53 protein-coding genes and 5 tRNA genes (1 of these 58 only partly in view) are annotated in these 56,542 nt (G+C 68.7%); 21 read left to right on the top strand and 37 right to left on the bottom strand.

The window, feature by feature from the left end; translation table 11 throughout:
- The 6 genes from ACNJ7K_RS20155 to ACNJ7K_RS20130 form a co-directional block, all read right to left on the bottom strand.
- Positions 1-199 carry the start of a glycosyltransferase family 4 protein gene (locus ACNJ7K_RS20155; RefSeq protein WP_159416670.1) on the bottom strand. 1,040 nt of this gene lie to the left of the window's left edge, so the window shows 199 of its 1,239 coding nt (coding positions 1-199); it begins with the start codon at positions 197-199; the stop codon falls past the left edge of the window.
- 222 nt (positions 200-421) lie between these two features.
- Positions 422-495, bottom strand: a tRNA-Asp gene (locus ACNJ7K_RS20150).
- An 85-nt stretch (positions 496-580) separates the two neighbouring features.
- Positions 581-657 (bottom strand) — tRNA-Phe (locus tag ACNJ7K_RS20145).
- 39 nt (positions 658-696) lie between these two features.
- Positions 697-770 (bottom strand) — tRNA-Asp (locus ACNJ7K_RS20140).
- A gap of 54 nt (positions 771-824) precedes the next feature.
- Positions 825-897: transfer RNA gene (locus tag ACNJ7K_RS20135), tRNA-Glu, on the bottom strand.
- 100 nt (positions 898-997) lie between these two features.
- Entirely contained in the window at positions 998-1,657 is a 660-nt protein-coding gene (locus ACNJ7K_RS20130; RefSeq protein ID WP_487042091.1) for a TetR family transcriptional regulator, read from the bottom strand.
- A 332-nt stretch (positions 1,658-1,989) separates the two neighbouring features.
- Here ACNJ7K_RS20130 and ACNJ7K_RS20125 point away from each other — a divergent pair.
- Positions 1,990-2,062, top strand: a tRNA-Lys gene (locus ACNJ7K_RS20125).
- 85 nt (positions 2,063-2,147) lie between these two features.
- Here the strand turns inward: ACNJ7K_RS20125 and ACNJ7K_RS20120 are convergent.
- The gene (locus tag ACNJ7K_RS20120; protein ID WP_088897466.1) at positions 2,148-2,786 is read right to left on the bottom strand and encodes a hypothetical protein; all 639 of its coding nucleotides are present in this window, start codon (positions 2,784-2,786) and stop codon (positions 2,148-2,150) included.
- Positions 2,787-2,971: 185 nt separating this feature from the next.
- Here ACNJ7K_RS20120 and ACNJ7K_RS20115 point away from each other — a divergent pair, with 185 nt between their 5' ends.
- The 6 genes from ACNJ7K_RS20115 (at position 2,972) to phoU (ending at position 10,140) form a co-directional block, all read left to right on the top strand.
- The gene (locus ACNJ7K_RS20115) at positions 2,972-3,433 is read left to right on the top strand and encodes a hypothetical protein (RefSeq protein ID WP_016695567.1); all 462 of its coding nucleotides are present in this window, start codon (positions 2,972-2,974) and stop codon (positions 3,431-3,433) included.
- 86 nt (positions 3,434-3,519) lie between these two features.
- Positions 3,520-4,119 carry a DUF937 domain-containing protein gene (locus ACNJ7K_RS20110; RefSeq protein WP_230788178.1) on the top strand — a complete coding sequence of 200 codons (600 nt, stop codon included), beginning with the start codon at positions 3,520-3,522 and terminating at the stop codon, positions 4,117-4,119.
- A gap of 204 nt (positions 4,120-4,323) precedes the next feature.
- The gene (locus ACNJ7K_RS20105; RefSeq protein WP_088897468.1) at positions 4,324-5,277 is read left to right on the top strand and encodes an acyl-ACP desaturase; all 954 of its coding nucleotides are present in this window, start codon (positions 4,324-4,326) and stop codon (positions 5,275-5,277) included.
- A gap of 167 nt (positions 5,278-5,444) precedes the next feature.
- Entirely contained in the window at positions 5,445-6,587 is a 1,143-nt protein-coding gene (dusB, locus tag ACNJ7K_RS20100) for a tRNA dihydrouridine synthase DusB (protein ID WP_016695570.1), read from the top strand.
- Positions 6,588-7,418: 831 nt separating this feature from the next.
- Complete coding sequence (locus tag ACNJ7K_RS20095) at positions 7,419-9,332, top strand: LCP family protein (protein ID WP_419150176.1); 1,914 nt, start codon at positions 7,419-7,421, stop codon at positions 9,330-9,332.
- A gap of 85 nt (positions 9,333-9,417) precedes the next feature.
- A complete protein-coding gene (gene phoU / locus ACNJ7K_RS20090; RefSeq protein WP_120281475.1) occupies positions 9,418-10,140 on the top strand; it encodes a phosphate signaling complex protein PhoU in 723 nt (240 codons plus the stop codon).
- Positions 10,141-10,212: 72 nt separating this feature from the next.
- Here phoU and pstB read toward each other — a convergent pair whose 3' ends face one another.
- From pstB to ACNJ7K_RS20060, 6 genes are all read right to left on the bottom strand, one after another.
- Positions 10,213-10,989, bottom strand: coding sequence for a phosphate ABC transporter ATP-binding protein PstB (pstB, locus tag ACNJ7K_RS20085; protein ID WP_159416675.1), 777 nt, complete (start codon positions 10,987-10,989; stop codon positions 10,213-10,215).
- Between the two features lie 45 nt (positions 10,990-11,034).
- Positions 11,035-11,958 (bottom strand): phosphate ABC transporter permease PstA, encoded by a 924-nt coding sequence (pstA, locus tag ACNJ7K_RS20080; protein WP_060651906.1) that lies wholly within the window; start codon positions 11,956-11,958, stop codon positions 11,035-11,037.
- 3 nt (positions 11,959-11,961) lie between these two features.
- A complete protein-coding gene (pstC, locus tag ACNJ7K_RS20075; protein ID WP_145709524.1) occupies positions 11,962-13,017 on the bottom strand; it encodes a phosphate ABC transporter permease subunit PstC in 1,056 nt (351 codons plus the stop codon).
- Positions 13,018-13,105: 88 nt separating this feature from the next.
- Complete coding sequence (gene pstS, locus ACNJ7K_RS20070; protein ID WP_060651904.1) at positions 13,106-14,230, bottom strand: phosphate ABC transporter substrate-binding protein PstS; 1,125 nt, start codon at positions 14,228-14,230, stop codon at positions 13,106-13,108.
- A gap of 276 nt (positions 14,231-14,506) precedes the next feature.
- Positions 14,507-15,418 (bottom strand): mycothiol synthase, encoded by a 912-nt coding sequence (mshD, locus tag ACNJ7K_RS20065; protein WP_230788181.1) that lies wholly within the window; start codon positions 15,416-15,418, stop codon positions 14,507-14,509.
- Positions 15,415-16,224: a winged helix-turn-helix transcriptional regulator gene (locus tag ACNJ7K_RS20060; protein ID WP_060651902.1), complete on the bottom strand. Its 810-nt coding sequence runs from the start codon at positions 16,222-16,224 to the stop codon at positions 15,415-15,417. The genes mshD and ACNJ7K_RS20060 overlap by 4 nt, the downstream gene beginning before the upstream one ends.
- A gap of 165 nt (positions 16,225-16,389) precedes the next feature.
- On the opposite strand from ACNJ7K_RS20060, the gene ACNJ7K_RS20055 reads away from it, so the two are divergent.
- The 7 genes from ACNJ7K_RS20055 to ACNJ7K_RS20025 all read left to right on the top strand — a co-directional run bounded on the left by ACNJ7K_RS20055 (position 16,390) and on the right by ACNJ7K_RS20025 (position 20,404).
- Positions 16,390-17,172 (top strand): LmeA family phospholipid-binding protein, encoded by a 783-nt coding sequence (locus ACNJ7K_RS20055; protein ID WP_026061783.1) that lies wholly within the window; start codon positions 16,390-16,392, stop codon positions 17,170-17,172.
- On the top strand, positions 17,169-17,594 hold the full coding sequence (locus tag ACNJ7K_RS20050; protein ID WP_487042090.1) for a thioredoxin family protein: 426 nt from the start codon (positions 17,169-17,171) through the stop codon (positions 17,592-17,594). Before ACNJ7K_RS20055 ends, ACNJ7K_RS20050 begins: the two co-directional genes overlap by 4 nt.
- Before the next feature lie 21 nt (positions 17,595-17,615).
- Positions 17,616-17,723, top strand: a complete 108-nt coding sequence (locus ACNJ7K_RS20045) for a putative leader peptide (RefSeq protein WP_367652172.1) — start codon at positions 17,616-17,618, stop codon at positions 17,721-17,723.
- 120 nt (positions 17,724-17,843) lie between these two features.
- Positions 17,844-18,308 carry a DUF4395 domain-containing protein gene (locus tag ACNJ7K_RS20040; protein WP_120281471.1) on the top strand — a complete coding sequence of 155 codons (465 nt, stop codon included), beginning with the start codon at positions 17,844-17,846 and terminating at the stop codon, positions 18,306-18,308.
- Positions 18,309-18,412: 104 nt separating this feature from the next.
- Entirely contained in the window at positions 18,413-19,249 is an 837-nt protein-coding gene (locus ACNJ7K_RS20035) for a sulfurtransferase (RefSeq protein WP_016695582.1), read from the top strand.
- 2 nt (positions 19,250-19,251) lie between these two features.
- Complete coding sequence (locus tag ACNJ7K_RS20030; RefSeq protein WP_006551801.1) at positions 19,252-19,557, top strand: DUF1416 domain-containing protein; 306 nt, start codon at positions 19,252-19,254, stop codon at positions 19,555-19,557.
- 184 nt (positions 19,558-19,741) lie between these two features.
- Complete coding sequence (locus tag ACNJ7K_RS20025) at positions 19,742-20,404, top strand: heme-binding beta-barrel domain-containing protein (RefSeq protein ID WP_039587665.1); 663 nt, start codon at positions 19,742-19,744, stop codon at positions 20,402-20,404.
- 73 nt (positions 20,405-20,477) lie between these two features.
- Here the strand turns inward: ACNJ7K_RS20025 and ACNJ7K_RS20020 are convergent, their stop codons facing one another.
- Positions 20,478-22,181, bottom strand: coding sequence for a BCCT family transporter (locus tag ACNJ7K_RS20020; RefSeq protein ID WP_487042094.1), 1,704 nt, complete (start codon positions 22,179-22,181; stop codon positions 20,478-20,480).
- Between ACNJ7K_RS20020 and ACNJ7K_RS20015 the strand changes: the two genes are divergently transcribed.
- A complete protein-coding gene (locus ACNJ7K_RS20015; RefSeq protein ID WP_230788607.1) occupies positions 22,120-22,257 on the top strand; it encodes a hypothetical protein in 138 nt (45 codons plus the stop codon). The genes ACNJ7K_RS20020 and ACNJ7K_RS20015 overlap by 62 nt on opposite strands.
- A 311-nt stretch (positions 22,258-22,568) precedes the next feature.
- Here ACNJ7K_RS20015 and cydC read toward each other — a convergent pair whose 3' ends face one another.
- The 5 genes from cydC to ACNJ7K_RS19990 form a co-directional block, all read right to left on the bottom strand.
- Positions 22,569-24,236, bottom strand: coding sequence for a thiol reductant ABC exporter subunit CydC (cydC, locus tag ACNJ7K_RS20010; RefSeq protein WP_120281469.1), 1,668 nt, complete (start codon positions 24,234-24,236; stop codon positions 22,569-22,571).
- Complete coding sequence (gene cydD / locus ACNJ7K_RS20005; RefSeq protein WP_174246933.1) at positions 24,233-25,957, bottom strand: thiol reductant ABC exporter subunit CydD; 1,725 nt, start codon at positions 25,955-25,957, stop codon at positions 24,233-24,235. The genes cydC and cydD overlap by 4 nt, the downstream gene beginning before the upstream one ends.
- Positions 25,954-26,991, bottom strand: a complete 1,038-nt coding sequence (gene cydB, locus ACNJ7K_RS20000) for a cytochrome d ubiquinol oxidase subunit II (RefSeq protein ID WP_487042089.1) — start codon at positions 26,989-26,991, stop codon at positions 25,954-25,956. The genes cydD and cydB overlap by 4 nt, the downstream gene beginning before the upstream one ends.
- 12 nt (positions 26,992-27,003) lie before the next feature.
- Positions 27,004-28,503 carry a cytochrome ubiquinol oxidase subunit I gene (locus ACNJ7K_RS19995; RefSeq protein WP_455408104.1) on the bottom strand — a complete coding sequence of 500 codons (1,500 nt, stop codon included), beginning with the start codon at positions 28,501-28,503 and terminating at the stop codon, positions 27,004-27,006.
- Between the two features lie 244 nt (positions 28,504-28,747).
- Positions 28,748-29,602 carry an aminodeoxychorismate lyase gene (locus ACNJ7K_RS19990; protein ID WP_487042088.1) on the bottom strand — a complete coding sequence of 285 codons (855 nt, stop codon included), beginning with the start codon at positions 29,600-29,602 and terminating at the stop codon, positions 28,748-28,750.
- 56 nt (positions 29,603-29,658) lie between these two features.
- Here ACNJ7K_RS19990 and ygfZ point away from each other — a divergent pair, with 56 nt between their 5' ends.
- The 4 genes from ygfZ to ACNJ7K_RS19970 all read left to right on the top strand — a co-directional run bounded on the left by ygfZ (position 29,659) and on the right by ACNJ7K_RS19970 (position 32,853).
- The gene (gene ygfZ / locus ACNJ7K_RS19985) at positions 29,659-30,789 is read left to right on the top strand and encodes a CAF17-like 4Fe-4S cluster assembly/insertion protein YgfZ (RefSeq protein WP_487042087.1); all 1,131 of its coding nucleotides are present in this window, start codon (positions 29,659-29,661) and stop codon (positions 30,787-30,789) included.
- Positions 30,786-31,490: an MOSC domain-containing protein gene (locus ACNJ7K_RS19980; protein WP_487042086.1), complete on the top strand. Its 705-nt coding sequence runs from the start codon at positions 30,786-30,788 to the stop codon at positions 31,488-31,490. The genes ygfZ and ACNJ7K_RS19980 overlap by 4 nt, the downstream gene beginning before the upstream one ends.
- A complete protein-coding gene (locus ACNJ7K_RS19975) occupies positions 31,487-32,467 on the top strand; it encodes an asparaginase (protein WP_230788201.1) in 981 nt (326 codons plus the stop codon). Before ACNJ7K_RS19980 ends, ACNJ7K_RS19975 begins: the two co-directional genes overlap by 4 nt.
- 194 nt (positions 32,468-32,661) lie before the next feature.
- Positions 32,662-32,853, top strand: coding sequence for a DUF3073 domain-containing protein (locus ACNJ7K_RS19970; protein WP_006551813.1), 192 nt, complete (start codon positions 32,662-32,664; stop codon positions 32,851-32,853).
- 225 nt (positions 32,854-33,078) lie between these two features.
- Here ACNJ7K_RS19970 and purM read toward each other — a convergent pair whose 3' ends face one another.
- The 16 genes from purM to ACNJ7K_RS19890 all read right to left on the bottom strand — a co-directional run bounded on the left by purM (position 33,079) and on the right by ACNJ7K_RS19890 (position 51,032).
- Positions 33,079-34,152, bottom strand: a complete 1,074-nt coding sequence (gene purM / locus ACNJ7K_RS19965; protein WP_060651890.1) for a phosphoribosylformylglycinamidine cyclo-ligase — start codon at positions 34,150-34,152, stop codon at positions 33,079-33,081.
- A 137-nt stretch (positions 34,153-34,289) separates the two neighbouring features.
- Positions 34,290-35,873: an amidophosphoribosyltransferase gene (purF, locus tag ACNJ7K_RS19960; RefSeq protein WP_006551815.1), complete on the bottom strand. Its 1,584-nt coding sequence runs from the start codon at positions 35,871-35,873 to the stop codon at positions 34,290-34,292.
- Positions 35,874-35,971: 98 nt separating this feature from the next.
- Positions 35,972-36,358 (bottom strand): sterol carrier family protein, encoded by a 387-nt coding sequence (locus tag ACNJ7K_RS19955; protein WP_145691377.1) that lies wholly within the window; start codon positions 36,356-36,358, stop codon positions 35,972-35,974.
- An 11-nt stretch (positions 36,359-36,369) separates the two neighbouring features.
- Positions 36,370-36,960 carry a CPBP family intramembrane glutamic endopeptidase gene (locus ACNJ7K_RS19950; RefSeq protein ID WP_225623805.1) on the bottom strand — a complete coding sequence of 197 codons (591 nt, stop codon included), beginning with the start codon at positions 36,958-36,960 and terminating at the stop codon, positions 36,370-36,372.
- A gap of 98 nt (positions 36,961-37,058) precedes the next feature.
- On the bottom strand, positions 37,059-38,834 hold the full coding sequence (locus ACNJ7K_RS19945) for an alpha/beta hydrolase (RefSeq protein ID WP_487042085.1): 1,776 nt from the start codon (positions 38,832-38,834) through the stop codon (positions 37,059-37,061).
- Between the two features lie 2 nt (positions 38,835-38,836).
- Positions 38,837-41,116 (bottom strand): phosphoribosylformylglycinamidine synthase subunit PurL, encoded by a 2,280-nt coding sequence (purL, locus tag ACNJ7K_RS19940; RefSeq protein WP_085469198.1) that lies wholly within the window; start codon positions 41,114-41,116, stop codon positions 38,837-38,839.
- Between the two features lie 67 nt (positions 41,117-41,183).
- Complete coding sequence (locus tag ACNJ7K_RS19935; protein ID WP_225623722.1) at positions 41,184-41,858, bottom strand: Uma2 family endonuclease; 675 nt, start codon at positions 41,856-41,858, stop codon at positions 41,184-41,186.
- Positions 41,855-43,150, bottom strand: a complete 1,296-nt coding sequence (locus ACNJ7K_RS19930; protein ID WP_230788204.1) for a M18 family aminopeptidase — start codon at positions 43,148-43,150, stop codon at positions 41,855-41,857. Before ACNJ7K_RS19930 ends, ACNJ7K_RS19935 begins: the two co-directional genes overlap by 4 nt.
- 71 nt (positions 43,151-43,221) lie before the next feature.
- Positions 43,222-43,572 carry a VOC family protein gene (locus ACNJ7K_RS19925; RefSeq protein WP_059384290.1) on the bottom strand — a complete coding sequence of 117 codons (351 nt, stop codon included), beginning with the start codon at positions 43,570-43,572 and terminating at the stop codon, positions 43,222-43,224.
- Between the two features lie 268 nt (positions 43,573-43,840).
- The gene (locus ACNJ7K_RS19920; RefSeq protein ID WP_159416689.1) at positions 43,841-44,437 is read right to left on the bottom strand and encodes a TetR/AcrR family transcriptional regulator; all 597 of its coding nucleotides are present in this window, start codon (positions 44,435-44,437) and stop codon (positions 43,841-43,843) included.
- Between the two features lie 72 nt (positions 44,438-44,509).
- The gene (locus ACNJ7K_RS19915; protein WP_159416690.1) at positions 44,510-46,756 is read right to left on the bottom strand and encodes a cytochrome P450; all 2,247 of its coding nucleotides are present in this window, start codon (positions 46,754-46,756) and stop codon (positions 44,510-44,512) included.
- Positions 46,757-46,805: 49 nt separating this feature from the next.
- Positions 46,806-47,978 (bottom strand): serine hydrolase domain-containing protein, encoded by a 1,173-nt coding sequence (locus ACNJ7K_RS19910; RefSeq protein WP_159416691.1) that lies wholly within the window; start codon positions 47,976-47,978, stop codon positions 46,806-46,808.
- A gap of 46 nt (positions 47,979-48,024) precedes the next feature.
- Positions 48,025-48,834 carry an SDR family NAD(P)-dependent oxidoreductase gene (locus ACNJ7K_RS19905; RefSeq protein WP_159416692.1) on the bottom strand — a complete coding sequence of 270 codons (810 nt, stop codon included), beginning with the start codon at positions 48,832-48,834 and terminating at the stop codon, positions 48,025-48,027.
- A gap of 261 nt (positions 48,835-49,095) precedes the next feature.
- Complete coding sequence (purQ, locus tag ACNJ7K_RS19900; RefSeq protein ID WP_120281456.1) at positions 49,096-49,773, bottom strand: phosphoribosylformylglycinamidine synthase subunit PurQ; 678 nt, start codon at positions 49,771-49,773, stop codon at positions 49,096-49,098.
- A complete protein-coding gene (gene purS / locus ACNJ7K_RS19895) occupies positions 49,770-50,015 on the bottom strand; it encodes a phosphoribosylformylglycinamidine synthase subunit PurS (protein ID WP_006551824.1) in 246 nt (81 codons plus the stop codon). The genes purQ and purS overlap by 4 nt, the downstream gene beginning before the upstream one ends.
- Positions 50,016-50,141: 126 nt before the next feature.
- Positions 50,142-51,032, bottom strand: coding sequence for an LLM class flavin-dependent oxidoreductase (locus ACNJ7K_RS19890; RefSeq protein ID WP_159416693.1), 891 nt, complete (start codon positions 51,030-51,032; stop codon positions 50,142-50,144).
- Positions 51,033-51,062: 30 nt separating this feature from the next.
- Between ACNJ7K_RS19890 and ACNJ7K_RS19885 the strand changes: the two genes are divergently transcribed.
- Entirely contained in the window at positions 51,063-51,707 is a 645-nt protein-coding gene (locus tag ACNJ7K_RS19885) for an MBL fold metallo-hydrolase (RefSeq protein ID WP_006551826.1), read from the top strand.
- Between the two features lie 94 nt (positions 51,708-51,801).
- Here ACNJ7K_RS19885 and ACNJ7K_RS19880 read toward each other — a convergent pair whose 3' ends face one another.
- Positions 51,802-53,445: an FAD-binding dehydrogenase gene (locus ACNJ7K_RS19880; protein WP_159416694.1), complete on the bottom strand. Its 1,644-nt coding sequence runs from the start codon at positions 53,443-53,445 to the stop codon at positions 51,802-51,804.
- A 58-nt stretch (positions 53,446-53,503) separates the two neighbouring features.
- On the bottom strand, positions 53,504-54,208 hold the full coding sequence (locus ACNJ7K_RS19875; protein ID WP_159416695.1) for a DUF2334 domain-containing protein: 705 nt from the start codon (positions 54,206-54,208) through the stop codon (positions 53,504-53,506).
- Positions 54,209-54,347: 139 nt separating this feature from the next.
- On the opposite strand from ACNJ7K_RS19875, the gene ACNJ7K_RS19870 reads away from it, so the two are divergent.
- Positions 54,348-56,474, top strand: coding sequence for an oxidoreductase (locus tag ACNJ7K_RS19870; RefSeq protein WP_159416696.1), 2,127 nt, complete (start codon positions 54,348-54,350; stop codon positions 56,472-56,474).
- Positions 56,475-56,542 lie beyond the last annotated feature (68 nt).

The raw sequence follows: 56,542 nt of genomic DNA, 5'->3' as shown, positions 1-56,542 counted from the left end.
ACGGATCGTCGTCGCGATAGAGATCGAGACTGGGCACCTTCGTGAGCGTCACGCCGGGGTCGAGCTCGGGGTACGGCTGCCCGGAGAACACCTCGACGGTGTGTCCCTGGGCGACGAGTTCGCGACTGAGATGGCGAACGTAGACCCCCTGACCCCCACAATGCGGCTTGCTCCGGTACGACAACAGAGCTATGCGCACATTCCACCTCGGGGTTCGCTCGGAGGGCCAGGTCGCTCGGACAGATGTCCACTAGTTGTGTAGGGCACACACTAGAACATGTTTTGTGTCCTCACGATAGCGAGCCGGACCGCACCCGGTGCGGATCGGCGATGCGAGTGGGACGGCGAGCAGACACCGCCTGCGAACGGCTGACGACGACGAAGCCCCGGTATCGATGTGATACCGGGGCTTCGCCTGGAGCGACCCTGACGGGACTCGAACCCGCGACCTCCGCCGTGACAGGGCGGCGCGCTAACCAACTGCGCCACAGGGCCATGAGGAACCGAAGTTCCCACAGCTCGACCCACCGCAACCGGTGGGTCGAAGATATGAAATTGATGGTTGTTCGCCGGACAACCGTGGTGGCCAGGGCCGGGATCGAACCGGCGACCTTCCGCTTTTCAGGCGGACGCTCGTACCAACTGAGCTACCTGGCCGGACGGCACCCGAACCGAATGCCGATCGAAACTCTGGAGCGACCCTGACGGGACTCGAACCCGCGACCTCCGCCGTGACAGGGCGGCGCGCTAACCAACTGCGCCACAGGGCCATACATATTCACTTCTCACACCAAGATACTGCACACTTCGACGAGGTCGAAGCGTACCCCCTACGGGATTCGAACCCGCGCTACCGCCTTGAAAGGGCGGCGTCCTAGGCCGCTAGACGAAGGGGGCCCGATCGGATTTCTCCGAACCGCACCCTCAACGGGTTTGGCGTTCCGTTGGGAGCTTGGACAGCTTATGCCACGGCATTCGCGAATCACAAATCAGCAGGTCAAGTGGCCGATTCGTCGTTGTCGGGCCTGCTCGGCCAGCCCTTCTCCCGCCACTGCGCGAGCCACTGCTCCGACGCCATCGCCTCGAGCGGCACCTCCACGCAGGCCTCGAAGCGTGCGCGGACGTCGGTCTCCGGCGCCGTGAGGTCGGCGAGATAGCGCTGACCGGCGAGCGACGACGCGATCGCCTCGACGAAACGCCGGAGGTCGACATCGGGCCGGAACAGGCCCTTCTCCTGCGCTTCGCGCGCCAGCTGGTGGCCGGCCCGCCCCCATAGGACGCTGCCGCGCAGCCTGACCTCCTCCGCGAACTCGGGTTCGGTGACCAGACGGAACTCCGCGGCGATGACCACGTCGTCGTGCAGAGCCGCACCGAGATCACCGACGAGACCGTGCAGCCGCTCGAAGGGGTCGAGATCGGGGACGTCCATCCACCTGCCGACGATGGCACGGTAGTGCTCGAGTCCTTCGTCGAGTACCGCCCGGGCCAGATCCTCCTTGGACGCGAAGTGGAAGTACATCGCACCCTTGGTCGCGTTCGACTGCTCGAGGATGGCGTTGATCGATGCTGCGGCGAAACCTCGCCGCGCGAATTCGGTGGCTGCCGATCGGACGATCGCAGCCCGCGTACGACGCGCACGCTCCTGTTGACGGGGCATGGGGAAATTCAGCCTTCCACGTTCCTGTGTTCCCCCACGAGACAACTCTAGTCTGCCCCCACAATCCCGGCTCCGGGCCGTGTTCCACCGGGTGAAATGTGAAATCCCACCCCCCGGGGCCCGGGTTTCCACAGAACACACCGAGTGGTACGCTTTGTCCGGCTCGGGTGCGAAGCAGGGGGTGGGCACCCGGGCCTCTTTCCATTGGTCACCGGCAGCGTCCGCACCGCCGGATGTCCGATATCATCGATCGCGCAGCGTGGCTCACCCTGTGATGTGGTCACCGCACCATGCGGTGTGGTCACTGCGGTGTGGTTACACTGTGCGCCCATGCCCCTATAGCTCAGTTGGTAGAGCTACGGACTTTTAATCCGCAGGTCGTAGGTTCGAGCCCTACTGGGGGCACCGGCAACGCCGGCGTCGTACGCGACGCCGGCGTTCGTCGTTCCGGAACGTTCCGCAGCCTGGTCGGAGACGGCGCGGTCCTTCGTCAGAGACGGTGGGAGCCGGGCGGGACGTCGTCGGTGTTCCTGCCGAGTTCCCTCTCCGCCTCACGGCGCGCTTCGAGACGCTCCTGCTCGATCCGGCGCTGTTCGAGATCCGTGCGGGCCTGCTTCAGATCACGTCCGCGCTTGCGGTAGCGGGTGAGCGCGACGACGAAGATCACCGCGAGCAGAGCTCCGACGATCGCACCGATCAACGTGGCGCCGCGGAAACCCGGCGCGTCCACGTCGAGGATCCGCTCCCCCGCATGCGCACCGTTCCCGGTGCCCAGCACGACCGCCAGGGTCATGAGGTTCGGCAGGGCGACCACCAGCGCGAGCACGCCGAAGGCGATCTGCAGCCCGCGGCTGTACCTCCAGTTGCGGACCTGCCAGATCCATGCGAGCAGCGCGATGGGGATCGCCGTGCAGAGGATGCCGAAGAGCAGACCCCACAGCACTCCGCGCGCGAAGCCACCCTCGGCGAGGTTTGCGATCCGCTGCGCCCACCAGCGAGGAACGAACGCCGCCAGGGTGTAGTAGGCGATGACGAGCACGATCAGCGCCACGACCACGGCGATGGTCTTCTTCGCCCACGGCGGCAAGCTTTTCCGCGAACCCGCTTCGTCGACATTCATGTCCGTCATTTCGAACCCTTCTCGCCGATCGGTACGTGCACCTGCCGTGCGCATCTCAGCCTACGGACCACCGCATTCGGGGCAGTGCATTCGGGCAGGTCTCTTCGCACTGCGAATTTCACCCGGTGCGGTTGCCCGTCTTTGTATACGGTGAGCCGCAGGGGTAATCGAATGTTCATCGTCCGGGGAGGAACATGCGCAGTTTCGTGGACCTGGGCCTGTTCCTGGCCGCCGTCGCTCTGGGAATCGGGTCGGTGTTGCCGGTGGTCGGCGGGATACGACCCACCGAGATTCCCCTGTCGGCGCTGCGCGACGGTTTCCCCGACGGCGATCTCGCCGGAGTCGCGGTCCCGGGTCTGCCGCTGTACGAGTCCCTCGCGGTACCGCTGGTCGTGGCCGCGGTCCTGCTCCTCGCCGCCGCACTGTTCGATTCGGTGGCCGTCGGCTGGGCCGGGACGCTGATCGGTGTCGCGACGGCGGCGGTGTTCTGGACGCGCCTGTTCCAGACCCACGGCGAATACGTCGAACTCAATCGCAGTACGACACTGACCAATCAGAACGGGACCGTGCTCCTGCTCAGCGGCACGCTCGTCGCGCTGCTGTGCTGCCTCATCGCGCTGCGCCGTTCGTCGACGAGCGCCGCCTCGCTCGATTGACGCCTCCCGCTGGAACGGGCCTCGTCCCGATACTCTCTCGGCACCGGGTGGCCGCTTCGGGGCACCCACGAGTCAAGGCAGGAACGATGGCAAGTCTCGACGATCTGATGTCCCGCATTCCCGTCGACCAGGTGGCGCAGCGGCTCGGTGTCGACAACGCGACGGCGGAGACGGCCGTCCGCGCAGCGCTCCCCACCCTCGTCGGTGGTCTCGACGCCAACGCCCAGAACCCGACCGGGGAGGCGTCGCTGCTCTCCGCGCTGGGCAAGCACTCCGAGTCGAACCTGGCCGAGGGCGCGGTCGACGTCGACGGGATCGACACCGAGGACGGCGACAGGATCGTCTCCAACGTCTTCGGCGACAAGAAGGACCAGGTGATCTCGACCCTCGGTTCCGTGAACGGCGCCGGCGGGAACGATCTGATCGCCAAGGTCCTGCCGATCATCGCCCCCATCGTGCTGTCCTATCTCGCCAAGCAGATCGGCGGCGCGGGAACGAACACCGCGAGCGCCCCGCAGGGTGGAGGTCTCGCCGATCTCCTCGGGGGTCTGCTGAAGAACGCCGGGGGCGGATCGGCTACCTCCGGCGGTGGGATCGGCGACGTCCTCGGCAGCGTGCTCGGCGGCAACTCGGGTGGCGGACTCGGCGGTCTCCTCGGTGGACTTCTCGGTGGCGGCAAGCGCTGAGCCCCGCTGGAACAGCACGTTCCGCTCGTCCGTGTGATATGTCACGAGCGGGACGGTGCTGTCGTCGGACGGTCCGGACCTGTACCGTGATCCGGGCGAATACGGGGGGCCACCGGACACCGCGTGCCGCGGCGACGAACGGCCGGGCTCCCCTCCTCCGTAGGCCGGCGGAGTACACGGACACGATGTGAGGGGTAGAAGAGCATGACGCGAGTCCTGACTCAACTGGAGCTGCTGCGAGAGCTGGAGCCTGTGGCCGAAGCGAACCTCAACCGGCATCTCTCGATGGCGAAGGACTGGCATCCCCACGACTACGTGCCGTGGGACGAGGGCCGGAACTTCGCCGCGATGGGCGGTGTCGACTGGGAGCCGGAGCAGTCGAAGCTCGACGAGGTCGCCAAGGCGGCGATGATCACCAACCTGCTCACCGAGGACAACCTGCCCTCCTATCACCGGGAGATCGCCGAGAGCTTCTCGCGCGACGGCGCCTGGGGCACCTGGGTCGGCCGGTGGACGGCGGAGGAGAACCGTCACGGCATCGTCATGCGCGACTACCTGGTCGTCACGCGCGGTGTCGATCCCGTCGCGCTCGAGAACGCCCGCATGGAGCACATGACGAACGGCTTCTCGTCCCCCAACTCGACGGGCATGCTCCACTCCGTCGCCTACGTGACCTTCCAGGAGCTCGCGACCCGCGTGTCGCACCGCAACACCGGCCGTGCCTGCGACGACTCGATCGCCGACAAGATGCTCCAGCGCATCGCCGCCGACGAGAACCTGCACATGATCTTCTACCGGAACATCTGCGACGCGGCGATCGACATCGCACCGGCGCAGACGCTCGCCGCGATCGTCGAGGTGCTCGAGAACTTCCAGATGCCCGGCGCCGGCATGCCGAACTTCCGTCGCAACGGCGTGCTCATGGCCAAGCACGGCATCTACGACCTGCGTCAGCACCTCGACGACGTCGTGATGCCGGTGCTGCGCAAGTGGAGGATCTTCGAGCGCGATCTCGGCAGCGAGGCGCAGCAGGATCTCGACAAGCTCGGCAACTTCCTCGACGAACTGGGACGTCAGGCGGGGCGGTTCGAGGAGATGCGCGATCGCTCCCTCGCCCGCGAGGCCGCCAAGCGGGAGAAGGTGGGCGCGGACGCCTGAGTCCCTATGTGTGCGGACGCCCGAGTCCGGATGCACACAGCCGCCCGAGTCCGGCGGAGGTTATCCTGTGCCCGGTGCCGTTTTCGGTGCCGGGCACAGTCGTTTCCGCAGCCCATCACTGACGGGCACGCTATTTCTTTGTCACACAACGTTTTCCAGAGGTACCCATGTCTTCCCTCCGTATCGGCCCGCTCGAACTGAACAGCCCGGTCGTGCTGGCGCCGATGGCGGGAGTGACGAACGTCGCATTCCGCACACTGTGCCGCGAACTCGAACTCGAACGCGCCGGCAGCACGTCGGGCCTGTACGTCTGCGAGATGGTCACCGCCCGCGCCCTCGTCGAGCGGCATCCGGTCACCATGCACATGACGACCTTCGGCCCCACCGAGACGCCGCGGTCGCTGCAGCTCTACACCGTCGATCCCGACACGACCTACGCGGCGGCGAAGATGATCGTCGACGAGAACCTCGCCGACCACATCGACATGAACTTCGGATGCCCGGTCCCGAAGGTGACCCGCAAGGGCGGAGGGTCCGCTCTCCCCTACAAGCGCCGGTTGTTCGGGCAGATCGTCGCGGCCGCCGTCCGCGCCACCGAGGGCACCGACGTCCCGGTCACGGTCAAGTTCCGCATCGGGATCGACGACGAACACCACACACATCTCGACGCCGGTCGCATCGCGGCCGCCGAGGGCGCCGCGGCCGTTGCCCTCCATGCCCGGACCGCTGCGCAGCGGTACTCGGGAGCGGCCGACTGGGACGAGATCGCACGGCTGAAGGAGCACGTCACCGACGTGCCCGTGCTCGGCAACGGCGACATCTTCGACGCCTCCGACGCCGAGAAGATGATGGCGCAGACCGGTTGCGACGGCGTCGTCGTCGGTCGCGGTTGCCTCGGACGTCCGTGGTTGTTCGCCGAACTGAGCGCCGCGCTCGGTGGTCGCCCGATCCCCACCCCGCCGAATCTCGGCGAGGTGACGCAGATCATGCGGCGGCACGCCGAACTGCTCGCCGATCACCACGGCGAGGATCGCGGTCTGCGCGACATGCGCAAGCACATCGCCTGGTATCTGCGCGGTTTCCCTGCGGGGTCGGAGATCCGCAACGGTCTCGCCCGGGTGTCGACGCTCGCCGAACTCGACGACCTGCTGGGCAAACTCGACCACGACGTACCCTTCCCCGCCGATGCCGAAGGCCCGCGGGGACGTCAGGGCTCCCCGAGCAGCGTCGCTCTGCCCGACGGCTGGCTCGACGATCCCGAGGACACCTGCGTGCCCGAGGGCGCCGACATGATGCACTCGGGCGGGTAACCCGTCCCGGCACGTAGTCCCGGACGACAGACGGATCGACCGATGGATGTCGTGCGACACAGCCGCGTCACGATCACATGCAACAGACGATCAGTATCATTGCGGAGTCCTCGCGACGGTCGCCGGTGAGCGATCACGTGGACGACGACGGATGACGAGGCGGCGCGACCGCGGAAAGAGCAGGTATCGGTGGACGAGGAGCACGAGACAGGATCCCCGGATCCTCGCGCTCCCTGGGAACGGCCGATAGCCGACAGCAGCTACCGCGAATCCCGCTCGTCCCGCCGCAGCCGCTCGGGTGGGGTGCACCGCTCCGACGACACCGATCCCGATTCGCGTCGCCACGAGAGTGCACGCAACCGCCGGGCCGCGGACTCGGACGATCCGGAGCAGCTCACGGTCGCCGAACTGCTCGACAAGATGGGACGACGATCCGATCCGTCCCCCCGGTCGGATCCGCCCACCGATCCGCCCCACACGTCCACCTCGTCGTTGCCCCCGGCTCGTCCCCGCGACCCGGAATCCGCCCGGCACGTCGCGGCCGAGGACGCTGCCGGTCGAGCGGAGCTGCCGCGCAGGACGCCGCCTCCGGCTGCGCCGACTCCTTCGGGACCTCCCAGCCCTCCGGTGCCGCCTCCTTCGGGACCTCCCAGCCCTCCGGTGCCGACTCCTTCGGGACCTCCCAGCCCTCCGGTGCCGCCGACTTCTTCGGGACCGCCGACCACGGTTGTCCCACCGGTGCAGCCCGGTGCTCCCCGCGTGCCGCCGGGACCGTCCCGGACTCGGCCGCCGGAGAAGCCCGTCCCGCCGCGCAGCCAGGCGTCGGACCGGATGGCGGGCCCCCCGCCTGCTCCGCCCTCGGTACCGACTCCCCCGCCCTCGGCCCCGCCCCCGCGAGCAGTGCCTCCAGCGGACTCACGCCCAGCGCCTCCGGTGGACTCACGCCCGGCGCCTCCGGTGGACTCACGCCCGGTCCCGCCTGCAGAGCCACGTCCACCGGTCGAGCCCCGTCCGGCGCCCCCCGTCGGACCCCCGCAGACACCTCCCCCGCGAGAGCAACCCCCGATCGCGGACGAACAGCCGACCGTCAAGATCGGTGCGGTGTCCCCCGAGGGCGCTGCGTCGCCCGCCGAGGACGACAACGACGACAAGGCGACGGACGAGAAGGCGCACGGCTCCGCTCGGCCCCGCACGGTGGGCAACGCCGGTCTCGGCCGGCTCGCGCAGAGCAAGCAGCGCAAGCGGAAGCGTCTGAGGTTCGCGGCGAGAGCAGCGGTGGCGTTCGTCTCGGTCCTCGCGCTCCTCGGTAACGGTGCGGTGTGGGGATACGTCCGGTCCACGGAGGCCGGCTTCTCCCAGATCGCCGCGCTGGACACCGAATCGGAGGACATCGTCGACCCGGTCGGTCAGACCGGCGACGAGACCTATCTGATCATCGGCACCGACACCCGCGCCGGTGCGAGCGGTGAGATCGGCGCCGGGACCGTCGAGGACGCAGAGGGCGCTCGTGCCGACACCGTCATCCTCGTCAACATCCCCGCCGACCGCAGCCGCGTGGTCGCGGTGTCGTTCCCCCGCGACCTGGACGTCGAGCGACCGGTCTGCCGCGGATGGGACAGCGCGACCGGCGAATACGATTCCGAGCTGTATCCGGCCGCCGAAGGCGACAAGCTCAACGCGACCTACGCCCTCGGCGGACCGAAGTGCCTGGTCAAGGTGATCCAGAAGATGTCCGGATTGAAAATCGGCCATTTCGTGGGCATCGACTTCGCCGGCTTCGAATCGATGGTCGACGAGATCGGCGGCGTCGAGGTGTGCAGCTCCATACCGTTGTACGACAACGAACTCGGTCCCTTGATCGAAACTCCCGGCACCCACACGCTCGACGGCAAACGGGCACTCGATTACGTCCGCGCCCGCAAGATCGACCAGGAGGGCAACAGCGACTACGGCCGGATCAGCCGGCAGCAGAAGTTCCTGTCGTCGCTGCTGCGCTCGACGTTGTCGAACAAGGTGCTGTTCGATCCCGGGAAGCTCAACGGCTTCATCAGCGCCTTCACCCGCGCGACCTTCGTCGAGAACGTCAACGCGGAGTCGCTCGTCAAACTCGGGCGTTCGATGCAGAACGTCGAGGCGGGTGCGGTGTCCTTCCTGACCATCCCCACGGCCGGTACCAACGACTGGGGCAACGAGATTCCGCGCACGGACGACATCAAGGCGATCTTCACCGCGATCATCGACGATCTTCCGCTGCCGGGTGAGAAGCGGGAGGAGGACCCGACGGAGGTCGCGGCCGCTCCCCCGGCCGAACCGCTGCCGGCGCAGCTCGCTGTCGATCCGTCGACGGTGTCGGTGCAGGTCTCGAACGCGTCGGGTCTGTCCGGGCTGGCGGCCGGCACCGCCGAGGAGGTCGCCGCCTACGGCTTCCCGGTCTACTCGATCGGCAACTACGCCTCCGGGACGAGCAAGCAGACCGTGATCCGCTTCAGCGAAGGCCAGGAGACCGACGCCGCGACGGTGGCCTCGGCTTTCCCCGGTGCGGTGCTGCAGGAGGCTCCTCCATCGGCCCAGTTGGGCAGCATCGTGGAGATCGTCCTGGGTACCAGCTTCGACGGCACCGTCGTCGCTCCCACCCCCGCGGGCACGCCACTCGCCCCGATGCAGATCCAGACCCGGTCGGAGTCGTCGGTCGAGCTCCCCGCCGATCTCGCGATCACCAACGCCGCCGACGATCTGTGCACGTAGACACCACTGTTCGGCCGTCGACGTTCACCTGTGGTTCATCCGATGCTCGCCGTTCGGACCGCTCGAGGTCGTAGGCTGTGCCATTATGCGCGTCGTCTACAACGAACAGATGGGCGAACTCGGTGATCTCCTCGGGGAGATGGCCGGGCTCGCCGGGACCGCGATGGAGCGGTCCACCAGAGCTCTTCTCGAAGCCGATCTCGCTCTCGCCGAGCAGGTGATCGACGAGCACGAGAAGATCACCGAACTCGGCGCGATCTGCGAGGAGAAGGCGTTCCAGCTGCTCGCCCTGCAGGGTCCGGTCGCCGGCGACCTGCGTGCCGTCGTCAGCGGCATCCAGATCGTGGCCGACATCGACCGCATGGGTGCGCTCGCACTGCACATCGCGAAGGCGACCCGCCGACGCCATCCCAAGCACGTGCTCCCCGATGAGGTGAAGGGCTACTTCGCCGAGATGGGACGGATCGCGGTCGCCCTCGGTGCGGCCACACGGGAGATTCTCGAGACCCGTGATCCCGCCCGGGCCGCCCGCCTCCACCACGAGGACGAGGCGATGGACGATCTGCACCGCCACCTGTTCACCGTGCTCATGGACCGCGAATGGGAGCACGGCGTCGCAGCCGCCGTCGACGTCACGCTGCTCGGCCGCTTCTACGAGCGGTTCGCCGATCACGCCGTCGAGGTGGGTCGCCGCGTCATCTTCCTCGTGACCGGCAAGCTCCCCACCGAGGAGGAGATCCGTCAGCTCGTGGAGAAGGTGGACAGTCTGACCGTCTACCCGGAGAACCACCGAGCGCAGAACCACTGAGCGCGGAAGCATACGAACGACGAGACCCCGACCGGACGGATCCGGTCGGGGTCTCGTGTAGGTAGTGGCGGCTCAGCCGAAGCGGCCGGAGATGTAGTCCTCGGTGGCCTTCTTGCTCGGGTTCGAGAAGATCTTCTCGGTGTCGTCGATCTCCACCAGACCACCCGGGCGGCCGGTTGCCTCGAGGTTGAAGAACGCCGTCTGGTCGCTCACGCGCGCGGCCTGCTGCATGTTGTGCGTGACGATGACGATGGTGAAGTCCTTCTTCAGTTCACCGATCAGGTCCTCGATGGCCAGCGTCGAGATGGGGTCGAGAGCCGAGCACGGCTCGTCCATGAGCAGGACGTCGGGCTGGACCGCGATGGCGCGGGCGATGCACAGACGCTGCTGCTGACCACCGGACAGGCCACCGCCCGGCTTGTCGAGGCGGTCCTTGACCTCGTTCCACAGGTTGGCGCCGCGCAGCGACTTCTCGGCGATCTCGTCGAGGGTCTTGCGGTCGCGCACACCCTGCAACTTGAGGCCGGCAACGACGTTGTCGCGGATCGACATCGTGGGGAACGGGTTGGGACGCTGGAAGACCATGCCGATCGTCTTGCGCACACCGACCGGGTCGACGTTCTGATCGTAGATGTCCTCCCCGTCGAGGAGGACGGATCCCTCGACACGGGCGCCGGGTGTCACCTCGTGCATGCGGTTGATCGACCGGAGCACGGTGGACTTGCCGCAACCGGACGGGCCGATGAAGGCGGTGACGTTCCGCGGCGGCACGGACAGCGTCACGTCGGCCACGGCGTGGAACTTGCCGTAGTAGATGTTGACGTCCTTGAGATCCAGACGCTTGGCCATTACCGGCTCCCTACTGGTGTATCGATGTGAGAAGAGGTCTGTGGGTTACTTCTTGCCGACCTGCGAGTACCGGCTGATCAACTTGGCCGCGATGTTGAGGACCGCGATGACCAGGATCAGGGTGAGCGCGGCGCCCCAGATGCGCTGCGAACCGGCGTCGGTCGGGTTGTTCATCTCGGCGACCATGACACCCGGGAGGGTGCCCTGCTCACCGCCGAACAGGTCGAAATTGATGAAGGGCGCGTAGCCGACGAGGATCAGCAGCGGTGCCGTCTCGCCCATGACGCGGGCCAGGGCGAGCATGATGCCGGTGATGATGCCGGCGAGCGAGGTGGGCAGGACGATGCGCGCGATGGTCTTCCACTTGGGGACACCGAGGGCGTAGGACGCTTCGCGCAGGTCCTGCGGGACGATGCGCAGCATCTCCTCGGTGCTGCGCACGACCACCGGCACCATGAGCAGAACGAGCGCGAGCGACACCGCGAAGCCCGACTTGGGCATCCCGAAGGTCGACACCCACAGCGCGTAGATGAACAGTGCCGCGACGATCGACGGGACACCGCTGAGGATGTCGACCATGAACGTCGTGATCCGGCCGAGCCGCGACCGGCCGGCGTACTCGACGAGGTAGATCGCGACGAAGACGCCGAGCGGGATCGAGATGATCGCGCAGACGAGTCCCTGCAGGAGGGTGCCGACGAGGGCGTGGTAGATGCCGCCGCCCATCGACGAGGACGTCAGTCCGCTCAGCGAGTGCGTGAACCAGGTCGGCGAGATCAGGGCCGGCAGGCCCTTGGCGACGACGGTGAACAGCACCCAAGCCAGGGGGATCAGCGCGACGACGACCGACAGCGTGACGAGCACCGTGGCTGCGGTGTCCTTGACGCGGCGGCGTCCGCTGACCCGCTGGAAGGCCGGGGGCTTGACCGGCGAGGAGAGCGCGGTGGTCGACGTGGTGGTGGTCGACATGGATCAGTCCTTCTTTCCTGCGACGATCATGCGCGCGGCGGCGTTGACCACGAAGGTGAGCACGAAGAGCACGAGACCGGCGGCGATGTAGGCGCCCGCCTGGATGTCGTTGTTGAACTCGGCGTATCCGAGCGCGATCTTGGACGCGATCGTCGCGCCGCCGTCGAACAGCGACCAGGAGAACGCCTGCGAGGTGGTGCGCAGGATGAGATAGAGCGCCATCGTCTCGCCGAGCGCGCGGCCGAGACCGAGCATCGAACCGCTGATGTAGCCGGACTTGCCGAACGGGATGACGGTGGTCCGCACGACCTCCCAGCGGGTCGCGCCGAGTGCGAGCGCGCCCTCGATGTGGGCCGTCGGGGTCTGCACGAACACCTCGCGGCTCACCGCGGCGATGGTCGGCAGGATCATCACGGCGAGGACGATGCCGGCGGTGAAGATCGTTCCGCCGCCCACGATGGAGCCGCTGCCGGTGGCGAAGAGCGGGAACCAGGCGAGGGTGGTGTTGAGCCATTCTGCGAGGGGGCGCAGGAACGGGGCGAGGACGAGCATGCCCCACAGGCCGTAGACGATCGACGGGACCGCGGCGAGCAGGTCGATGACGTACGCCAGCGGTTTCCGGAGCCGGTCGGGGCAGTACGAGGTGAGGAAGATCGCGATGCCCAGTGCCACGGGCATGGCGAGGAACAGCGCGAAGAAGGAGACGAGCACCGTCACCTGGAACAGGTCGAGGACACCGAACGCCATGTCGGTGATGTCCTGCGTGATCCAGTCACGGCTGGTGAGGAAGTTGACCTGGTTGCGCTGCAGTGCCGGGACGGCACGCCAGACGAGGAAGACTGCGATCGCGCCGATGATCACGGAGATCAGGACGGCGGAGCCGGAGGCGAGCGAGCCGAAGATTCTGTCTCCCGGCCGCACGACTGTCTTGCGTGCCCTGTCCGGGGATGAGGGTGGGGTGCTGATCGTGTCCTCCGTGATGCCGGTTGCACCGCCCGTTCCTGAGCGGGTCGGTTCGTCGGTCGCGATGGAGACCGACGTGTTGTGCGCGTCACTCATGTGCGCTCGCAATCCTTCTCAGCGTATTCGTCAGGAACGGGCGGGTCGATGATCCCTCGGTCACTCACCGGACCGAGGGATCGGCGGGTCATCCGGCGGCGATGGCGTCGATCGACTCGGTGAGGCGGGTCTTGAAGGCGTCGGGCAGCGGGACGTAGCCCTGCTCGGACAGGCCTTCCTGGCCCTCGTTGGCGGCGGAGATCAGGAACGACTTGACGGCCGCGGCGGTGTCGGCGTCGTAGCCGGCCGAGCACACGATCTCGTAGGTGGCCAGTACCAGCGGGTAGGCACCCTCTTCGGAGCTGCCGAAGATCGACGACAGGTCGAGCGTGAGGTCGCCCTCGGAGGCCGGGACGAACTCGGCGCCTTCGATGGCCTTGCCGGCGGTCTCCTCGGTCAGCTCGACGGGTCCGGAGCCGTTGTCGATCTGCGCGATGCTCAGACCGTTCTGGTCGGCGAAGGACTTCTCGACGTAGGTGATGGAGTTCGGCGAGCCGGAGACGGCCTGCGCGACACCCGCAGAACCCTTCGCGCCCTCACCGACACCGCCGGTGAAGTCCGAACCGGCACCGGAGGTCCATGCGCCGTTCGACGCGGTCTCGAGGTACTGCTGGAAGTTGTCGGTGGTGCCCGACGAGTCCGAGCGCACGATCGGGGTGATGTTCGCGTCGGGCAGCTCGGCGCCCTCGTTGAGCGCGGCGATCGCCGGGTCGTTCCACTTCGTGATCGAGCCGTTGAAGATCTTCGCGGCCGTCTCGGCGTCCAGCACGAGCTCGTCGACACCCTCGACGTTGTAGGCCAGCGCGACCGGGCCGAAGACCAGCGGCAGGTTCCATGCGGGATTGCCGGCGCAGCGCTCGGCGGCCTGTGCCGCCTGCTCGTCCTTGATCGCCGAGTCGGAGCCGGCGAAGTCGATCTGGTTCGCGATGAACTGCGTGCGGCCGTCACCGGAGCCGGTGGGGTTGTACGCGACGTTGACGTTCGTGCCCTTCTCGGAGCACACCGCGATGTAGGTGGAGACGAACTGGTCCATCGCGTTCTTCTGTGCCGACGAGCCGGCACCCGAGAGGTTGGACTTGCCGTCGCAGGCTGCAGCGGACGCGGACGCATCGACGTCGACCGATCCGGCATTGTTGTCGGTACCGCACGCGGCGAGCGTGAGGGCTCCAGCGGCCACAACACCGAGCAGGGCGCCATTGCGCTTGAGGTTCACCTGTTCTCCTCCGGAAGTAACTTCACACGACCGCGGCGCCGAGCGGCGGCGGCATCGAGGCGCGGGCGACGCCGGCGCCGGGTCTGCGGCACTCGACCCGCTAGTGAAGTTAGGAGGAGACGGTGGACACTCGGACGACCGAAGGTTAACGCCGGATGAACACGCCGGATACACCTGGCGATGGTGTTGCGACCATCACTCGAATCCTGACCGCGATCGGCGTGTCGGGTGGCAGAGTCCACCCTTCACACCGTTCGTCCACCCGATCGGAGAGGGTCACGCCCGGGCGTAGGCGACGTCCACGTGGAACCGCTCGAAGCCGAGTTTGCCGTAGGTGTTCAGCGCGGCGGTGTTGTCGCCCTCGACGTAGAGCAGGACACCGGGCAGACCCCGATCGCGGAGATAGTGCAGGCCCGCAAGGGTGAGCAGGCGACCGAGCCCTCTGCCCTGCGCGGACGAGTCGATTCCCACGACGTAGACCTCGCCGAGCTGCGGGTCGGACGCCGTGGCCGGGTGCACCTTGGTCCAGTGGAATCCGAGCAGCCTGTCGGGCTCGGCGGGATCGAACGCGAGGAACAGGCCTTCGGGATCGAACCAGGACTCGCGTCGGCGTTCCTCCACGTCGGCGGCCGTCCAACGCCCCTGCTCGGGATGCCACTCGAAGGCCGCCGCGTTGACGCGGAGCAGTTCGGCGTCGTCCTGCGGGCCGTCGTAGGTGCGCAGCAGCACCGAGTCGGGCACCTCGAGGGCGGGAAGATCGCCCTGCTCGAGGGAACGGCGCAACTGCAGGAGTTCGCGGACACCGGCCAGACCGAGACGGCGCGCCACCGCCTGCGCGGCGGGCAGGTCCCCGTGTGCCCACACGCGGGTGCCGTCGCCGCCCTCGGTGAGTGCACGCTCGACGAGTTCGCGGCCGAGTCCGTGCCCGCGCCGCGGCGGGTCGACGACGACTTCGGCCATGGCCGGATGACCGTCCTGAGCAGGCACGACGTTCGCGTAACCCGCGACCTCACCGTCGTCTCCGAGCGCGACGAGATGCCGGGCCGCACCGTCGCGGCCGAGGGAGTGCACCGCCTGCTCGGAGATCGGCGCGGTGCCGTCGGTCTGCGTCGCCCGCGACAACACGGCGCGTACGGCTTCGGCGTGGTCGGCGGACGGGTGGTCGACGAATTCCGTATCGGTGCTCACGGAACGAATTGTGCCCCGGACTCTCCTGCGCCCGAGTCACCCGCGCCGGATTCCTCCGCACGGGGGTCGTCGAGAAGCGTGTCGTCCACATCGTCGTCGTCGATATCGGGAGTGGCATTGCCACCCTTGCCGACGCGGTTGGACGGACGCACCGCCTTGTAGCCGACGTTGCGGACCGTTCCGATCAGCGCTTCGTGCTCGGGGCCGAGCTTCGCGCGCAGACGTCGGACGTGGACGTCGACGGTGCGGGTACCACCGAAGAAGTCGTAACCCCAGACCTCCTGCAGCAGCTGGGCGCGGGTGAACACCCGGCCCGCGTGCTGGGCGAGGTACTTGAGGAGTTCGAACTCCTTGTAGGTGAGGTCGAGGGGACGTCCGCGCAGGCGGGCGGTGTAGGTGCCCTCGTCGATCGTGAGTTCACCGAGCGTGATCTTGCCGGTGTTCTCCGGCCCCACCGCGACACCCGAGCGACCCATGAGCAGTCGCAGGCGCGCGTCGAGCTCGGCCGGCCCGGTGGTGGACAGCAGGATGTCGTCGAGTCCCCATTCGGGATTGACGGCCACGAGCCCGCCCTCGGTGAGCACGGCAACGACGGGCACTGCCGACCCAGTGCTGCCGAGCAACCGGCACAGTCCTCGCGCGGCCGCGAGATCGGAGCGGGCATCGACGATGGCGATATCCGCCGAACCGGCCTCGAGCAGCGACGATACTTCTGTAGGAGCCGGCCTGACCGAATGCGGGAGCAGCGCCAGGGACGGCAGGACCGCATCCGGATTCGGGTCGGAGGTCAGAAGGAGCAGCTCCACCGGGCCTCCAGTTCTTCGCGCGACCAGCGCGGATAGGGGTCGTAAACGTCGTGCAACAGAGTAACGCCCCGATTGTTACCGCTATGTAAGCACGAGAATTCCGTGGACGGCCTCGGAGCGGACGGGCGCGGTCCGGTACCCGGCGCGTCCGACACAATGGTGGGCGTGCGCAAACTGATCTTCGGTCTCGTAGTCCTGCTCGGACTCGCGGTCCTCGCCGATTTCGGCGCGGCGGCGTGGTCGGAATACCGCGTCTCGCGTGCGCTGCGGGAGGGTGGCGTTCTCGAGTCCGATCCGGCCGTGACCATCCACGGCTTCCCCTTCCTCCTCCAGGCCCGCGACGGTCACTACGAGAACGTCGAGATCGTGGCCGACAACGTCCACACCGATCTGCTCGGGGACATCACGGTCGAGGCCAATCTGATCGGTGCGCACGCCGAGGCCGGTGAGCTGCTCGACGGGTCGATCCGGTCGGTGCCCGTCGACCTGCTGTACGGCCGCGTCATGCTCGACGCCACCGAGCTCGGACAGCTCTACGGCATCCCCGACCTGCAGGTTTCCGCTCCCCCGGCGAGCAAGTCCGACGGCACGGGTGGGTCCGGCGGCTCCGGGCCCACCACCGCCGGCGGGGTCGTCCTCACCGGAACGGTGCCCGTCGGACCGGTGGAGGCGACGGTCAGCGTCCAGGCCGATCTGGTGCTCGACGGCGACCGCGTCCACGTCGTCGCGTCGGATCTCTACTTCGGTCCCGAGGGGCGCGCCGACTTCTCGGTTCCCGACATCCTGAAGCCGGCGGTGCTCGGACTGTTCACGACGACGATCGAGCCACAGAATCTGCCCTTCGGCGTCCGGCCCACCTTCGTCGAGGCACGTGGTTCGCGGATCGTCATCGAGGGCGAGGCCCGCGACGTCGTCATCGATCTGCAGGAAGTGCAGACGCCCGCATGATCGCAGTGATCGTCCTCATCGTCGTGATAGTCGCCACACTCGCGGTGGGCACGGCCCTGCGCACCCGTTCCGGCAAGTTCCGCACCACCGGCGCCGACGCCTCGGCAGGCACCCACGAACCGGATCCCGCACTGGCCGCGGCGGGCGTCGGGGACGGCGTACCGGTGGTCCTGCACTTCTCCGCACCCTGGTGCGGACCGTGCGCGGCAGTGCGACGCGTCGTCGTGCAGGTTCTCGACCGCGAGCCCGGTCGGGCACGCGAGGTCGAGCTGGATCTCGACGAAAATCCCGTCCTGGCACGCAAACTCGGCGTCCTGTCGCTGCCCACCACCTTCGTCTTCGACGGTGACGGGCGCGAGCGGTTCCGCGCGTCCGGCGTTCCGTCCGCCGACGACCTGCGCACAGCCCTGGCGTCGTTGTGATCCCGGGGGTCCACCACCGAGGTGACGTGCGTTAAACTCCCTCGCGTGCAGAACCGCCACGAGCTGATGCTCACCCGACGCCGCGCAGTCGATCTGTGCCGCCTCGGTGGCTGTTGTTGTCCCTGCTGAACGTATCGGCGGGCTCGTCCCGACTCCTGCGGCAGATCGATGCCGCTCCACCGATACGTCGCCCCGCGGTCGTATGAACACCCTCCGCCCAGCGAATCAGAATCCAGCAGGAGATTCCCCATGTCCGTATCCACTCCCGGCACGCCCGACCGGCAGGTCGACGTCCGTGGCCCGCGTTTCGCGGCGTGGATCACCACCGGCGTCCTCGTCCTCGCCCTGGTCGTCGCCACCTTCTCTCCCGTCGCAGCGGCCGTGATCCTGGCCCTGCAGACGATCGTGTTCGCTCTCGGAGCGGCACTCGGCCCGCGACGCAGCCCGTACGGTGCGCTGTTCGCGAGGCTCGTCGCTCCCCGTCTCGGTGCTCCGATCGAGACCGAGCCGGTGGAGCCGCTGCGGTTCGCGCAGCTCGTCGGATTCGTCTTCGCCCTCGTCGGAACGGTCGCGTTCTTCGCCGGCGCGATCGTCGTGGGCTCGGTGGCCGCAGGCTTCGCGTTGTTCGCGGCGCTGCTCAACGCCGCCTTCGGCGTGTGTCTCGGCTGCCGGATCCACCCGCTGGTCGCCCGAATGCGTCGCGTGCCCGCCTGACCGGCGGACACCGAACTCGACATCCCACACCTCCACTGGCACGGACCCACGCACGGGTTCCGGTCACGGAAACCTCCCGGATTCCCTCACCGAAAGGAACACCCATGGCTCGCTCCGACGTCCTGGTCTCCGCCGACTGGGCAGAGCAGAACCTCACTGCGCCGAAGACCGTCTTCGTCGAGGTCGACGAGGACACCTCCGCCTACGACGGTGGCCACATCGAAGGTGCCGTCAAGCTCGACTGGCGCAAGGACCTGCAGGACGCCGTGCGCCGCGACTTCCTGAACCGTGAGCAGTTCTCCGAGCTCCTCTCGCGCAAGGGCATCGCCAACGACGACACGGTCGTGCTCTACGGCGGCAACAACAACTGGTTCGCCGCCTACGCCTACTGGTACTTCAAGCTCTACGGCCACCAGGACGTCAAGCTCATCGACGGCGGTCGCAAGAAGTGGGAGCTCGACGGCCGTCCGCTGTCGAAGGACGAGGTCACCCGCCCGGCAACCGAGTACAAGGCCGCCGAGCCCGACTACTCCATCCGCGCCTTCCGCGACGAGGTCATCGACTCGATCGGCACCAAGAACATCGTCGACGTGCGTTCGCCCGACGAGTTCTCCGGCAAGATCCTCGCCCCGGCGCACCTGCCGCAGGAGCAGGCGCAGCAGCGCGGCCACGTCCCCGGCGCCATCAACATCCCGTGGAGCACCACCGCCAACGAGGACGGCACCTTCAAGTCGGACGAGGACCTCGAGAAGCTGTACGCCGAGAAGGGCTTCGACGACAGCAAGGAGACCATCGCCTACTGCCGTATCGGTGAGCGCTCGAGCCACACCTGGTTCGTGCTCCAGGAGATCCTCGGCAAGAAGAACGTCAAGAACTACGACGGCAGCTGGGTCGAGTACGGCTCGCTCGTCGGTGCACCCATCGAACTGGAGGTCAACTGATCATGTGCGGAGCCCCTGTCCAGACCCAGACCCTGCCCGCCGGCGTCGACACCGAGAAGGAGACGGTCATCACCGGCCGCGTCCTGAACGCCGACGGTGAGCCCGTGGGCGGCGCGTTCGTGCGCCTGCTCGACGGCACCGACGAGTTCACCGCCGAGGTCGTCGCCTCGGCGACCGGCGACTTCCGTTTCTTCGCCGCCCCCGGCGACTGGAAGATCCGCGCCCTGTCGAGCTCCGGCAACGGCACCTCCACCGTGAGCCCCACCGCTCCCGGCGTGCACAACGTGGACGTGACGGTCGCCAAGTAATCCGACCGGAACACCTCGTCGAAGGGCTCTGCTCCACCAGGAGCGGAGCCCTTCGTCGTACCGGAAAAGGGGTTGTCTAGAATGACCGCGTGGTCATCTTCTTCGAAATCCTGCTGGTCGCCGCGGCGCTCCTCATCACCTGGTTCGCGCTGTACACCATCTACCGCGTGGTCTCCGACGGATCGTGACGAACGACGGATCGGACGCCCCGCGGCGTAGCGGCGACGAGGCGATCGCCCGGGCCGCCGAGCGCGCTCGCGTCACCGCCGAGCTGAACATCCCCGTCCTGGCCGGGCTGCCGGGCGCCGAGGACACCGCGAACCTGCGGCTCGGCCCCGACCTGAGCCCTGCCCTGCTCGCCGTCCTCCCGATGGTCGGCGTGTGGCGCGGTGAGGGCGAGGCCAACGATCCCGAGACCGGCGACTATCCGTTCGGTCAGCAGATCACCGTCGCGCACAACGGCGGCCCGTATCTGATATGGGAGTCGCGCACGTGGCGTCTCGACGACGCGGGTGCCTACGTGGGTGAGGATCGGCGCGAGAGCGGTTTCTGGCGCGTGTCCGGAACGGGTGCGCCCGACAGCGATGATCCCGAGACGCTCGAACTACTGCTGACGCACAGCTCCGGCGTCGTCGAGCTGTACTACGGCACGGCGCTCACCCAGTCCTCCTGGGAGCTCGCGACCGACGTCGTGATCCGCACCAAGTCCGGTGAGGTCGTCGGCGGCGCCAAGCGGCTCTACGGCATCGTCGACGGAGGCGATCTCGCCTACGTCGAGGAGCGCGTCACCGCCGACGGCGAGCTGAAGCCCCGGATGTCCGCCCGCCTGTCGCGCCACATCGGCTGACCGCACCTCTTCCTACCGACCCGAACGGACCGGGCCTGTTCCTCATTCGAGGAACAGGCCCGGTCCGCTTGTCTCAGTCCTCCTCGACGACCGTCGTGCCGATGGAGTCCTTGTTCTCGGCATGCGCGCCGTTGCCTCGTGCACCGAGCGCCTCGGGTTCGCCGGCATGGACCCGGTGGACTCCGGCGTCCTCGGCATCCTCGGCTGCGTTCTCGTCGTCGCCCTCGTCGGGGATGGCCCGCGTGTGGATGACGACCTCGGGTGCCGGTAGTTCCTGGGCAGCCTCGAGTTCCTCGGCCGATCGCACCTCGGGCCACTGCCGGGTGATCGGCTCCGGCCGCTCGCCCAGGTCCTCGCGGATACCGCGCACCAGGCTGTACATCATGATGAAGCCCATCACGAAGAACGGCAGACCCACGACGGTGATGACCTGCTGAAGGGCGTCGAGCCCGTCCTTACCGGTCGCGACGAGCATGGTCGCTGCGACCAGGCCCATGAGCACCGCCCAGAACAAGCGCTGGTGGATGGGCGCCTTCTCCTCGTGACCGGCGGCCATCATGTCGAGCACCATCGACGTGGAGTCCACCGAGGTGACGAAGAAGATCACCACCAGGATGATCGCGATGCCGGACACCAGGCCGGTGAGCGGGAAGTTGCCGAGGAACTCGAACAATGCGCCCGGGATGTCCCCGGCGTCCACGACCCGTTCGACGAGTCCACCCTCGCCCTCGAGTTCGATGTGGAACGAGCCCATGCCGAAGATGCTGAACCAGATCACCGAGAACAGCACGGGCAGGCCGAGGACACCGCCGACGAACTCACGGATGGTCCGGCCTCGCGAGATGCGGGCGATGAAGATACCGACGAAGGGCGACCACGTGATGGTCCACGCCCAGTAGAAGACCGTCCAGGTGTTCTGCCAGCCGGAGTCGGCGAAGGTGTCGTTCCAGAACGCCAGACGCGGCAGCGCCTCGGCGTAGATGCCGGCGGACTCGATCATGCCCTTGAGCAGGAACAGGCTCGGTCCGGTGACGACGACGAAGATCAGCAGCATGACGGCCATGCCGATGTTGATGTTCGACAGGCGTTTGATGCCCTTGTCGAGACCGAGGGCGACCGAGATGCCGGCCATCACCGTCACGATCGCGATGAGCGCGATCTGAGTGAAACCCGATTCCTGGATGTCGAACAGCTGCGCGAGGCCGGCGTTGATCTGCAGGGTGCCCAGGCCGACCGAGGTCGCGACACCGAAGACCGTTCCGAGGATCGCGACGACGTCGATGGTCTTGCCGATCGGGCCGTAGATGCGGCCTCCGAGCAGCGGCGCGAAGATCGAGCTGACGCGCGGCGGCAGGTGCCGCTTGTAGATGAAGTACCCGAAGCCCAGACCGGGAAGCGCGAAGATGGCCCAGGTGTGCAGTCCGAAGTGGTAGAGCGCGAAGCCCATGGCCTCTTCGGCGGCCTGCACGGACTGCGGTTCGACGTCCTGCTGGGGTGGGTTCGCGAAATGGGAGATCGGTTCGGCGACGCCCCAGAACATGAGGATCGAGCCGATGCCGGCCGCGAACAGCATGGAGAACCACGCCAGGGTCGAGTGCTCGGGCCGTTCGTCGTCGCCCCCGAGCCGGACCCGGCCGTAATGGGTGAAGGCGATTCCGACGAGGAAGAGCAGGAAGGTCGTGACACCGAGGATGTAGAACCATCCGAGGTTCGTCATGATCCAGTTCGATGCGGTGCTGAAGATCGAATCGACGCCGTCGGTGAACAGGATCGTCACGACGACGAAGAGCAGTGCGATGAACGCGGACGAGAAGAAAACCCCCGGTGACGTGCGCAATCTTAACGAATCGTGAGCTTTTTGGAGTATCGGCACCAAACCGGTGTACCCAAAACGGACGAACTTGCACACCCGAAACGCCGATCTTGCCCGAAATGCGAACAGCCCCCGAGCCGCACCGCCGGACGGATCGCTCCGTGGGTCGGCGGTCCCGATCGGACGGATCGGGAGCTCGGGGGCCGGGTGACTACCTGGGATTCGCCAGCCGCGCGCGGTCGGTGAATTCCGTCGTCGGCAAGCAGCTAGCGGGTAGCCACCTCACGCGTCCGAATATCAATCACTTCCAGACCACCTCCTTCCTCGTGTACCAGCGAAACTACGCTTCGTTCACGAGGCGGGCAACGCATTTTTCTCGACGCGAACGACCAGGTCGGCGGTGGTATCCGCGGGCAGGCGGTGGGTGACCACCACGACGGTGCGCTCGGGGCCGACCAGGTGTGCGTCGCGGTCCAGGAGGAGTCGCTGCAGCAGGTCGGCGCTCTCGTCGTCGAGATGCTCCGTGGGTTCGTCGAGCAGCAGGACCTGTGCGGGCGACAGCAGTGCCCGGGCCAGCAGGAGGCGTCGGCGCTGCCCACCGGAGACGGTGCGGGCCCCGGCTCCCAGGACGGTGTGGACGCCTTGTGACAGTCCGTCCACCCACTCCCCCAGCCCCACGGCCCAAAGGGCGGCCAGTGCCTCGTCCTCGTCCACGTCGCCCCGCGCGACACGCAGGTTCTCGAGGATCGACGTGTCGAACAGGTGGGCGTCCTCCGCGAAGAAACCGATCTTCCGGCGCAGGGCCGCGGGGTCGACGTCCGCGAGGTCGACACCGTCGAGTGTCACCTCACCCCCGCGTGGGGCGAGCAGACCCGCGAGCGTCATGAGCACGGTGGTCTTGCCGCTGCCGCTGCCGCCCACGATCGCGACGCGAGCACCCGGCCGCAGGTCGAGGTCGACCGGTTCGGTGGACGGTCCGCCGGGCCATCCGCCTTGCACGCCCACCGTACGGAGCCGGCCGGGTCCGTCGGCCGGCTCGGTGCCGCGCGGAACCGTCCTGTCGGCACGGTCGAGCATCTCCGTGATGCGACCGGCCGCCAGGCGTGCGCGGTTGAGGGTCTGCGCGGCTGCCGGGAGGACGGCGGTGGCCTCGAACGCCGACAGCGGCAGCAGGACGAGGATGCCGAGTGTCGTCGGGCTCATGGCCGCCGGACCGGAGCCGAAGACGGCGATACCGACGAGGAGGGCACCGAGCACACTCACGCCGACCGCGAGGGGCGCGGCCGCGTCGGCGAACGCCGCGGGGACCGCCGAGCGGTCGGTGGCCCGGACGGAGGCGATGTTCGCGGCGCGGGCCCGTCGCGCGAGCGGGTCGAGCCGTCCCGCGACCCGCAGTTCCGCCGCGTGGTCCAGCACCGTGACCGCGTCCTCGGTGAAGCGGGTCCGCGTGGCGTTCGCATCCGCGTCCGCGCGGGCGGCGGCGCGAGCCGACAGCCACGGCGCGAGCACGCCGGCGACGAGCAGCGCCACTGCGAGCACCACGCCGGCGGCGGGAGCGATGACGGTGACGGTGACGACCGCCGCGAGGGAGAGCACCGCGGCGACCGCGATGGGCACGAGTGCGCGCACCACGACGTCACCGAGGGCGTCGATGTCGGCTCCGGTGCGGGCGAGCAGGTCGCCGCGACCGAGACCCAGGGCGGCGGCCGGATCGCCGTCCGCGAGTCGCCGGTAGAGATTCGCCCGCGCCGAGGTGGTGCCGCGCAGAGCGGTCTCGTGCGTCGCGAGACGTTCGAAGTAGCGGAACAATCCGCGGGAGATGCCCAGCGCCCGCACCGCGACGACCGCGACGGTCAGGTCCAGGACGGGCGGCATCTGCCACGCGCGCACGATCAGCCACGCCGAGAGACCGGCGAGCAGCAGCGCGCTGCCCAGGGTCGCGACACCGGCGAGGACGGCGAGCAGCACCCGGCGCGGTTCGAGTTCGAGCAGGGCCATCGCCCGGCGCAGGTCCTTCATCGGGATCCCTCCCCGTGGACGGTGACGACCTCGTCCGCGATGGCGAGCAGGGTGGGACGATGCGCGACGACCACCACCGTGCGGCCGGCCGCGGCGAGACCGCGCAGCGTGTCGAGCACGGTGGCCTCGGTGTCCTCGTCGAGGTGGGCGGTGGGTTCGTCGAGCAGCAGGACCGGGCGTGGGGAGGCGAGGGTGCGGGTGAGCGCCAGTCGCTGACGTTGACCGAGCGACAGGCCCGTGCCGCCCACCCCCACGACGGTCTCCCAGCCGTCCGGGAGTTCGGCGAGCACGCTGTCGAACCCGGTGGCCGCGCAGACGTCGTCGAGGTCGGTGGTCTCGGGGTCGACACCGGTGAGTCGCAGATTGTCGGCGAGGGTGCCGGGCAGCAGCACCGGCCGCTGCGGAAGCCACGCCACCTGCGACCACCAGTTCTCGTCGCCCGCGACGGGCCGGCCGTCGACGGTGACGGTCCCCTCGCTCGGCTCGGCGAGTCCGAGCAGCGCCAGCAGGGCGGTGGACTTACCGGCACCGTTGGCACCGGTGAACGCGGTGATCGTGCCGGGACAGCAGATCGCGTCGAGTCGATGCGGGGCGCAGCCGTCGCGGCCGGGCACGGAGACGCCGTCGAAGACGATCTCGCAGCTCGCGACCCGGTCGGTGCCGGTCGTGTCCGTGGAGGTGCGACGCGAGGAGGCGCGGCGAGAGGAGGCGGCATCCGGCCGCGAGTCGAGCACGGCGAACGCCTTGTCGGCCGCCGCCATCCCGTCTTCGGCGGCGTGGAACTTGTTGCCGACGGTGCGCAGCGGGAGGTAGGCCTCGGGCGCGAGGATCAACGCGATGATGCCGGCCTCGAGGGGCATCGATCCGTAGACGAGTCGCATGCCGATGCTCACGGCGACGAGGGCGACGGACAGCGTCGCGAGGAATTCGAGAACCGTGCCGGACAGGAACGCCACGCGCAGGGCCGACATCGTGGTCGCGCGGTGCTCGTCACCGAGTTCGCGCACGCGATCGGCGGGCCCCTTCTCGCGACCGAGGGCACGCAGCGTGGGAAGACCCGCGAGCAGGTCGAGCAGTTGCGACGACAGTGTCGTCATCGCACGCAGGGTGCGGTCGGCCTTGCCCTTGGTGAGCAGGCCGATGAGGATCATGAAGATCGGGATCAGCGGCAGGGTGATCACCACGATGATCGCCGAGGTGAGGTCGTGCAGGGCGATCACGACGATCGTCACCGGGGTGAGGATCACGGCCAGCAGCAGCGCCGGCAGATAGCCGGTGAGGTATTCCTTCAGTCCGTCGAGTCCGCGGGTGAGGACCACCGCGATCTCGTCGCGCCGCGGGTCGAGTTCGCGCGGAGGCAGGTTCGCCGCGGAATCGAGGACCTCGTGTTCGAGTTCGGCGACCACGCGGGTCGCGGACCGGTGGGCGTACCGCGACTGCAGCCACGTCACCGCGACCCGCACGACGATCGCCGCCGCGAGGATCGCCAGTTCGGTCGTCCAGTCGCCGACGGACCGGGCGTCGGTGGTGATGACGCCCGCGAGGACCCGGCCGATCATGAGCGCGGTGACGACCACCATCACGACGTCGATCACCGAGGTGACCACCGTCAGGACGAGATATCCGCGGGCCGCGGCCGAGTAGCGCCACAACCGCGGGTCCACCGGACCCCGCCGGCGCGCGGGCGCGTCGGCGGGGGCGGCGGACTGCGTCATGCTCATTTCGAGCCGATCTTCAGACCGATCGAGTGCGGGATGTGGTCGGTCGACAGACGCTGACGGAACACCCAGTACGTCCAGCCCTGGTAGGCGAGGACGACCGGGGTCATGAACGCTGCGGCCCACGTCATGACCTTCAGTGTGTACGGGCTCGACGACGCGTTCTCGATCGTCAGCGACCAGGACGGGTCGAGCGTCGACGGCATGACGTTCGGGAACAGCGACGCGAACAGCAGCACGGAGGTCGCGGCGATCGCGACGGTGGTGAACACGAACGCCCAGCCCTCACGCGCGGCGGCGGTCAGTGCGACCACCGCGAGCAGGGAGACTCCCGCCACCGCGACGAGTGCGATCGTCCAGCCCTTGCCGTAGGCGAGCTGGGTCCACACCACGAACGCACCGGCAACGAGGACGGCGGGCACGGCCAGCTTCCGCGACATCGCCACGGCGTCGGTCCGGACCTGCCCCTCGGTCTTGAGCGCGATGAAGACCGCGCCGTGCAGCGCGAAGACCAGCGCGGTCGTCGCACCGCCGAGCAGGGCGTACGGGTTCAGCAGGTCGAAGAACCCGCCGACGTACTGCTTGTCGGCGTCGATCGCCACGCCGCGCACGATGTTCGCGAACGCCACACCCCACAGCACGGCGGGCACCCACGAGCCGAGGATGATCCCCCAGTCGCAGCGGCGACGCCAGGTCGGGTCGTCGACCTTGCCGCGCCATTCGATGGCGCACACCCGCACGATCAGGGCGAGCAGGATCAGCAGCAGCGGGAGGTAGAAGCCGGAGAAGAGGGTCGCGTACCACTCGGGGAACGCCGCGAACAGCGCACCGCCCGCGGTGATGAGCCAGACCTCGTTGCCGTCCCAGACCGGACCGATCGTGTTGAGCAGCACCCGGCGCCGGGTGTCGGCCTCGACGCTCCTACCGCGGCCGAGCACCGGGAAGTGCATGCCGACACCGAAGTCGAACCCCTCGAGGACGAAGTAGCCGGTGAACAGTACTGCGATGAGGATGAACCAGATTTCCTGAAGTCCCATGTCCGCCCACTCCTAGTACGCGAAGGACAGCTGTTTCGGCTGCGTGTCGTCGGTGTCGTCGTTCGAGCCCGGCGGCTGCGCGTCGTGCTCCTGCGGGCCTTCCATCGCGTACTTGCGGATGAGCCAGAACCACACCACACCGAGCGCCGCGTACACGAGGGTGAACGCGATGAGCGAGGTGAGCACCGTTCCGGCCGCGTGGTCGGAGACACCCTGGTCGACGGTGAGCCGGATCATGTCCACACCCGTGGGGTTCGGATGCACCACCCAGGGCTGCCGGCCCATCTCGGTGAAGATCCAGCCCGCACTGTTGGCGAGGAAGGGCGTGGGGATCGCGACGAGCGACAGCGTCGAGAACCACTTCTGGTCGGGCACCCGGCCGCCGCGGGTGACCCACAGCCCGGCCAGGGCCAGCGCCGCGGAACCGGCGGCGAGGCCGATCATCGCGCGGAACGACCAGTAGGTGACGAACAGGTTGGGCTTGTAGTTGCCGGGGCCGAATTCCTGTTCGTACTGCGCCTGCAGGTCCTCGACACCCTGCAGGGTCACGCCGCTGAACTCGCCCTCCGCGAGGAAGGGCAACACGAAGGGCACGTCGAGGACGTGGATGACGCCGTCGCAGTCGTTGTGCGTGCCGATCGTGAGGATCGAGAAGTTGGGGTCGGTCTCGGTGTGGCACAGCGATTCGGCCGAGGCCATCTTCATCGGCTGCTGCTCGAACATGAGCTTGGCCTGGACGTCGCCGGTGACGAACAACCCGATGCCCGAGATGATCATGACCATCAGGCCGAGGCGGGTCGCGGGGCGGAACAGGCCGCGCGCGTCGTCCTCGAGTCGCTGGGCCTCCTCGGGTTCGGAGGTGCGGATCTCGGCGGCGCGTCGCATGTTGCGGACCATCCACCAGCCACCGATGCCGGCGACGAAGGTTGCGGCGGTGAGGAACCCGCCGGCGACCGCATGGGGGAAGGCCGCGAGCGCGGTGTTGTTGGTGAGCAGTGCCCAGATGCTCGTCAGCTCGGCGCGTCCGGTTTCGGGGTTGTAGGTGGCGCCGACGGGATGCTGCATGAACGAGTTCGCCGCGATGATGAAGAAGGCGGAGGCGTTCACGCCGATCGCGACGAGCCAGATGGTCGCGAGGTGAACGAGTTTCGGCAGGCGCGTCCAGCCGAAGATCCACAGGCCGAGGAAGGTCGACTCCATGAAGAAGGCGACGAGGCCTTCGAGGGCGAGGGGTGCGCCGAAGACGTCGCCGACGAAGCGGGAGTACTCGCTCCAGTTCATGCCGAACTGGAATTCCTGCACGATGCCGGTCGCGACACCGAGCGCGAAGTTGATCAGGAACATCTTCCCGAAGAACTTCGTGAGGCGGTACCAGTGGTCCTTACCGGTGACCACCCACATCGTCTGCATGATCGCGACGAGCGGCGCGAGGCCGATCGTCAACGGCACGAGGATGAAGTGATACACCGTCGTGATCCCGAACTGCCACCGGGACAGATCCAAGACATCCATTGCCACTCCGAGGTGAGGCCCGGGTCGATACGGAAATCCGAAGCGGGGCCGACGCTGCGGTTCTCGTTCGCAAAGTCACGCCGGCAGCACTGCTCCGGCCTTGCTACTACCGAATGTAGTAGCGATTGCGCGAAGTGGAACACGTTCGTGTCGCCCGACACATCGGACTCATGTCACATCGGATACGGATCACCCGCGGGGGCACACCCCGCCGGTGCTCACCCGGCGGTGTCGATCGCCTCCCTCACCCGGCGGTGTCGACCGCCTCGTTCACGAGGCTTTCGATCTCGCCCTCCTGGACCCGCGAGATCAGCGCGTACCCGTTGAGCGTGTGCACCCGCACCGCGAGGGCCACGCTCGAGATCAACCAGACACCGTCGGCGACGACGAGGTCCGCCGGGCGCAGCGGCTCGTACCGGACCGTGAAATCCCGCTCACCGGCCAGGTCGAACAGCGCCTGCTGCGTGGTGCCGGGGAGGATCCCCTGCTCCGGCGGCGGTGTGAGCAGCGTGCGGCCGCGCGCGACGAGCACCGTCGACCGCGGACCCTCGAGCACGTAACCCTCGGCGCTGACGAAGATCACGTCGTCGGCGCCGACCGACTCGGCGTGCCGCAGTGCCGCCATGTTCGTCGCATACGACAGCGTCTTGGCGCCGAGGAGCTGCCACGGCGCCTTCTGTGCCAGATCGGTCGAGTAACCCCGCTCGAGGGTCACCACGGACACCCCGTCGCGCCGCGCGATGCCGACGCGCTCGGCCACCGGCGTCACCAGCAGGAAGGCCGTCGGCGTGTCGGCGCCCTCACGACCACGCGTGTAGACCAGGCGCAGGACGCCTTCCTGCTCGGCGCCCCACTGCTCGAGTGCCACGTCGACGGCGAGCCGCCAGTCGTCGCGGTCGGGTTCGGGCAACTGTGCGGCGGCCGCGGACGCCGCGAGACGGGCGAGATGCAGTTCGAGCGCACGCGCCCGGCCGCCTCGCACGAGCAACGTCTCGAACACCCCGTCGCCACGAAGAACACCGAAATCGTCGGCGTGCAGAAGGGGTGCGTCCGCATCCCTCACCTCGCCGTCCAGCGTCACCAGCACCCGCTCAGCCATGGCGCTCAGCCTAGCCACTGGCAGACCTGTCGGCCGGTTCCCCATAGACTGGTGTCGTGACCGAGTCTCCGATCGTGTCCGAAAGCGCCCTTCTCGCACTTCCCGGCGCAGTCGCCTCGCCTTCCGGCGGGCCCGATGCCGGACTCCCCTGGCATTACGGCGACCCGCTCGGCGAGCAACGTGCCGCCGCCACTTCGGCCGCCGTGGTCGACCGTTCCACCCGTTTCGTCATCGCCATCCCGGGCGACGAACGCCTGAGCTGGCTGCACACCATCTCCAGCCAGCACATCGCGTCGCTCCCGAACGGCACCTCCGCCGAGAACCTGAGCCTCGACGCGAACGGCCGCGTCGAACACCACTTCGTGCAGACCGATCTCGACGGCGTGACGTGGATCGACACCGAGGCCGACCGCGGCCCCGACCTGCTCGCCTTCCTGAAGAAGATGGTGTTCTGGGCGAAGGCCGAACCCCGCGACGGCAACGAACTCGCGGTCCTGAGCCTCCTCGGGCCGGACGCCGGCAGCCCCGCCGTGCTCGCCGCGCTCGGGATCGACGCGCTGCCGGCCGAGTCCTATGCCGCCGTCGCCCTGCCCGCCGGTGGCTTCGTCCGCCGCATGCCGTGGCCCACCGAGCACTCCTTCGACCTCCTGGTGCCGCGCGAGTCGCTCACCGCGCTCTTCACCGCCCTGCGGGACGCCGGCACGCGTCCGGCCGGCAGCTGGGCGTTCGAGGCCCTGCGCGTCGAAGCGGTCCGTCCCCGGATCGGTGTCGACACCGACGAGCGCACCATCCCCCACGAGGCCCGCTGGATCGGCGGACCCGAGCAACACGGCGCCGTCCACCTCGACAAGGGCTGCTACCGCGGCCAGGAGACCGTCGCGCGGGTCCACAACCTCGGCAAGCCCCCGCGACATCTCGTCCTGCTCCATCTCGACGGCTCGGCCGACGGACGACCCGAGACGGGCGACGACATCACCGCCGGAGGTCGCGCGGTCGGACGCATCGGCACGATCGTCGACCATCACGAGCTCGGGCCGATCGCGCTCGCACTCGTCAAGCGCACCATCACGCCCGACACGGCCCTCGTCGCAGGACCGTGCGCGGCGTCCATCGACCCCGACTCCATCCCTCCCGACGACGGCATCCAGGCAGGAAGGGCGGCGGTCGATCGATTGCGCGGCCGGTGACCGCCGAGACGGCCGGCACGCGGCCGGCGACCTCGGGGACCGTCGCAGCGGTCTGCGTCGTGCACACGCTGCACGAGACCGGACTGCGGCGTAATCCCGTCACCGCGATCGACAAGCGTCCCGTCGACGGGCCGGTGCACGTCGGCGAGCTCGGCCTGACCGGCGACCGCCAGTGCGACACCGCCAACCACGGTGGCGTCCACAAGGCCGTCTACGCCTTCTCGCAGGACGAGTCGCGCCGCTGGGGCGCCGAACTCGACCGGGAGTTGCCCATCGGCTGGTTCGGCGAGAATCTGCACGTCTCCGGGTTCTCCCCCACCGACGCCGTCATCGGCGAGCGGTGGCGCGTCGGCGACGGCGGTCTGCTCCTCGAGGTGACCGGCCCCCGCACCCCCTGCCGCACCTTCGCGATCCGTTCGGAGGAGGACGACTGGGCCACCCGGTTCGTCGCTCGCGGCGACTGCGGCGCGTACCTGAAGGTGATCTCCGAGGGACCGGTGGCTGCCGGTGACCGCATCGTCGTCGAGCACGTCCCCTCCCACGGGGCCACGGTGCGCGATCTGTTCACCGGGCAGGGCCACGAGCGGGTCGCCGCGATGCTCGAGCAGCAGGCCGACATCGCTCCCGGCGTCGCCGACAAGGCCCGCCGCCTCGTCGGGCGAACACAGGAGGGGCGGGCACGGAAGGGAGAGAGCCGTTGAGCGTCGAACTGGTCGAGGTGGTGCGCTCGGGCTTCCGGGAGTGCGTCCACCGCGGCTCGCTGATCGTCCTGGACCCGGACGGCGAGGTCCTCGTCTCGCTGGGCGAGGTGCACACGCCGATCTATCCGCGGTCGTCGAACAAGCCGATGCAGGCGGTCGCGCTGCTGCGCGCCGGCTTCGTCCCCCGCGACTCCGCCGAACTCGCGATCGCCACGGCCTCGCACGAAGGTGAGGCCGACCACGTGGAGGCCGTCGAGCGGGTCCTGTCCGGTGCCGGTTTCACCGAGAAGGACCTGCGCTGCCCGACGGATCTGCCCGGCAACGAACTCGCCCGCGCCGAGGTGCTCGCCGCCGGACGCACGCCGCGGTCGATCTACATGAACTGCTCGGGCAAGCACGCGGCGATGCTCGCGGCGTGCGCGGCGAACGGCTGGGACACCGACGGCTACACCGACGCGGGGCACCCCCTGCAGCAACTGGTGACCGAGACCATCCTCGAGCTGACCGGCGACATCGAGGACACCGATCTCGGCATCGACGGTTGCGGCCTGCCGATCGTGCCCGTCCCCCTGTTCAACCTCGCCCGCGCCTACTCGCGGCTCGCGACGGCGGAGACCGGCACGCCCGAGCGCGCGGTGGCCGACGCGGTGCGCGAGCATCCGTTCCTGATCTCCGGCACCGGCAAGGACGACCTGAAGCTCATGCGCGCGGTGGGCGGCCTGCTGTGCAAGGCGGGCGCCGACGGGATCCACGCCGGTGCGCTGCCGGACGGCACATCCTTCGCCTTCAAGATCGACGACGGGCACGAGCGGGCACGCCTCCCGCTCACCGCGGCCCTGCTCCACCGCCTCGGAGCGGGTGCCGCCGCGAACGCCACGACCTTCGATTCCGAACGGCTGGCGGTGCTCTCGTCGGCGCCGGTCTTCGGCGGTGGCGTGCGAGTCGGCACCGTCCGGGCCGTCCCGGGGGTGTTCTGAAGGGCATCTTTATCACATTTCAACAGCATTCATGCAGGTCGGGTCGTTATGAGGCGTAACGGACACCGGCCCAGCCGGGTGTGTGGAGGCGCAACCGAAGTTTCCACGCTAAAGTGGGCGTCAGGAAAATACTCAACACACCGGGGCCGCCACTTTTCCCCAGGCCGCCCCGTCAAAGCGCGAGGGGGTTGGCCATGGGCCGCGGCCGGGCTAAGGCAAAGCAGACCAAGGTTGCACGGCAACTCAAGTACAGCTCGCCGTCCACCGACTTCGAGAGCCTCCAGCGAGAGCTGTCTGGCGGAGCAACCAACTCGCAGCGGGACGAAGTCTTCGCCGAGCAACGTTCCGGTTGGGACGACGACTACGACGACGACTGGCGTCGCTGACCTGAATCACTCTCCGACGGAGGGGGAGGCCGATCGTTCGGCTCCCCCTCCGTCGGTGATGTGGTCGGCGTTCGACGCGAGGCCGGACGGCGCTCGTCACCGTCCGCAGCCTTCGAGTCTGTGACTTCCGAGTTCACAACACGGCAGTGAGCCGAAAGGCCGGTCCCCCAGTCTTCCTGGGGGAACCGGCCTTTCGTCGTGTTCGCGTCGGGCGACGCGCGCCCGTCAGAAGCGCGGGTGGTCTCCGAGCAGCACCGCGCGCTCGTCGGCGCCGTCCTGTGCCTTGCGGACCGTGCCGAGCGTCCAGCAGTCGATGTGCCGGGCGGTGAGCACCGCCAGAGCGCGGTCGACGTCCTCGGGGGCCACGATGGCCACCATGCCGACGCCCATGTTGAAGGTCTTCTCCATCTCGACCCGCTCGACCCGTCCGCGCTGCGCGATGAGGCCGAAGACCGGAGCCGGACTCCAGGTGGTGCGGTCGAGCTCGGCGACGAGCCCCTTGGGCATCACGCGCGCGAGGTTCGCGGCGAGGCCGCCACCGGTGACGTGGCAGAAGGTACGCACCTCGGTCTCGGCGGCGAGCGCGAGGCAGTCCTTGGCGTAGATGCGGGTGGGCTCGAGCAGCTCCTCGCCGAGGGTGCGACCGAACTCGTCGACGTGCGCCGTCAGGCTCATCTTGCCGATGTCGAGCAGCACCTTGCGGGCGAGCGAGTAGCCGTTCGAGTGCAGTCCCGAGGCGCCCATCGCGATGACGACGTCGCCGGGGCGCACGCGGTCGGGTCCGAGCAGCTTCTCGGCCTCGACGACACCCACGCCGGTCGCGGACAGGTCGTAGTCGTCGGCGGCCATGACGCCCGGGTGCTCGGCGGTCTCGCCACCGAGCAGCGCGCAACCGGCCTGGACGCAGCCCTCGGCGATGCCGGCGACGATCTCCGCGACCCGCTCGGGCACGACGCGGCCGACGGCGATGTAGTCCTGCAGGAAGAGCGGCTCGGCGCCGCAGACCACGAGGTCGTCGACGACCATGGCGACGAGGTCGAGACCGACCGTGTCGTGCTTGTCGAGCGCCTGTGCCACCGCGAGCTTGGTGCCGACACCGTCGGTGGACGCCGCGAGCAGCGGCTCCTTGTATCCGTCCTTGAGCGCGAACAGACCGGCGAACCCACCCAGGCCGCCCATGACCTCCGGGCGGGTGGCCCTCTTCGCATGCGGGGCGAACAGTTCGACGGCTCGGTCACCGGCCTCGATGTCCACGCCCGCCGCGGCGTAGGAAGCTCCGGGGGTTGCGTCCTCGGTCATGAGTTGTCGGCTCCAGCCTCGAGTTGTGTCTTGTCGTGAAAAATCTGGCTACATGCGGGCAGGCACACCTGCGTCCGGGCATGCGAAACGCACGCCGAACCGTGCCGACCGCGGCACTTACGGTACCCGACCAGCTTCTACGGCCGACTGAGAACGTCCGCGTTGTCGTTGTCCAACACGGTCGGGGTGGCCGAATCGGTGTCGACGACGCCGGCGAGGACGTCCTTGCCCGCCTGATGTTCGCTGGGGAGAGCGATCGGGTAGTGGCCGTCGAAACATGCAGCGCACAAACGGGATGCGGGCTGCTCGGTGGCGCCGATCATGCCGTCGATCGAGATGTAGCCGAGCGAGTCGGCGCCGATCGACCGGCGCACCATCTCGACCATCTCGTCGTAGTCGTGCCCCTCTTCGACGGTGTCGCGGGTGCCCGCACCGTTGGCGATCAACTCGGCCGGCGAGGCGAAGTCGATGCCGTAGAAGCAGGGCCACTTGACCGGCGGCGAGGCGATGCGCACGTGGATCTCGAGGGCACCGGCCTCGCGCAGCATGCGGATCAGGGCGCGCTGGGTGTTGCCGCGCACGATCGAGTCGTCGACGACGACGAGGCGCTTGCCGCGGATCACCTCGCGCAGGGGGTTGAGCTTGAGCCGGATACCGAGCTGGCGGATCGTCTGGCTCGGCTGGATGAAGGTACGGCCGACATAGGCGTTCTTCATCAGGCCCTGGCCGTACGGGATCCCCGAGCCTTGCGCGTAGCCGACGGCGGCCGGGGTGCCCGACTCGGGCACCGGGATGACCAGATCGCCGTCGATCGGGTGTTCCTTCGCGAGCCGGCGGCCGATCTCCACGCGGGTCGCGTGGACGGAGCGACCGGCGATGGTCGAGTCGGGGCGCGCGAGGTAGACGTACTCGAAGACGCAGCCCTTGGGTTCGGGGTTCGCGAAGCGCGACGAGCGGACACCGTCCGCGTCGATCGCGAGCAGTTCACCGGGCTCGATGTCGCGGACGAAGGAGGCACCGACGATGTCGAGGGCGGCGGTCTCGCTGGCGACGACCCAGCCGCGATCGAGGCGTCCGAGGCACAGCGGGCGGATGCCCCAGGGGTCGCGGGCCGCGTAGAGGGTGTGCTCGTCCATGAAGGTCAGGCAGAACGCGCCGCGCAGCTGCGGGAGCAGCTTCATCGCGGCCTCTTCGATCGTGCTGTCCTTCGCGCCGTGGGCGAGCAGCGCACCGACGGTGTCGGAGTCGGAGTTCGCCGCACCGGGCCGTGTGGGATCGAGCACGCCGAGACGGCGTCCGCGTTCGGCGAGTTCGGCGGTGTTGACGAGGTTGCCGTTGTGGCCGAGCGCGACGCCCGAGCCGGCGGCGGTGGTGCGGAAGATCGGCTGCGCGTTCTCCCAGGTCGTGGACCCGGTGGTGGAGTAACGGCAGTGGCCGATGGCGATGTGGCCGGTCATCGCGGCGAGCGTCTGCTCGTCGAAGACCTGGCTGACGAGACCGAGATCCTTGAACACGAGCACCTGTGAACCGTCGGCCACGGCGATGCCCGCAGCTTCCTGTCCGCGGTGCTGCAGCGCATAGAGACCGTAATAAGTGAGCTTCGACACGTCCTCGCCCGGAGCCCACACTCCGAACACTCCGCACTCTTCGCGGGGTTCGTTCTCGGGTTCGGTGGAGGCGAGAAGATTACGTGTGTGGACCGACAGATCGGCACTGGTCACGGACGTGCTCCCTGAGGCTGGACAAGCGGGGCTCCCCCCATTCTACGGGCAGCGCGGGGTGCTCCCTCCCGGACGCCGGGTGTGAACCCCGGCGAACGTCAGAGTCGGGCGATCGGGAGCAGCCGTCCGATCTCCGCTGCGCGCCCACCCGACGCCTCCACCGCACCCGAGTCCACGGCCCCGTCGAAATCGATGCTGCCGACCACCAGACGCAACCATGTCCGCGGATCGGTCTCGACGACGTTCGGCGGTGTCCCCCGTGTGTGACGTGGGCCTTCGATGCACTGGACGGCCACGAACGGCGGCACCCGCACCTCCACACTCGACCCCGGGGCGATCTGTTCGAGGGTGCGGGCACTGAGCCGCACAGCGGCGGCGAGATCGGGGCGCGGCGGCTTCTCGTCGCTCTCCCCCGTCACCCACGGACCCACCCGTTCGAGAGCTGCGCGTAGTTCGGCGGGGTCGACGGGTCTCCGAGGTGCCATGGCAGCACAGCCTAATGAGGTGGACTCGTCGCGATGCCCACCGCGACGGCACCGCCGGCGTTGATCGCCAGGTGCAGGAGCATCGGCGCAACGACACTGCCGCTCCGTCGCCGCAATTCGTCGAACACCACCCCGCTCAGGGCGGTGAGCACGACCGTTCCGGGCACCGAGTCCCCGGCGTGCCGGGCGGGGGCGACGTGCCAGAGCCCGAAGGCGACCGAGGTCAGCACCCGGTGCCACCACCGCGAGGCGCGGCTCGGATGCCACCGCCGCGAAGCGCGGCGAGCCAGGGCGTACAGCACCGATCGGAACATCAGTTCCTCGGCCAGGACCGTGCCGAAGGGGATGTGCACGAAGACCCACTCGGTGTGGTCGGCGCGTCGCGCTCCGGCGGCCATCCGCCGCCGCACGGGCGGGACGGCGAGCATCACCGTGTAGGCCGCGACCGGCAGCACCGCCGAGGTGGTCCCCCACCGCAGGCCCTTCCCTGCCTTGCGCCAGCCGAGCTCGGTTGCGGAGACGCCGACCGCGCGGGTCGCCGCGGCGAGCACGACACCGAATCCGGCGTTCGCGGCAGCCGTGCCGCGCGGACCGAGATCCATCGCCGGGAGGACGAGGTTGTTCCACGCGACCAGCGCGGCGGCGCATCCCGCAGCGGTACAGCTCACGGCGGTGCCACTCACAGCGGCAACTCGCGATGTCACTTCTCGGGCCCGTCGTCCTCGGCGAACGCCTCGAGGGCGATGCGCACCCGCTCGGTGTCGGTCTCGGTCCAATCCTCGGGCTGGGTGATCTCGATCCATCCCTCGAGCACCGCCGACCCGTAGTTGTGGCCGTGCCCGTCGGGCACGCCGGCCGCGTTGGTGAGGTCGGCGGAGACCTGCCAGAAGGTGACGAAGGGGAACCACCGCATCTGCGGCAACCGGTCGTGTCCGGGCGGCTCCGACAGCCAGTCGGGGCGGGAGAACAACAGATCCGGCGACCACCAGACGACGGGATCCGAGGCGTGCTGGATGTAGAGCACGCGCGGCGACAGCCACGGCGTGTCGGGCTCGTGGATCGCCTCCCGGCTGTCGGCGAAGCGTACGACGAGACCGTCCGCGTACACCGGCTGCACTTCGGTCGTGCCGGGATCGCGGCGCTCGACGAGCTGCCGCCACAGACGGTTGGAGTTGGGCGGGCCCACCCACAGCACCCCGTCCATCTGGGCGCGGATCTCGGCGAGACTGTCGAAGGCGCCCTCCCCCGACTGCGTGCCGAGGCTCTCGCCGTAGAGGAACAGATCGGGGCGGTCGCCCTCGGGCAGCTGCGACCAGCGTTCGTGCACCCGCTCGATCAGCATCTTGCCTGCGGCAGCGGCCTTCTCGCGGTCGGCGAGGAAGGAGATCCAACTCGGGAGGTAGGAGTACTGCCAGGCCACCATCGCCAGGTCGCCGTTGTGGACGAGCTCCATCGCGCGGGCCGCGGTGGGATTGACCCAGCCGGTGCCGGTAGTGGGGATCAGGACGAGCGTCGAGCGGTCGAAGGCACCGGTCCGTTCGAGTTCTGCGAGGACGAGGTCGATGCGTTCTTCCGGGGTGGGTGCGGTGTCGAGACCGACGTACACCCGGATCGGTTCCGGTGCGGGACTGCCGTTGACGGCGGTCAGTTCCTCGGCGTCGAGTCCTCGCGAGACGAAGTTGCGACCCTCGAATCCGAGCGTCTCCCACGGCGCGAGGGATTCGGGGCTACCGGACTTGGCGGGATCGATGGGTTGGATCGCGCCGGGACGGGTGGTGTCGTCCTGCAGGCCGAACGCCTGGTTGACGATGGCGTAGGTGCCGCGGATGAGCACGCCGTCGATGAGCATGAAGGTGGCGAGGACCACGACGAGAACGCCCAGCGTGCGGGCGAGACCGAGCGGCATCCGGGTGCGGCGCATGAGCAGCATCGACACCCAGCGGACGATGTCGCGCAGCCCGCGCCACAGCGCGATGAGGGCGGCCGCGACCGCGACGCTCAGCACGATGGTGCGTAGATATCCCGAGGTCGTGGTGCCCTCGACACCCATGAGGGCTGCGAGCTGGCGTTGCTCGCCGGCGGAGAGCACGAGCGCGACGAGCGACGCGAGAACGGCCGCGACCGGAACCGCGACCTTGATGGCACGCAGGACCGGGAGCGGCGGCGGCCACCACCTCCGCCCGGGGAGCAGGAAGCGTGCCACGACCCAGCCCACGATGCATCCGACGCCGTACCCGATCGCGGCGTTGATGCCGCCGATCAGGCCCTGGAAGAGCCAGTCGCGCGGGAGCAGCGACGGCGTCAGCGACCAGCAGAAGAAGAGCGCGGCGAAGGCGACGCCCGTGAAGTCCAGGCTGAGCCACCCCCACACCCGTGCGGTGAGGGGGTGGCGCTCACCGAAGTCGGTGACCGCAGCGATGATCCGGCCCTGCCGGGCCTCGAACGCCGCCAGCCGATCGACCTGGGTGGCCGGCACGGTTACCCGAACAGGGCAGGCAGGGTCCCTTCCCACACCTCGCGCAGCTCGGTCATGGGGATCGAGAACAGGCCCTGGACCTCGACGGAGTCGGATCCCTCGTCGACGACACCGATGCGCACCCACGGCATGTTGCGTGCGGTGCACATACCGGTGAAGCGCGACTCCTCGGTGCGCGGTACGGCCACGAGCACGCGGCCGGCCGACTCGGAGAACAGCGTCACGAACGGATCGGCGCCCTCGGGGATCAGCACGCGGCAGCCGGTCTCACCCGCGAGCGCGGCCTCGACGACGGCCTGCGCGAGGCCACCCTCGGACAGGTCGTGCGCGGCGGAGATCAGGCCGTCGCGCGAACCGGCGGTGAGGATCTCCGACAGCAGCCGCTCACGGTCGAGATCGACCTTCGGCGGGACACCACCGAGATGGTCGTGCTCGACCTGCGCCCAGATGGAGCCGTCGAACTCGTCGCGGGTCTCACCGAGCAGGATCAGCGTCTCGCCCGGCTCGAGGCCGATGCCGGTGGGGATGCGGCGGTGCACGTCGTCGATCACACCGAGCACGGCGACGACCGGGGTCGGCAGGATCGCGGTGGCGCCGGTCTGGTTGTAGAAGCTGACGTTGCCGCCGGTGACGGGGATGCCGAGCTTCGCGCAGCCGTCCGCGAGGCCGCGCACGGCCTGCTGGAACTGCCACATCACGCCCGGATCCTCGGGCGAACCGAAGTTCAGGCAGTTCGAGACGGCCTTCGGCGTCGAGCCGGTGACGGCGACGTTGCGGTAGGCCTCGGCGAGGGCGAGCTGGGCGCCCGCGTACGGATCGAGCTGCGTGTAGCGGCCCGAGGCGTCGGTCGCGAGCGCGATGCCGCGGCCGGTCTCCTCGTCGATGCGGACCACACCGGCGTCGGCGTTCTCGGCGAGCACAGTGTTGCCGCGCACGTAGCGGTCGTACTGCTCGGTGATCCACTTGCGGCTGCACAGCGCCGGCGACGCGAGCATCTTCAGCAGCGTCTCGCGCAGCTCGTCGGCGGTCTGCGGACGCTTCAGACCGGCGGTGGTGTTCGCGATCAGCGCGTCCTGCGAGGCCGGACGCTCGACGGGACGCTCGTAGACCGGGCCCTCGTGCGCGACCGTGCGCGGCGGCACGTCGACGACGGTCTCGCCGTGCCAGTCGATGACGAGGTGGTCGCCGTCGGTGACCTCACCGATGACGGTGGCCAGGACGTCCCACTTCTTGCAGACGTCCATGAAGGCGTCGACGTTGTCGGGCGTGACGACCGCGCACATGCGTTCCTGCGACTCCGAGGACAGCACCTCGGCCGGGGTCATGCCCTTCGCGCGCGTCGGGACACGCTCGAGGTTGATGTGCATGCCACCGTCGCCGGCGGCGGCGAGCTCGGACGTCGCGCAGGACAGACCGGCGCCGCCGAGGTCCTGGATGCCGACGACGAGCTTCTCGCGGTAGAGGTCGAGGCAGCACTCGATGAGCACCTTCTCGGTGAAGGGGTCGCCCACCTGCACGCTCGGAAGCTTCTTGGGGCGACCACCGGCGCTGTCGTCGAAGGTCTCGGAGGCGAGAACGGACACGCCGCCGATGCCGTCGAGACCGGTGCGGGCGCCGAACAGGATGACCTTGTTACCCGTGCCGGAAGCGTGGGCGAGGTGCAGGTCCTCCACGCGCATCGCACCCGCGCACAGCGCGTTCACGAGCGGGTTGCCCTGGTAGGAGGCGTCGAAGACGGTCTCGCCACCGACGTTGGGCAGACCCAGGGAGTTGCCGTAGCCGCCGACACCGCGCACGACACCGTCGACGACGCGACGGGTGTCGGGGTGATCGGCCGCGCCGAAGCGGAGCTGGTCCATCACGGCGATCGGGCGGGCGCCCATGGCCATGATGTCGCGGACGATGCCGCCCACGCCGGTCGCGGCGCCCTGGTACGGCTCGATGTACGACGGATGGTTGTGCGACTCGACCTTGAAGGTGACGGCCCAGCCGTCGCCGATGTCGACGACACCGGCGTTCTCACCGATGCCGGCGAGCATCGACTCGCGCATCTCGTCGGTGGTGGTCTCGCCGAAGTAGCGCAGGTGCACCTTCGACGACTTGTAGGAGCAGTGCTCGGACCACATCACCGAGTACATGGCGAGTTCGGCGTCGGTGGGGCGACGGCCCAGGATCTCCTTGATCCGGGTGTACTCGTCTTCCTTCAGACCCAGCTCCCGATAGGGCTGAGCGGCGTCGGGGGTTTCGGCGGCGTGGGAGACGGTATCCACGTGCGGTGACACTGGGCGTCGGGTCCCTTCACTCTGGGATCGAAAACGGCAGGCCGGGCGGGAACTGCCGCGGATCAGTCTATCGCTGCGCAGGCGCGACGGGGTTCACCGGTGCGGGCACGAGCTCCGACGGTGTGACGGCCACCTCGGTGCCCAGCGCATCGAGGGTGACGGTGCCCGAGTGCTCCCCGTCGAATCGGTACCACCCGTCGACGAGCGTGAAGGTCGCGATCACCGGCGGCCCGCCGAGATCGACGATCCAGTACTGCGGGACGCCGGCCTCCGCATATTCGGAGAACTTCGTGACCCGGTCGGTGCGGGCGGTGCCGTCGACGGTGACCTCCACGACCAGCTTCACCTCGGAGATCGGTGCCCGATCGGGGTCGGCGTCGACGAGGGAGCGTCCCACGACGATCACGTCGGGGCACCGCACCGTCAGCGGCTTCTCCGCGACCAGCACCTCGACGCCTCCGAGCGCGCACCATTCGTCGGGCAGCTTTTCGTCGAGGAGCAACGCCAAGGTCACCGCGGCGTGATCGTGCGCCGCCCCCGGCGCGGGCGCAGCGACGAGCACGCCCTCGCACACCTCCACGTGGTGCCCGTCGGATTCGGGCAGGGCCGCCCACTCGGCGAGGGACAGCAGATGATCGGGGTAGGACGGGACGTCCACTGCATTCCCCCGTTCTCTCCGACCGGACACGACCGTCTTCAGTGTGTCACCGGCGGGTGCTTCGGGGCGGGCGAACGCGGTCACGATGCCGGGGTCAGGAAAGCGGTCAGGGCCTGCGCATAGCTCGTCACGTCGTCCGCGCCCATGAACTCGCGCGCCGAGTGCATGGCGAGTTGTGGGGCGCCGACGTCGACGGTCGTGATGCCGGTCCTCGACGCGGTGATCGGGCCGATCGTCGAGCCGCACGGCAGGTCGGCGCGGTGCACGTACCGCTGCAGCGGGACTCCCGCCTGCTCGCAGGCCAGCGCGAAGGCTCCGGCGCCGGTCGCGTCGCTCGCGTACCGCAGGTTCTGGTTCACCTTCAGGACCGGTCCGCCGTTCACCGCGATGCGGTGAGCGGGTTCGTGCCGCTCGGGATAGTTGGGGTGCGTGGCGTGCGCCATGTCGCCCGACGCGACGATCGAGCCGGCGCGGGCGCGGAGGAACTCCTCGCGTCCGCCGCCCCGGAGCAGGACGATCCGTTCGAGGACGGTGTTGAGCAGTTCCGAGAAGGCGCCGCGGTCGGACATGCTGCCGACCTCCTCGTGGTCGAACAGGGCGAGGAGCGGCATCGGGCCACCGTGAGCTGCGACGTGCTCCGCGGCGTCGAGCAGGGCGTGCAGTCCGGCGTAGCAGGTGCCCTGGTTGTCGAGACGCGGAGCGCTGACCAGGTCGCGGCCCGGCCCGACGACCGCGCTCGGCGCAAGGTCGTGGGTCATCAGCTCCCAGCCGAGCACCGCGCCCGGGTCGATACCGTGCTGCTCGGCGACCCACGCGATGAACGAGCGCGGTTCGGTGCCGACCCCCCAGACGCCGTTCACGTGGCGCTGCGGGTCGAGCTGGACGCCCTTGCGGTCCTCGGACAGGTGGATGGCGAGCTGCGGGACCCGCAGGACCGGCGCGTCGACGCGGACGAGGACGTCCTCGGTCGTCTCCCCCGCGCGCACGGTGAAGCGCCCGGAGATCCCGAGGTCGCGGTCGAGCCACGAGTTGAGCCACGCACCGCCGTACGGTTCGAGCCCCACCATCCGCCAGCCCGCCGACGTGAGGTCGGGATGCTGCTTGACCCGCAGGTTGGGGCTGTCGGTGTGCCCACCGACGATGCGGAAGGGCGCGGCCGGATCGTCGGCGACACCCTCGGTGCTCCACGCGATCAGCGACCCGCCGCGCACCAGGAAGAAGCGTCCCGGTTCGGAGGGCCAGGCCTGCTGCTCGTGCAGTTCGGCGAAGCCCGCTTCGGTCAGCGCCGCGGCGACGGTGGCGCAGACGTGGAACGGCGACGGCGACAGGTCGACGAAATTACAGAGACCCCGAGCATCGGCACGCGTGGAAGACATGACTGCATCTTCGCATCACGGACAGTGGGAGTGCTGACCGAAAGAGTCGCCCTGCTCTCTCCGCGCCGAGCTCAGTGGCCCTCGGCGACGCAGAACAGGTTGCCCTGGGGGTCGGCGAGCGTCACCCAGCGGAAGTCGTCGCCCATGTTCTCGCGGTGGACCTCCTTCGCGCCGGCCTGCACGAAGCGCTCGACCTCGGCGTCGAGATCGGGAGCGGTGAGATCGAGGTGCACGCGGTTCTTGCCGGGTGTCGGATCGGACACCTTCTGGAAACCGAGCCGGATGCCCTGGGGCAGGGCGACGATGACGAACCAGCCGTCGTTCTCCTGCTCGATGCGGCCGCCCGTACGCTCGGCCCACCACGTCGCGAGCGGAGCCGGATCGGTGGTGTCGAAGGTGATCATCGCGATGGTCGCTGTCATGGCGCGACAGTACTGCCGGGGACCGACACGCAACGCCCGTCGACGGACGTGCCCGATTTGGGTAGTCCTACTCAGGACAGGCCGGCTCGGCTCCGGCAGACTGATCCGCGATGTCGCGCATGGGGGATGACGACGACATCGCGCCCGGGACTTGATCGGGGGGTCGAGCTCCGGGTTGTAGGGACGAGGGATTCCGCAGCCGATCGGGACGGTGGCGGGGTCCCTCGTTCCGTCTCTCCGGCTCCGTGCCTCCGTTCTCCGCGTGGTCTCAGCCCACTCGCTGCAGACAGAACAACCACTGCTCGGCGAGCACCGAGACGAGTTCACGGAAGTTCTCGTCGTGTCCCTGCACGAGCGCGAAGTGGAAGTTCCGGTCCGTCGACATCAGCATCGACGTCACGTGGAGGCGAGCGCGCCGCCGCGCATCCGGATCCGATTGGCGCCCGAGCAGATTCCGCATCCCCTCCGCGACCCGACGGAGCATCGCGAACCACTCGTCCGACACCAGCGCCTCGTGCGACAGCGCCTGTTCCATACTTGCGAACTCGGGGCGGTGCTCACGCCAGAACTCGGCGTGGTCCTCGAGCCACGCGACGACATCGTCGAGTGCGGGATCGACGATCGCGTCGAGTCGTGCGTACGCCTCGGCGATGGGATCCTCGAGCGCCGCCATGTGCGACTGCACGATCTCCGCCTTGGACCGGAAGTGCAGGTAGAAGGTTGCGCGGGAGACCCCGGCGGCCTTGGCGATGGCTTCGGCCGTCGTGGCCGTGTACCCGGCGTCGACGAAGAGCACCCGCGCTGCTTCGACGAGCGCGTCGCGGGTGGCCTGCTTCTGCTCGGCCCTGGTCAGCTTGGCCCGCACCCGTACCTCCTGCGTCTGGTCCGACGGGGAACCCTACCGTGGGCCGAGCACAGGGCAGGGTTCCCCTGCAGGTCAGGCGTCGAGCACGAGCTTCGGGCAGCCCTTCTCCGCTCGCGACACGCAGATCATCATCGTCTCGTTCGCCTCCTGCTCGGTGGCGGTGAGGATCGAGTCGCGATGGTCGGCACGACCGGCGACGATGCGCGTCTCACACGTTCCGCAGGTGCCCTCGAGGCACGACGAGAGCGCGCGGACACCGTGTTCCTCCGCGACCTCGAGGACGGTCCGGTCGGGCGGCACCGTCGCCGTGATACCCGAGACAGCGAACTCGACCTCGAACGCGACGTCGGGTTCGGTCCGGACGATCTGCTTGGCGGCGAATCGTTCGGTGACCAGCGATCCCACGGGCCAGTGCGTGCTCGCCGCCTCGATCGCCTGCAGCAGCGGCTCCGGACCACAGCAGTAGATCAGGGTGTCGTCGGCGGGTTCGGCGAGCAGACCCGCGAGGTCGAGCAGGCCGTACTCGTCCTGCGGACGCACGGTGACCTTGTCGCCGTACCGTTCGAGTTCACCGAGGAACGCCATGGACGCGCGGGTGCGGCCGCCGTACATCAACGACCACTGCGCGCCCTGCGCCTCGACCTGCTCGATCATCGGCAGGATCGGGGTGATGCCGATGCCGCCGGCGACGAAGACGTACCGCTTCGCGGGCCGCAGCGGGAAGTTGTTGCGCGGCAGTCCGACCGTGACGGTCGAACCCTCGTGCAGCCGGTCGTGGACGAAGGTCGATCCGCCGCGCGAGGCGGGCTCGCGCAGCACACCGATCCGCCACCGCGACGCGTCCTGCGGCGACGAGCACAGCGAATACTGACGCACCAGGGCGTCGTCGCCCTCGCCCAGCCGGACCTCGGCGTGCGCGCCGGGCTTCCACTGCGGCAGGGCCTGTCCGTCGGCGTGACCGAGGGTCAGCGAGACGACCCCGTCCGCTTCCTCGCGCCGTTCGAGGACGGTGAGCGAGAAGTGGCGTGCGACGGTCGTCTTCGCGCATTCGACGTCGGCGACGTCCCAGGTGACCGGCAGGGTCCGGCGCACCGGGAGCAGCGCGATCGGCAGGAAGTCCAGAGGCACCTCGGTGGCGGGCCGCAACGAGGGCAGCCGCTCGAACAGCACCTTCAGCGCGGTCGCACCCTGCACGCGGGCGAGTGCCTGCCCGAGGCAGGTGTGCCGGCCCTGGGTGAAGGCGAGGTGGTCCTCCGGATCGGGCCGGTGGATGTCGAACTCGAACGGGCGAGCGGTGCGGGCCGGGTCGGTGTTGGCACTGGCGAGCGCCATCCACACCATGTCGCCCTTCTCGATCTGCGCGCCGCCGAGTTCGATGTCCTGCTCGGCCTGCCGCGCCGCGAAGGTCGAGGACGGGCGGCGTCGCACGGTCTCCTCGAACACCCGCGACCACAGCTCCGGATCGGCGATCGCCTCGGCGAGCACCTCGGGGTTCTGCGCCAGGAACAGCACCGCGTTCGACACCGCCTGCGTCGTCGAGTCGACGCCGGCCATCGCGAATTCCGTGAGGTGCACGGCGATCTGGGCCGACGACAGCATCGGTTCGCCGTCCTTGCCGGTGACGATCGCCATGTCCGAGATGAGATCCGTGCCCGGGTTCTCACGTCGCTCGTCGATGATTCCGCGCAGCACGAGCGTGGCGTCGACGTAGCGCTGCCACACCTGGGTGCGCATCGGCTCGGCCATCGGTTCGGCGGCCGAGGCGAGGATCATGGCGAAGTCGTCGCGGAGCTGCCGCATCATGGCGTCGTGCTCGTAGCCGAGTCCCATGTGCGCCATGATCGTTCCGGTGGTGAGCTCGAGGGCGTATTCGGTGACCAGGTTGGCCGTGCCGTTCGCCTCGAACCGGTCGATGATGCGGTGCGCGCGGGCCTCGATCTCGGGCTGCAGGGCCTGCATGCGCGCCTTGGTGAAGCCGCGCTGCGCGACGAAGCGGTGGTCGGTGTGGCCCGGCGGGTCGGAACCGACGAGCATCTGGGTGATCAGGTTCGGCGGGACGATCGCGCGGAACTGTTCGGGCACGTCGATGGTGCCGGAGTTTCCACCGGAGGTGAACTTCTGCCAGTCGGCGAGCACGGTCTCGACATCGTCGCGGCGGGTGACGATCCACGCATTCAGGTGCGGGTAGAAGAAGACCGGCGTCTCGTCGCGGAACTTCGCGAAATGTGCTGCGGGATCGACGAAGTAGTCGTCACCGAGAGCGTCGAAGCCGTGTGCCACCGGGCAGCGTGGCGCCGGGGCTTCGGGGGTGAGGGTCATGACGGGCTCCCATCCCGGCCGCAGCCGGAACGTTGCAGGGTCGTGTGGTTCAGACGGCCGCGGCAGCAGCCATGGTGGACAGCTTCTGGAACCGGGCGACGTTGTCGCCCTCGTCCATGCAGCCGGCCGAGAGGAAGACGAAGGTCATGTCGAGTTCGGGGTCGACCCAGAACAGCGAGGAGCCGGCGCCGTAGTTGCCGAAGGTGCGGGGCGAGGTGAACGGCCCGAAGAAGGATGCGTGGGATCCGGTGCCGGACAGGGAGAATCCGAGTCCGAAGTTGCCGGGCGGGGTCTCCCATCCACGGGACGCGGCGATGCCCGCGTACAGGTCGTTGGACATCGTGCCGGTCTGCAGGGTGGTGGCCCGGTCCACGACGACCGGAGCGATGAGGTACTCACCGTCGACCTCGCCCTTGCGGCGGAACATCTCGGCGTAGGCGAAGATGTCGTCGACGGTGCTCACGGCACCGACCCAGGGGATCTCCGATTCCTCGCCGATGGCGTCGTTGAGGTCCTCGATGTCGGCGGGCGAGAGCCATCCGTTGTCGGGGACGTACGCCTTGAGCGGCACGGCGTCGGCGCGCCAGGCCTCGGGCAGACCGAAGGCGGTGCGGGTCATCCCGATCGGGTCGAAGATCAGATCCTTCGCCAGGTCGCGGAAGCGCTCGTATCCGTAGACGCGCCGGACCATCTCGCCCATGAGGGCGTGGTTGATCGAAGGCGCGTAGTTGAGGTTGGTGCCGGGTTCGTTGACCACGTCCACCGAGCACAGCGCCTCGATGACGTCGGCGAGCACACCGAAGCGGTCAGGACCGAGGCCGGGGTTCGGGGTGGCCGGCATGCCGGAGCGGTGGGTCAGCAGGTGGTGCAGGTTGATCCGGTCCTTGCGCACGGACCGGAAGACGTCGGTGCCGAAGAACTCGGGGATGATGTCGACGACGCGGGTCGACAGGGCCAACTTGCCCTCACCGAGGGCCCGGTAGGCGAGCGCGTTGGTGAACGACTTCGTCATCGACAGGATGCGGAAGACGTTGTCGTGCCGCATCGGGGTCTCGGTCGCGCGTTCGGCGTAGCCGATGGTCTCGTTCACGGCGATCTCGCCGTGGCGGGCGACGATGATGTTGACGCCGTCGTAATCCCCGCGATCGATGTCGCGGCGGATCTCGTCGGTCAGGCGGGTGAGGGCCTTGCGGTCCAGGGCGCGGGTGGCGAGGGCGGTCATCTTCGACGGTCCTGTTCTCAAAAGTTCTGGTGGGCGGGTACGGCTGTCACATGACGAGGCCGCCGGACGGCGAGAACGTCTGCCCGGTGTAGTAGGCGCCTTCCTCACCGGCGAGGAACAGCACGGTCCGCGCGACCTCCTCGGGGGTGGCGGGCCGTTTGATCGGCTGCAGGGATACGAGGAACTCGTTGAACTCGGGGTCGGTCTGCCGGAACAGCGGGGTGTCGACGGCCCCGGGGGCGAGTGCGTTGACGCGGATGCCGAAGGGCGCGAGTTCGGTCGCGGTCTCACGGGTGAGGCCGAGGACACCGGCCTTCGAGGCCGGGTAGTAGGCCGGCATCGCGACGGACATCAGCGCGGCGGCGGACGAGAAGTTGACGATCGCTCCCCCTCCGGCCTTCTTCATCAGCGGCACGGCGGCGCGGGTGGTGTAGAACGGCCCGTACAGGTTGATCTTGAGGACGCGGTCGAAGTCCTCGTCGGTGACCGACTCGATGAACTCGGGGTGGTGCGGCCGGCCCTCCTTGGCCGCGGTGAAGCCCTTGTAGTTCTCCTCGTTGAGCGCTTCGGCGGCGGCGCGGTTGGGCGTGTTGACCCCCGCGGCGTTCACGAGCACGTCGAGACGGCCCTGCTCGTCGGCGACCTTCGCGAAGGCGGCACGCACGGCATCGGGATCGGCGATGTCGAGGGGAACCGGGCGGGCTCCGGGCAGCGCTGCGAAGTCGCGCTCGAGATTCTCGGCGGAGATGTCCGCCCCGTAGACGACGGCGCCCTGTTCGGCGAACGCCGCAGCGGTGGCCAGACCCATGCCCGACGCGGCACCGGTGACGAAGACGACCTTGTCCTGGAACTGCATTCGATACTCCTCGACGCTCGCGGGCCCATGTGCGACTGCCCGACGGGTCGAAAGCATGGCATTTCGGTAGACGCATGTCTAGCGAAAGTTGTTCCGGATTTCGTAATTCCAGTTCGAGGTCGGTATTTTGCATATGAAATACCTGTAATACACCTGTGAGGCATCAGGTTCGGAGGATTGTCGAACCCCTGGAACGAGCGAAGCCCCCACCGACCCGGGGAGGGTCGATGGGGGCTTCGCCGGAAAATTCCGGTCAGGCGGTCACGCGTTGACGACCGCGTCCAGCACGCTGTAGAACATGCCGAGTCCGTCGTCGCTGGGGCCGGTGAGCGCCTCGGTGGCGTGCTCGGGATGCGGCATGAGACCGACGACCCGGCCGTTCGCCGACGAGATGCCGGCGATGCCGCGCTGCGAACCGTTCGGGTTGTCGCCCGCGAAACGGAACACCACGCGACCTTCACCCTCGAGCTCGTCGAGCACCTTCTCCGATGCCTGGTAACGGCCCTCACCCGACTTGAGCGGGATGAGGATCTCGGCGCCGGCCTCGTAGCGTGAGGTCCACGCGGTGGTGTTCGACTCGACCTTCAGCCACTCGTCGCGGCAGACGAAGTGCAGACCGGCGTTGCGGGTGAGCGCGCCGGGCAGCAGACCCGCCTCGCACAGCACCTGGAAGCCGTTGCAGATGCCGAGGACGGGCATGCCCTTCTGCGCGGCCTCGACAACCTTGCCCATCACCGGCGCGAACCGGGCGATGGCACCGCAACGCAGGTAGTCGCCGTAGGAGAAGCCGCCGGGCACGATCACCGCGTCGACTCCCTTGAGATCGGCGTCCCCGTGCCACAGGCTCACGGCCTCACCACCGGCGAGCTTCACCGCCCGGGAGGCGTCGATGTCGTCGAGCGTGCCCGGGAAGGTGATGACTCCGATGCGTGCGCTCATGCGTCACCGTCGATCCGCCGGATGGCCCAGTCCTCGATCACCGTGTTGGCGAGCAACGACTCGGCGATCTTCTCGAGCTCTTCGTCGCCGACGCTGCCGTCGACCTCGAGTTCGAAACGCTTGCCCTGACGGACGTCGGTCACGCCCGCGAAGCCCAGCCGCGACAGCGCCCCGGTGATGGCCTGACCCTGGGGGTCGAGAATCTCGGCTTTGGGCATGACTTCGACGACGACACGCGCCACGTGCTGCTCCTCGGTAGTAGTGCTGGCGCCCGGGGACGGACACCGGACATCCAGCAGTTTACCGGCCGTGGCCACCGGGACGGGCATCGGCCGAGGTCCCGCTCGTGCGAGACCCGTCACCCCCGTTCAACGCCGCTCGGCAGCAACGAGTTCGCGCACGCGGGGCGCGACCTCACCGGCGAAACGTTCGAGGTCGGACCGCTCGTCGCTGCCGAGGACGAAGGTGCTGGTCCCGTGCCGCAAGGTCAGCTCGGCGAACTGTTCGGCCCACACCTCGGGCGGCCCGTGCAGGAACGACCCGTCCGCGGTGTCCGCGAAGGTGCCGGAGATGTTGTAGAGCCGACGGATCGCGGCGGGATCACGTCCGGCACGGTGAGCGCCCTCGTCGACGAGGGCGCTCATCTCCCCCAGCTTCTCGGCCCCGGCGGCGAACGAGCTCGGCAGCCATCCGTCGGCGGAGCGGCCGGTGACGTCGAGCATCCGCCTGCCGTAGGCGCCGAGCCAGATGCCGAGAGCGTGCGCGGGGAACGGGCCCCGCTTCGCGCCGGTCAACCGGTAGTACGTGCCGTCGACCCGGGCCGCGCCCTTCTCGTCCGACCACAGGGCGCGAATCACTTCGATCGCCTCGATCAGCGCATCGACCGCTTCGCCGGGGCTGCGGTGCGGTCCGCCGTTCGCGGCGACGGCGTCCCAGAAGGCCCCCGATCCGAGACCCAATTCGACGCGACCCCCACTGAGCCGGTCCAGCGAGGCCGCACTCCGCGCAAGGATCACCGGCCCGCGCAGGGGCAGGTTCGCGACATTCGGCGCGACCGTCACGGTCGTGGTGCGCGCAGCGATCCACCCGAGCAACGTCCAGGTGTCGAGGAATCGCGGCTGGTAGGGATGGTCCTGGATCGTCACCAGGTCGAGTCCGGCGCGCTCCGACACCACGGCGAGGTCGACGACGCCCGCCGGGTCGGCGGCGGAGGGCGTGAGGAAACTGCCGAAGCAGAGTTCCTGTCCGTAGTCGGTCATCGGGCTCCTTCCGACGGCATACTCGACGGCATGCAACTGACCCATTTCGGCCATTCCTGCATCCTCGTCGAACACCTCGGCGCGAAGCTCCTTTTCGACCCCGGAAATTTCTCCCACGGGTTCGAGGGCATCACCGGACTCGACGCGATCCTCGTGACCCACCAGCATCCCGACCACGCCGACACCACCCGGCTGCCCGCGCTCCTCGAGGCCAATCCCGGAGCGCAGCTGTTCTCCGACCCGCAGTCGGCGAACCTGCTCGACGGTGACTGGACCGCGGTGCGTCCCGGCGACTCCTTCTCGGTGGGTTCGCTGACCGTGCGCGGCACCGGCGGACGGCACGCGGTGATCCACCCCGACATGCCCGTCATCGACAACACGGCCTTCCTCGTCGGCGACGACGAGAATCCGTCGCGGCTGCTGCACCCCGGCGACTCGCTGTACATCCCGCACGAGCGCGTCGACGTGCTGGCCCTGCCGTCGACCGCGCCGTGGCTCAAGATCTGGGAGGCGATCGACTACCTGCGCGCGGTGAATCCGCGGGTCGCCGTGCCGATCCACCAGGGCATCGTCAACGACAACGGTCGCGGCATCTTCTACGGCCGGTACAGCGAGATGGCGCCGGAGGGCACCGAGTTCCGCGTGCTGCCGCACGAGGACGGAGTCGAGGTCTGACGCTTCGGAGCGCGAAACGGTCGTCTGCGCGGGATGTTTCGCGCTCCTACGACCGTTTCGCGCTCTGCTGTCTCGGTCGACGCCGACGGGAGGTTCAGCGGGCGGCGGCTCGACCTGCCGCCCGGCCCGAGAAGATGCACCCGCCGAGGAAGGTGCCCTCGAGCGACCGGTAGCCGTGGACGCCGCCACCACCGAAGCCGGCGACCTCACCGGCCGCGAAGAGGCCGTCGAAGACCGACCCGTCCGACCGCAGGACGCGCGAGGACAGGTCGGTCTCGAGTCCGCCGAGCGTCTTACGGGTGAGCAGGTGCAGCTTGACCGCGATGAGCGGGCCGGCCTTGGGGTCGAGGATCCGGTGCGGCGCGGCGATGCGGACGACGCGATCGGGTGCGTAGGCGCGCGCCGAGCGAACCGCCGCGACCTGCAGGTCCTTGGTGTACTTGTTGTCCATCTCGCGGTCGCGGGCCTCGACCACCGAACGCACCTGCTCGTAGTCGAGCGGCGCCTCGGGGGTGAGTTCGTTCATGCCCGCGACGAGATCGGCGAGCGTGTCGCGGACGACGAAGTCGACACCGCGCTCCTTGAAGGCCTCGACCGGTCCGGGTGCACCCGACCTGACCCGCTGCAGCAGCAGGCGGAGGCTGCGCCCGGTGAGGTCGGGATTCTGCTCGGAGCCGGAGAGCCCGAATTCCTTCTCGATGATCTTCTGGTCGAGCACGAACCAGGTGTGGTCGTAACCCGTGCTCACGATGTACTCGAGGGTGCCGAGCGTGTCGAAGCCGGGGAACAACGGCACCGGCAACCGATTGCCGGTGGCGTCGAGCCACAGCGAGGACGGGCCGGGCAGAATGCGGATGCCGTGATCGGGCCACACCGGGTCGTAGTTGGTGATGCCCTCGGTGTAGTGCCACATGCGGTCGCGGTTGACGATGTTCCCGCCGGCCTTCTCGGTGATCTCGAGCATCCGGCCGTCGACGTGGGCGGGCACACCGCTGAGCATGTGCTTCGGCGGCTCCCCCATCCGCTTCGGCCAGTTCTTCTTCACGAGGTCGTAGTTGCCGCCGATACCGCCGGAGGTAACGATGACGGCTCCGGCGGAGAACTCGAAGTCCCCGACGACGGCGCGGGAGGACGCCACGCCACGCGGCGCGTCGGTGGGTTCGAGGATCGCCCCGCGCACACCGGTGGCGGCGCCGTCGGTGACGACGAGTTCGTCGACCCGGTGGCGGTGCTTCAGCGTGACGAGTCCGCGTTCGACGCCTTCGCGGAGCTTGCGCTCGAAGATCTCGACGAGGCCCGGACCGGTGCCCCAGGTGATGTGGAATCGCGGGACCGAGTTGCCGTGCCCTGCAGCGTCGTACCCGCCACGTTCGGCCCAGTTGACCATCGGGAAGATCTTCAGGCCGCGCTGCTTCAGCCAGGCGTGTTTCTCCCCCGCGGCGAACTCGACATAGGCCTGCGCCCAGCGTCGCGGCCAGCGGTCCTCGATCTCGCGGTCGAAGCCGGCGGTGCCCATCCAGTCCTGCAGGGCGAGCTCGTAGGAGTCCTTGATACCGAGTCGTCTCTGTTCGGGGCTGTCGACGAAGAACAACCCACCGAACGACCAGAAGGCCTGCCCACCAATGTTGTTCGAGTTCTCCTGATCGACCAGCAGAACCTTACGACCGGCGTCGATCAGTTCACCGACCGCCACGAGCCCCGCGAGTCCCGCCCCCACCACGATCACGTCAGCGTCCATGGCCGCCAACATTACCGAGCGGAAGCCGCGACCGGGAGCACCCGGGAGGCCGGCGGGATCATGCCGCGGTGGTACCTGCGGGGCGCCGCTGCCAACTGTAGACGGCCGGCTCTGCACCGTGGTGCAGAGCGATGTCCACGGCGTCGAGGATCGCCTGCCGAGGTCCGGACTCGGCGAGCCGGGGAGCCGCGATCGCCAGCCGGAGCACTTCACCCCGCCGCGCGACCCGCGACGCTCCGATCACCATCGCCCGGCACCACCACGGCTCCGACTTCGCACCGTCACCGATGCCGTACACCCGCGTTCTCGTCACGGTGCCCGCCGCGAGATCGCGGATTCCGGCGACGTCCGCCATCATCCGGAAACCGACCTGCGGAAGTGCAGCCACAGCTCCGGGCGAGGCGACCCACCGCGGAGGCGCGAACAGTCGCGTGCGGAGTCCTGTCTCCTCGAGCACGCGGTCAGCCGCGAGCAGGCGCAGCCGAGCCTCGTGTTCGGGCAACATGGCGAACTCGGCGCGACGACGCTTCGTCGCAGCCTGGTCGTAGCCGTGCAGCACGATCGCGTCGCCGCCCTCGCGTCGTTCGAGCAGCCATTCCTGCGTCGCCGGATCGCGCACGAGACGGTAGTGGTCCTTCAGGCGGGGAGCGACGAGCAGCGACAACGGCACACCACGCGCATCCATCTCGCGCGCGAAGTCGTTCACGACATCACGCGTGACGTCCCGGATCCCCGACACCGACACGATCATCCGTCCGCTCATGACCCCGAGCCTGCCCCGCGCGGGTTAACAGCACCCTGCCCACCAGAGGAAGTCTCGGTGAAACCCGGCCGGACCAGCTCGCATCCCGCTCATCGAGATTGTGTCGGCGACCACATCGAGGCGGGCATACCGTCCGGGCGTGACAGTCCCGAACCAGACCTATACGCGCCTTCTCTCCCCCGGCACCATCGGGCCGATCACCCTGGACAACCGCGTAGTGATGCCCGCCATGGACATGAACCTCTGCGAGGACGGGGAGATCGAGCAGGGCGACATCGATCATTTCGTCGCCCGCGCGGCCGGAGGCACCGGGCTGATCATCACCGGATGCTGCGCGGTCGCCTATCCGGCGGGATGCGCCAGCACGAAGGAACCCGGCCTGTCCGAGGACCGGTTCGTCCCCGGTCTCCGTGCGCTGGCCGACGCCGTCCACGAGGCCGGCAGCAAGCTGTGCGTGCAGATGGTGCATCACGGCAAGGTCGCTCGTATCGACACCCTGCAGGGCCGTCCGCAACTGGTACCGAGCATCCCGAAGCCGCCGAGCGACATGAGCGCGATGGCGGACTGCACCCCCGAGGAGCTGCAGCGCATGGCTGCGATCCAGGGCGGCAAACAGGCCACCTACAACGAAGCCACCGAAACCGACATCCAGTGGCTGATCCGCATGTTCGCCGAGGCAGCGGGCCGGGTCGCTGCCGCCGGAGCGGACGCCGTCGAGATCCACGCCGCCCACAACTACGTGCTCGGCGCCTTCCTCAGCCGCTACACGAACCGGCGCACCGACGAGTACGGCGGGTCGCTGGAGAACCGGGCCCGGCTGACCTGCGAGGTGATCCGCGCGGTCAAGGACCGGGTCGGCGACCGCCTCGCCGTCATCGTGCGCCTGGCAGGGCAGGAATACGGCGAAACGGACGGCCTGACCGTCGAGGAATCCGCCGCTGCCGCAGTGCTGTTCGAGCAGGCCGGCGCCGACGCCCTCCACGTCACGGGCACCGCGCTCAACGCGTTCGCGAATTTCACCGACGGCCCGTTGCCGGACAAGGTCGGCTTCTACACCTCCGACGCCGCGGTCATCAAGCGCGCGGTGTCCATCCCCGTCATCACCGTCGGCCGCATGCTGCCGGAAGTCGGCGAGCGGATGATCGCCGAGGGCGTCACGGACTTCGTCGCGATGGGCCGTCAGTTGCTGGCCGATCCCGCGCTCGTCGCCAAGCTGAAAGAGGGGCGCAGCGAACAGATCCGCCCGTGCATCAACTGCTACGTATGCGTGCAGGAGAACTTCTGGGACGCCACGCCCATCTGCGCGGTCAACCCGGCTCTGGGCAACGAGACGCTCGTGCCGTTCGTCCGCACTGCGGCGCCGAAGCACGTCGTCGTGGTCGGTGCCGGTCCGGGCGGGCTCGAGACTGCGCGGGTCGCCACCGAGCGCGGGCACCGCGTCACCGTCGTGGACAAGAGCGACCGGATCGGCGGGACTCTGTGGTTCTCGACCCTCACCACCCCCGACAACGAACGGTTGCTGAAGTGGCTCACAGCCGAGGTCACCCGCCTCGGCATCGATGTGCGACTCGGCACCGAGGCCACCGCCGCATCGATCCGTGCCCTGGATCCGGACGTCGTGGTCGTCGCGACGGGCGCGGTGCGGGAGCGTCCCACCGTGCCGGGCGGGGACCTGCCGCACGTGCACACCGGCGACAGTATGCGTGCGCTCATGACGGGCGCGGGCGACGTCTCCGGCCAGTCGCCTGTGCTGCGGGTGATGGGCCGGTTGGGCAAGCTCGCGGGTATCACCACGAGCCCTCGGAGGATCCGCGATCTGAGCCGACGGTTCCTGCGTTTCCTGCCGATGGCGAGGGACGTCGTCGTGATCGGCGGGTCGCTCGTCGGCCTCGAACTGGCCGAGTTCATGGCCGAGCGCGGCAGCCGGGTGACCCTGCTCGCCGAGGGGCAACAGCTCGGGGTGCCGATGGCGATGCCGCGCCGGTGGACTGCCGTCAAGCACGCGCGCGAGGTGGGTCTCGAGGTCCATCGCAACACGACCGTTCGGCGCATCACGCGGAAGACGGTGGAGTTCACGGTCGGTGGGGAGACGAAGTCGGTGCGCGCCCGGATGGTCGTCGTCGCGTCCGGGGTGTCGGCGGCGGCACCGCTCGCCGACGAGCTGGCCGGCTCGGGCATCGACGTCCGCGTCGTCGGGGACGCGGGTCGGGTCGACTACATCGAGGGCGCCGTCCACAGTGCCTGGAAGGTGGCAACCGACCTGTGAAGCTGCAGGTGGCAACCGACCTGTGAAGCGGCAGGTTGCGACCGAGCTGTGAAAGCAGCGGGTGGCGG

It is taken from the genome of Rhodococcus shunpengi, from assembly GCF_048381395.1.
In the GTDB taxonomy this organism is placed as follows: domain Bacteria; phylum Actinomycetota; class Actinomycetes; order Mycobacteriales; family Mycobacteriaceae; genus Rhodococcus.
The sequence above is the reverse complement of the archived record's forward strand: the minus strand, read 5'-3'. Positions and strand labels throughout refer to the sequence as shown.

Excerpts from the sequence above, each read along its gene's own strand:
- ACNJ7K_RS19880 (WP_159416694.1), bottom strand. The coding sequence starts at position 53,445 with ATGGACGCTGACGTGATCGTGGTGGGGGCGGGACTCGCGGGGCTCGTG.
- cydB (WP_487042089.1), bottom strand. The coding sequence starts at position 26,991 with ATGGGACTTCAGGAAATCTGGTTCATCCTCATCGCAGTACTGTTCACC.
- ACNJ7K_RS20095 (WP_419150176.1), top strand. The coding sequence starts at position 7,419 with ATGGCGGGCCCCCCGCCTGCTCCGCCCTCGGTACCGACTCCCCCGCCC.
- ACNJ7K_RS19970 (WP_006551813.1), top strand. The coding sequence starts at position 32,662 with ATGGGCCGCGGCCGGGCTAAGGCAAAGCAGACCAAGGTTGCACGGCAA.
- ACNJ7K_RS19885 (WP_006551826.1), top strand. The coding sequence starts at position 51,063 with ATGCAACTGACCCATTTCGGCCATTCCTGCATCCTCGTCGAACACCTC.
- pstB (WP_159416675.1), bottom strand. The coding sequence starts at position 10,989 with ATGGCCAAGCGTCTGGATCTCAAGGACGTCAACATCTACTACGGCAAG.
- purQ (WP_120281456.1), bottom strand. The coding sequence starts at position 49,773 with ATGAGCGCACGCATCGGAGTCATCACCTTCCCGGGCACGCTCGACGAC.
- ACNJ7K_RS19910 (WP_159416691.1), bottom strand. The coding sequence starts at position 47,978 with ATGACCGCCCTCGCCACCCGCGCCCTGGACCGCAAGGCCCTCACCCGC.
- pstA (WP_060651906.1), bottom strand. The coding sequence starts at position 11,958 with ATGTCGACCACCACCACGTCGACCACCGCGCTCTCCTCGCCGGTCAAG.
- purM (WP_060651890.1), bottom strand. The coding sequence starts at position 34,152 with ATGACCGAGGACGCAACCCCCGGAGCTTCCTACGCCGCGGCGGGCGTG.
- ACNJ7K_RS19955 (WP_145691377.1), bottom strand. The coding sequence starts at position 36,358 with ATGGCACCTCGGAGACCCGTCGACCCCGCCGAACTACGCGCAGCTCTC.
- ACNJ7K_RS20035 (WP_016695582.1), top strand. The coding sequence starts at position 18,413 with ATGGCTCGCTCCGACGTCCTGGTCTCCGCCGACTGGGCAGAGCAGAAC.
- ACNJ7K_RS20040 (WP_120281471.1), top strand. The coding sequence starts at position 17,844 with ATGTCCGTATCCACTCCCGGCACGCCCGACCGGCAGGTCGACGTCCGT.
- ACNJ7K_RS19890 (WP_159416693.1), bottom strand. The coding sequence starts at position 51,032 with ATGACCGACTACGGACAGGAACTCTGCTTCGGCAGTTTCCTCACGCCC.
- ACNJ7K_RS19930 (WP_230788204.1), bottom strand. The coding sequence starts at position 43,150 with ATGTCTTCCACGCGTGCCGATGCTCGGGGTCTCTGTAATTTCGTCGAC.
- dusB (WP_016695570.1), top strand. The coding sequence starts at position 5,445 with ATGTCTTCCCTCCGTATCGGCCCGCTCGAACTGAACAGCCCGGTCGTG.
- ACNJ7K_RS20115 (WP_016695567.1), top strand. The coding sequence starts at position 2,972 with ATGCGCAGTTTCGTGGACCTGGGCCTGTTCCTGGCCGCCGTCGCTCTG.
- ACNJ7K_RS19875 (WP_159416695.1), bottom strand. The coding sequence starts at position 54,208 with ATGAGCGGACGGATGATCGTGTCGGTGTCGGGGATCCGGGACGTCACG.
- ACNJ7K_RS19990 (WP_487042088.1), bottom strand. The coding sequence starts at position 29,602 with ATGGCTGAGCGGGTGCTGGTGACGCTGGACGGCGAGGTGAGGGATGCG.
- ACNJ7K_RS19915 (WP_159416690.1), bottom strand. The coding sequence starts at position 46,756 with ATGACCCTCACCCCCGAAGCCCCGGCGCCACGCTGCCCGGTGGCACAC.
- ACNJ7K_RS20120 (WP_088897466.1), bottom strand. The coding sequence starts at position 2,786 with ATGACGGACATGAATGTCGACGAAGCGGGTTCGCGGAAAAGCTTGCCG.
- cydC (WP_120281469.1), bottom strand. The coding sequence starts at position 24,236 with ATGAAGGACCTGCGCCGGGCGATGGCCCTGCTCGAACTCGAACCGCGC.
- ACNJ7K_RS20050 (WP_487042090.1), top strand. The coding sequence starts at position 17,169 with ATGATCGCAGTGATCGTCCTCATCGTCGTGATAGTCGCCACACTCGCG.
- ACNJ7K_RS20015 (WP_230788607.1), top strand. The coding sequence starts at position 22,120 with ATGATCCAGTTCGATGCGGTGCTGAAGATCGAATCGACGCCGTCGGTG.
- cydD (WP_174246933.1), bottom strand. The coding sequence starts at position 25,957 with ATGAGCATGACGCAGTCCGCCGCCCCCGCCGACGCGCCCGCGCGCCGG.
- ACNJ7K_RS20130 (WP_487042091.1), bottom strand. The coding sequence starts at position 1,657 with ATGCCCCGTCAACAGGAGCGTGCGCGTCGTACGCGGGCTGCGATCGTC.
- ACNJ7K_RS20030 (WP_006551801.1), top strand. The coding sequence starts at position 19,252 with ATGTGCGGAGCCCCTGTCCAGACCCAGACCCTGCCCGCCGGCGTCGAC.
- ACNJ7K_RS19995 (WP_455408104.1), bottom strand. The coding sequence starts at position 28,503 with ATGGATGTCTTGGATCTGTCCCGGTGGCAGTTCGGGATCACGACGGTG.
- phoU (WP_120281475.1), top strand. The coding sequence starts at position 9,418 with ATGCGCGTCGTCTACAACGAACAGATGGGCGAACTCGGTGATCTCCTC.
- ACNJ7K_RS19905 (WP_159416692.1), bottom strand. The coding sequence starts at position 48,834 with ATGCAGTTCCAGGACAAGGTCGTCTTCGTCACCGGTGCCGCGTCGGGC.
- ACNJ7K_RS19925 (WP_059384290.1), bottom strand. The coding sequence starts at position 43,572 with ATGACAGCGACCATCGCGATGATCACCTTCGACACCACCGATCCGGCT.
- pstC (WP_145709524.1), bottom strand. The coding sequence starts at position 13,017 with ATGAGTGACGCGCACAACACGTCGGTCTCCATCGCGACCGACGAACCG.
- ACNJ7K_RS19950 (WP_225623805.1), bottom strand. The coding sequence starts at position 36,960 with ATGGATCTCGGTCCGCGCGGCACGGCTGCCGCGAACGCCGGATTCGGT.
- ACNJ7K_RS20110 (WP_230788178.1), top strand. The coding sequence starts at position 3,520 with ATGGCAAGTCTCGACGATCTGATGTCCCGCATTCCCGTCGACCAGGTG.
- ACNJ7K_RS20105 (WP_088897468.1), top strand. The coding sequence starts at position 4,324 with ATGACGCGAGTCCTGACTCAACTGGAGCTGCTGCGAGAGCTGGAGCCT.